The sequence below is a fragment of the Blautia hansenii genome, assembly GCF_013304445.1.
In the GTDB taxonomy this organism is placed as follows: domain Bacteria; phylum Bacillota; class Clostridia; order Lachnospirales; family Lachnospiraceae; genus Blautia.
Genome location: NZ_JAAITA010000015.1, coordinates 1 through 56,950, shown reverse-complemented (window position 1 = coordinate 56,950; position 56,950 = coordinate 1). Strand labels below are relative to the sequence as shown.

General features: G+C 44.8%; 59 protein-coding genes and 1 other annotated feature (1 of these 60 cut by a window edge). Of the genes, 32 read left to right on the top strand and 27 right to left on the bottom strand.

Going from position 1 to position 56,950, the window contains the following annotated elements:
• The 10 genes from G5A70_RS11240 to G5A70_RS11195 form a co-directional block, all read left to right on the top strand.
• Positions 1-1,152, top strand: the 3' portion of a protein-coding gene (locus G5A70_RS11240; RefSeq protein ID WP_173749734.1) for a TrpB-like pyridoxal phosphate-dependent enzyme. The gene continues 240 nt to the left of window position 1, outside the view; the window shows 1,152 of its 1,392 coding nt (coding positions 241-1,392); the start codon falls outside the window, past its left edge; it ends in the stop codon at positions 1,150-1,152.
• Between the two features lie 128 nt (positions 1,153-1,280).
• Complete coding sequence (locus G5A70_RS11235; protein WP_173749733.1) at positions 1,281-1,955, top strand: response regulator transcription factor; 675 nt, start codon at positions 1,281-1,283, stop codon at positions 1,953-1,955.
• Positions 1,928-3,166 carry a sensor histidine kinase gene (locus G5A70_RS11230; protein ID WP_173749732.1) on the top strand — a complete coding sequence of 413 codons (1,239 nt, stop codon included), beginning with the start codon at positions 1,928-1,930 and terminating at the stop codon, positions 3,164-3,166. Before G5A70_RS11235 ends, G5A70_RS11230 begins: the two co-directional genes overlap by 28 nt.
• A 145-nt stretch (positions 3,167-3,311) precedes the next feature.
• Entirely contained in the window at positions 3,312-5,375 is a 2,064-nt protein-coding gene (locus G5A70_RS11225) for a HelD family protein (RefSeq protein ID WP_173749731.1), read from the top strand.
• A 51-nt stretch (positions 5,376-5,426) separates the two neighbouring features.
• Positions 5,427-5,996, top strand: coding sequence for a flavodoxin family protein (locus tag G5A70_RS11220; protein WP_173749730.1), 570 nt, complete (start codon positions 5,427-5,429; stop codon positions 5,994-5,996).
• A gap of 109 nt (positions 5,997-6,105) precedes the next feature.
• Positions 6,106-6,780: an ABC transporter ATP-binding protein gene (locus G5A70_RS11215; RefSeq protein WP_173749729.1), complete on the top strand. Its 675-nt coding sequence runs from the start codon at positions 6,106-6,108 to the stop codon at positions 6,778-6,780.
• The gene (locus G5A70_RS11210; protein ID WP_173749728.1) at positions 6,777-9,242 is read left to right on the top strand and encodes an ABC transporter permease; all 2,466 of its coding nucleotides are present in this window, start codon (positions 6,777-6,779) and stop codon (positions 9,240-9,242) included. The genes G5A70_RS11215 and G5A70_RS11210 overlap by 4 nt, the downstream gene beginning before the upstream one ends.
• A 166-nt stretch (positions 9,243-9,408) precedes the next feature.
• Positions 9,409-9,780: a GntR family transcriptional regulator gene (locus G5A70_RS11205; RefSeq protein WP_173749727.1), complete on the top strand. Its 372-nt coding sequence runs from the start codon at positions 9,409-9,411 to the stop codon at positions 9,778-9,780.
• A gap of 3 nt (positions 9,781-9,783) precedes the next feature.
• Complete coding sequence (locus G5A70_RS11200; protein WP_173749726.1) at positions 9,784-10,635, top strand: ABC transporter ATP-binding protein; 852 nt, start codon at positions 9,784-9,786, stop codon at positions 10,633-10,635.
• Positions 10,632-11,282, top strand: coding sequence for an ABC-2 transporter permease (locus G5A70_RS11195; RefSeq protein WP_173749725.1), 651 nt, complete (start codon positions 10,632-10,634; stop codon positions 11,280-11,282). Before G5A70_RS11200 ends, G5A70_RS11195 begins: the two co-directional genes overlap by 4 nt.
• A gap of 100 nt (positions 11,283-11,382) precedes the next feature.
• Here the strand turns inward: G5A70_RS11195 and G5A70_RS11190 are convergent, their stop codons facing one another.
• Positions 11,383-12,087 (bottom strand): FadR/GntR family transcriptional regulator, encoded by a 705-nt coding sequence (locus G5A70_RS11190; protein ID WP_173749724.1) that lies wholly within the window; start codon positions 12,085-12,087, stop codon positions 11,383-11,385.
• A 268-nt stretch (positions 12,088-12,355) separates the two neighbouring features.
• Between G5A70_RS11190 and G5A70_RS11185 the strand changes: the two genes are divergently transcribed.
• From G5A70_RS11185 to G5A70_RS11175, 3 genes are all read left to right on the top strand, one after another.
• A complete protein-coding gene (locus G5A70_RS11185; RefSeq protein ID WP_173749723.1) occupies positions 12,356-13,714 on the top strand; it encodes a GntP family permease in 1,359 nt (452 codons plus the stop codon).
• Positions 13,715-13,825: 111 nt separating this feature from the next.
• Positions 13,826-14,056 (top strand) — a binding site (T-box leader).
• 83 nt (positions 14,057-14,139) lie between these two features.
• Complete coding sequence (locus G5A70_RS11180) at positions 14,140-15,180, top strand: bile acid:sodium symporter family protein (RefSeq protein WP_173749722.1); 1,041 nt, start codon at positions 14,140-14,142, stop codon at positions 15,178-15,180.
• Positions 15,181-15,198: 18 nt separating this feature from the next.
• Positions 15,199-15,870, top strand: a complete 672-nt coding sequence (locus G5A70_RS11175) for a response regulator transcription factor (protein ID WP_173749721.1) — start codon at positions 15,199-15,201, stop codon at positions 15,868-15,870.
• Between the two features lie 4 nt (positions 15,871-15,874).
• Here the strand turns inward: G5A70_RS11175 and G5A70_RS11170 are convergent, their stop codons facing one another.
• The 3 genes from G5A70_RS11170 to G5A70_RS11160 all read right to left on the bottom strand — a co-directional run bounded on the left by G5A70_RS11170 (position 15,875) and on the right by G5A70_RS11160 (position 19,971).
• Entirely contained in the window at positions 15,875-18,088 is a 2,214-nt protein-coding gene (locus tag G5A70_RS11170; RefSeq protein WP_173749720.1) for an FtsX-like permease family protein, read from the bottom strand.
• Positions 18,078-18,845, bottom strand: a complete 768-nt coding sequence (locus G5A70_RS11165) for an ABC transporter ATP-binding protein (RefSeq protein ID WP_173749719.1) — start codon at positions 18,843-18,845, stop codon at positions 18,078-18,080. The genes G5A70_RS11170 and G5A70_RS11165 overlap by 11 nt, the downstream gene beginning before the upstream one ends.
• Positions 18,846-18,957: 112 nt before the next feature.
• Positions 18,958-19,971: a sensor histidine kinase gene (locus tag G5A70_RS11160; RefSeq protein WP_173749718.1), complete on the bottom strand. Its 1,014-nt coding sequence runs from the start codon at positions 19,969-19,971 to the stop codon at positions 18,958-18,960.
• 182 nt (positions 19,972-20,153) lie between these two features.
• Between G5A70_RS11160 and G5A70_RS11155 the strand changes: the two genes are divergently transcribed.
• The 15 genes from G5A70_RS11155 (at position 20,154) to G5A70_RS11085 (ending at position 34,289) form a co-directional block, all read left to right on the top strand.
• Positions 20,154-20,603, top strand: coding sequence for a MarR family winged helix-turn-helix transcriptional regulator (locus tag G5A70_RS11155; RefSeq protein ID WP_180211140.1), 450 nt, complete (start codon positions 20,154-20,156; stop codon positions 20,601-20,603).
• Positions 20,593-21,957 (top strand): MATE family efflux transporter, encoded by a 1,365-nt coding sequence (locus G5A70_RS11150; protein ID WP_173749717.1) that lies wholly within the window; start codon positions 20,593-20,595, stop codon positions 21,955-21,957. Before G5A70_RS11155 ends, G5A70_RS11150 begins: the two co-directional genes overlap by 11 nt.
• 75 nt (positions 21,958-22,032) lie before the next feature.
• Entirely contained in the window at positions 22,033-23,346 is a 1,314-nt protein-coding gene (locus G5A70_RS11145; RefSeq protein WP_173749716.1) for a bifunctional folylpolyglutamate synthase/dihydrofolate synthase, read from the top strand.
• Positions 23,339-23,896 carry a GTP cyclohydrolase I FolE gene (gene folE / locus G5A70_RS11140; RefSeq protein WP_207718895.1) on the top strand — a complete coding sequence of 186 codons (558 nt, stop codon included), beginning with the start codon at positions 23,339-23,341 and terminating at the stop codon, positions 23,894-23,896. The genes G5A70_RS11145 and folE overlap by 8 nt, the downstream gene beginning before the upstream one ends.
• 2 nt (positions 23,897-23,898) lie before the next feature.
• The gene (locus G5A70_RS11135; RefSeq protein ID WP_173749714.1) at positions 23,899-24,381 is read left to right on the top strand and encodes an HD domain-containing protein; all 483 of its coding nucleotides are present in this window, start codon (positions 23,899-23,901) and stop codon (positions 24,379-24,381) included.
• Between the two features lie 20 nt (positions 24,382-24,401).
• Positions 24,402-25,214: a dihydropteroate synthase gene (folP, locus tag G5A70_RS11130; protein WP_173749757.1), complete on the top strand. Its 813-nt coding sequence runs from the start codon at positions 24,402-24,404 to the stop codon at positions 25,212-25,214.
• A 3-nt stretch (positions 25,215-25,217) separates the two neighbouring features.
• Positions 25,218-26,054: a 2-amino-4-hydroxy-6-hydroxymethyldihydropteridine diphosphokinase gene (folK, locus tag G5A70_RS11125; protein WP_173749713.1), complete on the top strand. Its 837-nt coding sequence runs from the start codon at positions 25,218-25,220 to the stop codon at positions 26,052-26,054.
• Between the two features lie 2 nt (positions 26,055-26,056).
• On the top strand, positions 26,057-26,755 hold the full coding sequence (vanR, locus tag G5A70_RS11120) for a VanR-ABDEGLN family response regulator transcription factor (RefSeq protein WP_173749756.1): 699 nt from the start codon (positions 26,057-26,059) through the stop codon (positions 26,753-26,755).
• Positions 26,745-27,902 carry a sensor histidine kinase gene (locus tag G5A70_RS11115; RefSeq protein WP_173749712.1) on the top strand — a complete coding sequence of 386 codons (1,158 nt, stop codon included), beginning with the start codon at positions 26,745-26,747 and terminating at the stop codon, positions 27,900-27,902. Before vanR ends, G5A70_RS11115 begins: the two co-directional genes overlap by 11 nt.
• Before the next feature lie 109 nt (positions 27,903-28,011).
• Positions 28,012-28,962 (top strand): D-alanyl-D-alanine carboxypeptidase family protein, encoded by a 951-nt coding sequence (locus G5A70_RS11110; protein WP_173749711.1) that lies wholly within the window; start codon positions 28,012-28,014, stop codon positions 28,960-28,962.
• A gap of 170 nt (positions 28,963-29,132) precedes the next feature.
• Entirely contained in the window at positions 29,133-29,894 is a 762-nt protein-coding gene (gene larB / locus G5A70_RS11105) for a nickel pincer cofactor biosynthesis protein LarB (protein ID WP_173749710.1), read from the top strand.
• Positions 29,891-30,709: a LarC family nickel insertion protein gene (locus G5A70_RS11100; RefSeq protein WP_173749709.1), complete on the top strand. Its 819-nt coding sequence runs from the start codon at positions 29,891-29,893 to the stop codon at positions 30,707-30,709. Before larB ends, G5A70_RS11100 begins: the two co-directional genes overlap by 4 nt.
• A 137-nt stretch (positions 30,710-30,846) precedes the next feature.
• Complete coding sequence (locus G5A70_RS11095; protein ID WP_173749708.1) at positions 30,847-32,433, top strand: DEAD/DEAH box helicase; 1,587 nt, start codon at positions 30,847-30,849, stop codon at positions 32,431-32,433.
• A gap of 38 nt (positions 32,434-32,471) precedes the next feature.
• Positions 32,472-33,128 (top strand): endonuclease III domain-containing protein, encoded by a 657-nt coding sequence (locus tag G5A70_RS11090; protein WP_173749707.1) that lies wholly within the window; start codon positions 32,472-32,474, stop codon positions 33,126-33,128.
• Positions 33,129-33,140: 12 nt separating this feature from the next.
• Complete coding sequence (locus tag G5A70_RS11085; protein ID WP_173749706.1) at positions 33,141-34,289, top strand: M20 metallopeptidase family protein; 1,149 nt, start codon at positions 33,141-33,143, stop codon at positions 34,287-34,289.
• Between the two features lie 56 nt (positions 34,290-34,345).
• Here G5A70_RS11085 and G5A70_RS11080 read toward each other — a convergent pair whose 3' ends face one another.
• The 12 genes from G5A70_RS11080 to rbr form a co-directional block, all read right to left on the bottom strand.
• Positions 34,346-35,365: an XdhC family protein gene (locus G5A70_RS11080; protein WP_173749705.1), complete on the bottom strand. Its 1,020-nt coding sequence runs from the start codon at positions 35,363-35,365 to the stop codon at positions 34,346-34,348.
• 13 nt (positions 35,366-35,378) lie between these two features.
• Positions 35,379-35,888 (bottom strand): nitroreductase family protein, encoded by a 510-nt coding sequence (locus G5A70_RS11075; RefSeq protein WP_173749704.1) that lies wholly within the window; start codon positions 35,886-35,888, stop codon positions 35,379-35,381.
• 51 nt (positions 35,889-35,939) lie between these two features.
• Positions 35,940-36,833 (bottom strand): sensor histidine kinase, encoded by an 894-nt coding sequence (locus G5A70_RS11070; RefSeq protein WP_173749703.1) that lies wholly within the window; start codon positions 36,831-36,833, stop codon positions 35,940-35,942.
• A gap of 36 nt (positions 36,834-36,869) precedes the next feature.
• Positions 36,870-37,694 (bottom strand): ABC transporter permease, encoded by an 825-nt coding sequence (locus G5A70_RS11065; RefSeq protein ID WP_173749702.1) that lies wholly within the window; start codon positions 37,692-37,694, stop codon positions 36,870-36,872.
• A complete protein-coding gene (locus G5A70_RS11060) occupies positions 37,687-38,655 on the bottom strand; it encodes an ATP-binding cassette domain-containing protein (protein WP_226853671.1) in 969 nt (322 codons plus the stop codon). Before G5A70_RS11060 ends, G5A70_RS11065 begins: the two co-directional genes overlap by 8 nt.
• 40 nt (positions 38,656-38,695) lie before the next feature.
• On the bottom strand, positions 38,696-39,007 hold the full coding sequence (locus G5A70_RS16145) for a winged helix-turn-helix domain-containing protein (protein WP_308781677.1): 312 nt from the start codon (positions 39,005-39,007) through the stop codon (positions 38,696-38,698).
• Positions 38,922-39,347, bottom strand: a complete 426-nt coding sequence (locus G5A70_RS11055) for a response regulator transcription factor (RefSeq protein WP_291683584.1) — start codon at positions 39,345-39,347, stop codon at positions 38,922-38,924. The genes G5A70_RS16145 and G5A70_RS11055 overlap by 86 nt, the downstream gene beginning before the upstream one ends.
• Positions 39,348-39,455: 108 nt before the next feature.
• A complete protein-coding gene (locus tag G5A70_RS11050; protein WP_173749701.1) occupies positions 39,456-40,679 on the bottom strand; it encodes an ABC transporter permease in 1,224 nt (407 codons plus the stop codon).
• Positions 40,676-41,548, bottom strand: coding sequence for an ABC transporter ATP-binding protein (locus G5A70_RS11045; protein WP_173749700.1), 873 nt, complete (start codon positions 41,546-41,548; stop codon positions 40,676-40,678). The genes G5A70_RS11050 and G5A70_RS11045 overlap by 4 nt, the downstream gene beginning before the upstream one ends.
• Positions 41,524-42,234, bottom strand: a complete 711-nt coding sequence (locus tag G5A70_RS11040) for a hypothetical protein (RefSeq protein ID WP_173749699.1) — start codon at positions 42,232-42,234, stop codon at positions 41,524-41,526. Before G5A70_RS11040 ends, G5A70_RS11045 begins: the two co-directional genes overlap by 25 nt.
• A complete protein-coding gene (locus G5A70_RS11035) occupies positions 42,231-42,692 on the bottom strand; it encodes an RNA polymerase sigma factor (RefSeq protein ID WP_173749698.1) in 462 nt (153 codons plus the stop codon). The genes G5A70_RS11040 and G5A70_RS11035 overlap by 4 nt, the downstream gene beginning before the upstream one ends.
• 100 nt (positions 42,693-42,792) lie before the next feature.
• Positions 42,793-43,395, bottom strand: a complete 603-nt coding sequence (rbr, locus tag G5A70_RS11030; protein ID WP_173749697.1) for a rubrerythrin — start codon at positions 43,393-43,395, stop codon at positions 42,793-42,795.
• A gap of 115 nt (positions 43,396-43,510) precedes the next feature.
• Between rbr and G5A70_RS11025 the strand changes: the two genes are divergently transcribed.
• Together G5A70_RS11025 and G5A70_RS11020 are read left to right on the top strand one after the other, a co-directional pair.
• Complete coding sequence (locus G5A70_RS11025; RefSeq protein WP_173749696.1) at positions 43,511-43,990, top strand: OB-fold nucleic acid binding domain-containing protein; 480 nt, start codon at positions 43,511-43,513, stop codon at positions 43,988-43,990.
• Between the two features lie 170 nt (positions 43,991-44,160).
• A complete protein-coding gene (locus G5A70_RS11020; protein ID WP_173749695.1) occupies positions 44,161-45,591 on the top strand; it encodes an FAD-dependent oxidoreductase in 1,431 nt (476 codons plus the stop codon).
• On the opposite strand, the gene G5A70_RS11015 is transcribed toward G5A70_RS11020, so the two are convergent.
• The 3 genes from G5A70_RS11015 to G5A70_RS11005 all read right to left on the bottom strand — a co-directional run bounded on the left by G5A70_RS11015 (position 45,588) and on the right by G5A70_RS11005 (position 48,632).
• Positions 45,588-46,652, bottom strand: coding sequence for a tyrosine-type recombinase/integrase (locus G5A70_RS11015; RefSeq protein ID WP_173749694.1), 1,065 nt, complete (start codon positions 46,650-46,652; stop codon positions 45,588-45,590). The two genes, G5A70_RS11020 and G5A70_RS11015, sit on opposite strands and share 4 nt — an antisense overlap.
• Positions 46,653-46,878: 226 nt before the next feature.
• A complete protein-coding gene (dtd, locus tag G5A70_RS11010) occupies positions 46,879-47,331 on the bottom strand; it encodes a D-aminoacyl-tRNA deacylase (RefSeq protein WP_173749693.1) in 453 nt (150 codons plus the stop codon).
• Positions 47,328-48,632, bottom strand: a complete 1,305-nt coding sequence (locus tag G5A70_RS11005; RefSeq protein ID WP_173749692.1) for an AI-2E family transporter — start codon at positions 48,630-48,632, stop codon at positions 47,328-47,330. The genes dtd and G5A70_RS11005 overlap by 4 nt, the downstream gene beginning before the upstream one ends.
• Positions 48,633-48,786: 154 nt before the next feature.
• Between G5A70_RS11005 and G5A70_RS11000 the strand changes: the two genes are divergently transcribed.
• Positions 48,787-49,518 (top strand): tRNA lysidine(34) synthetase, encoded by a 732-nt coding sequence (locus G5A70_RS11000; protein ID WP_173749691.1) that lies wholly within the window; start codon positions 48,787-48,789, stop codon positions 49,516-49,518.
• 85 nt (positions 49,519-49,603) lie between these two features.
• Here G5A70_RS11000 and G5A70_RS10995 read toward each other — a convergent pair whose 3' ends face one another.
• The 8 genes from G5A70_RS10995 to G5A70_RS10960 all read right to left on the bottom strand — a co-directional run bounded on the left by G5A70_RS10995 (position 49,604) and on the right by G5A70_RS10960 (position 56,500).
• Positions 49,604-50,233, bottom strand: coding sequence for an AAA family ATPase (locus G5A70_RS10995; protein WP_173749690.1), 630 nt, complete (start codon positions 50,231-50,233; stop codon positions 49,604-49,606).
• 111 nt (positions 50,234-50,344) lie between these two features.
• Positions 50,345-51,259 carry an RluA family pseudouridine synthase gene (locus G5A70_RS10990; protein WP_173749689.1) on the bottom strand — a complete coding sequence of 305 codons (915 nt, stop codon included), beginning with the start codon at positions 51,257-51,259 and terminating at the stop codon, positions 50,345-50,347.
• The gene (gene lspA, locus G5A70_RS10985) at positions 51,256-51,789 is read right to left on the bottom strand and encodes a signal peptidase II (protein WP_173749688.1); all 534 of its coding nucleotides are present in this window, start codon (positions 51,787-51,789) and stop codon (positions 51,256-51,258) included. The genes G5A70_RS10990 and lspA overlap by 4 nt, the downstream gene beginning before the upstream one ends.
• Before the next feature lie 12 nt (positions 51,790-51,801).
• Positions 51,802-52,899 (bottom strand): 3-dehydroquinate synthase, encoded by a 1,098-nt coding sequence (gene aroB / locus G5A70_RS10980; protein WP_173749687.1) that lies wholly within the window; start codon positions 52,897-52,899, stop codon positions 51,802-51,804.
• 20 nt (positions 52,900-52,919) lie between these two features.
• Entirely contained in the window at positions 52,920-53,672 is a 753-nt protein-coding gene (locus G5A70_RS10975) for an RNA-binding protein (protein ID WP_173749686.1), read from the bottom strand.
• A 9-nt stretch (positions 53,673-53,681) separates the two neighbouring features.
• Complete coding sequence (locus tag G5A70_RS10970; protein ID WP_173749685.1) at positions 53,682-54,260, bottom strand: cell division protein SepF; 579 nt, start codon at positions 54,258-54,260, stop codon at positions 53,682-53,684.
• Between the two features lie 20 nt (positions 54,261-54,280).
• Positions 54,281-54,976 (bottom strand): YggS family pyridoxal phosphate-dependent enzyme, encoded by a 696-nt coding sequence (locus G5A70_RS10965; protein ID WP_173749684.1) that lies wholly within the window; start codon positions 54,974-54,976, stop codon positions 54,281-54,283.
• Positions 54,977-55,012: 36 nt separating this feature from the next.
• A complete protein-coding gene (locus tag G5A70_RS10960; RefSeq protein WP_226853669.1) occupies positions 55,013-56,500 on the bottom strand; it encodes an HlyD family efflux transporter periplasmic adaptor subunit in 1,488 nt (495 codons plus the stop codon).
• A gap of 141 nt (positions 56,501-56,641) precedes the next feature.
• On the opposite strand from G5A70_RS10960, the gene G5A70_RS10955 reads away from it, so the two are divergent.
• Positions 56,642-56,866, top strand: coding sequence for a DUF378 domain-containing protein (locus G5A70_RS10955; protein WP_173749683.1), 225 nt, complete (start codon positions 56,642-56,644; stop codon positions 56,864-56,866).
• Positions 56,867-56,950: the final 84 nt, after the last annotated feature.

Below are 56,950 nucleotides of genomic sequence, written 5' to 3'. Positions count from 1 at the left end.
TATAAAATGTATCGTCCCTCCCCGCTAGTTCGGGCGTATTGTCTGGAAGAAAAGCTGCAGACGCCGGCTAAAATTTATTATAAGTTTGAGGGAAATAATACCAGTGGAAGTCACAAACTGAACTCTGCGATTGCACAGGCTTATTACGCAAAAGAGCAGGGATTGAAAGGGGTTACTACAGAAACCGGAGCAGGACAGTGGGGGACTGCACTGTCTATGGCCTGCGCCTATCTTGGATTGGACTGCCAGGTATATATGGTAAAATGTTCTTATGAACAAAAACCATTCCGAAGAGAGGTAATGAGGACTTATGGTGCTGCAGTCACACCATCGCCTTCAGATACGACAGAGGTAGGAAGAAAAATTTTGAGGGAACACCCAGGCACATCGGGAAGTCTTGGCTGTGCCATTTCAGAGGCTGTGGAGAGGGCTGTACAGCAGGAAGGCTACCGCTATGTTTTGGGAAGTGTGTTAAATCAGGTGTTATTGCATCAGACAGTGATTGGACTGGAGACAAAAACAGCTTTAGAAAAATATGATATCCAACCAGATATCATTATTGGTTGTGCCGGAGGTGGTTCTAATCTGGGAGGTCTGATTTCTCCGTTTGTGGGAGAAAAATTAAGAGGAGAAAAGGATTATCAGATTATTGCAGTGGAACCTGCTTCCTGTCCGAGCCTTACCCGAGGAAAGTTTGCCTATGATTTTTGTGATACAGGTATGGTTACGCCTTTGCAGAAAATGTATACATTGGGCAATAATTTTATTCCTTCTGCCAATCATGCAGGGGGACTTCGCTATCACGGCATGAGTTCCATTTTATCTCAGCTGTATCATGATGGCCTGATGGAAGCCCGGGCGGTAGAACAGACATCTGTATTTGAGGCTGCAGAGCAGTTTGCAAGAATAGAAGGAATTCTGCCTGCGCCGGAAAGCGCACATGCAATTCGTGTGGCTTTAGACGAAGCAATTCGGTGCAAAGAGACTGGAGAAGAAAAAACCATCGTTTTCGGATTGACCGGAACTGGATATTTTGATATGTACGCATATGAAAAATTCAACAATGGGCAGATGACAGATTATATTCCCACAGAGAAAGATTTGGAACAGGGATTTGCAGGAATTCCCAGATTTCCGGGGAATGAATTTTAAATGACAAAGTTCTGAACATATCTTAAAAGGAGTTGCGGCTGCTGCATGAAGCAGGAATATTCTTGACAGGTACTTAATGCGGCAGCCGTACCTTTGTCTATATCATATCTGTTTTAGGAGTGCAGACGATGAAACGAATATTATTACTGGAAGATGATAAAGCCTTAAATAGGGGAATTTCTCTGAAACTGGAAAAGGAAGGATACGAAGTTTTGTCCGCTTTTTCTCTCAAAGAAGCAAAAGCGCTGTTTCAGAAAGGGAGCATAGATTTGGTTATTAGCGATATTACGCTTTCCGATGGCAGTGGAATGGATTTTTGCAGAGAGGTAAGACAAAAAAGCGAAGTTTTTATTATTTTTCTTACTGCCCTGGACCAGGAAGTGGACATTGTCAATGGATATGACTGTGGTGCAGATGACTATATGACAAAACCTTTTAGTCTTTTGGTATTGATTTCCAAAGTAAATGCATTAATGCGCAGAGCCGGGCAGCAAGAGGGACAGATTTTGCTTTCGGATGGCATCGAAGTGAATTGTCTTACTATGCAGGTATACAGGCAGAAAGAGCCTGTAATATTGAGTAAGAAAGAGCTGCAGCTTTTAATTTGTCTGATGGAACACGCAGGGACCGTTATGACAAAGGAGCAGATACTGGAAATGGTATGGGACAGAGAGGGACAGTTTGTAGACGAAAATACGGTGACCGTTAATATTAGCCGGCTGAAAAGCAAACTGCATACCAATGCCATAGAAAATGTAAGGGGATTGGGATACATATGGACAGACACGGTAACAAAGAAATAAAAAGCATGGCCGCAGTGCTTGGGTGTGTGATGGCAGGAATTTTATTGCTGTCTTCGGTTTATCTGGTGTATCGTTATGAGGAGAGGAACAGGCAGGCAGCACAACTGGCTTTGCGGTATCCATGGTCAGAAGGTGTCTGGATAGAAATCAGAGAAGCAAAGAATACTGCCGATACCAAACAGGCGGATCGAGAAAAACAGAAAGAACTGCAGGAAAAATACGGATACTATTTTTTCTCTGCAAAGGAAAGCAAAGAAATTTTGCTTTTGTTTGCTTCGGAGATACTGATAATTGCAGGGATTTTTGCAGGTGCGGTGTTTTTTATCAGAAAAAGAGCAAAAACAGAAGAAAATCTGGAACGGGCGCAGATAAAAGTATTGGAAGACAGTATGGAACGCTTTATGGATGGAAATTTTGATACCGCAGAACTTTTGAACATCCAGTCAGATTATTTGTGGGGCTTAAGAGAGAAAGAAGAAAAGCTGGGAACTTACATAGAAAATATGAAGGAGCGCCTGGAACAGGAAGAGAGCAGTACAAAAGCCCTGATTACGGATATTTCCCATCAGTTGAAAACTCCTTTTGCAGCTTTCAGAGTATGCTATGAAATGATGGAGGATGATACACTTACAGAAGAAGAGGGGAAGGAGTTTTACATACAGGGAAAGCAGGAATTGGAGAACCTGGGAAAACTCATGGAACTGCTGCTGAATATGTCCAGGCTGGAAGGCAGCATGATTCATTTGGAGCCGCAGGTGAGAAGTCTGAAGAAAACCATTCTTGGAGCAGTCAATACGGTGATTATGAAGGCTGTAGATAAAAACATAGAACTTTCGGCAGAACTGGAGGACTGTTATTCAAATCATGATTTTCGCTGGACCCAGGAGGCCATGATTAACGTTCTGGACAATGCCATTAAGTATTCAAAGCCAGGGAAGAAAGTAGAAATACGCATGCGGAAGCTGACCTCTTATGTACTCATTGAAGTATTCGATGAGGGAATTGGAATTCCGAGAAAGGACAGAAACAAGATTTTTCAGAGGTTTTATCGTGGTGAGGAAGCGAGAGAAATGGAACGTGATGGTGCAGGCGTAGGTCTTTATTTGGCCAGGCAGATTCTGGAACAGCAGGGGGGCACCATTTGCGTCAAAGATAGAAGCGGTATTTTAGGAAGCTGTTTTCACATTATGCTGCCCTTGGCTGAAGCTTGACAAAGAGAGGATAAAACTTCTGGTATTTTTTTCAATCCTGTGCTATAATGGTAAACCGCCTAAACTGGAGGATGCTGTAAAATTTGAGAAAACGGTGTCCGAGTCAGATTTTAGAGTGAAATTTGCGAATAGTGAGGGAAAGAAAATGGAAAAAAATCAGGATATGCTGTTAGAACAACAGCGTCTATTGTCGTGTCTGGAAATCATCCGGGAAAACATTCGGGAGTATGAAGAAAAAGAAGCGGTCAGTAAAAAAGAAGTGACACAACTTTTTCAGGCTGTGAAGAAAGGGGAGGGTGACTCCTTTGGTCTGCTGGAAGCGGAGAAAAATATTCTGGAGCACATACAGAATTCTCTGCGGAAAAACAGGGCAGCGCTGAACAAGGCATACTTTGGCAGAATTGACTATGATGACGAATCTTATGGTGTGACAGAAAGCCGTTATATCGGAAAAAACGGTGTTACACGAAATTCCAATGAGGTAATGATTGTAGACTGGAGAGCCCCGGTTTCCAGTGTTTATTATGAAAATGAACTGGGAAAAGGCAGTTATGAAGTACCGGGGAGTGAGCCTGTAAACATCCGGCTTTTCAAAAAGAGAACTTATGATTTGCAGGGAGAGAAGCTGCTGGGATTTTATGACAATGATACAGCGGCCAGTGATGAACTTTTGGTAAAATATCTTTCTCAGCATAAGGAAGCCGTGCTGGGAGACATCATTGCAACCATTCAGAAAGAACAAAATGAAATTATCCGTGCTACGCCATATAAAAACATGATTGTACAGGGCGTGGCAGGCAGTGGGAAAACCACAGTGGCACTTCACAGGATTTCTTATATTCTGTATAACTATGAAGAGGTATATAAGCCATCGGAATTTTGTATTGTGGGAAGCAGCGATATGCTTTTGAACTATATCAGCAGCGGTTTGCCGGAACTGGACGTGAACCATGTGCGTCAGATGAGGATGGACGTGTTCCTTCCTTACCTCATGGAAAAGTCCTGGAAGAAAAAGTTCAGCATCATAGAAGAAGACACCAAGGCCTGCAAAAAAAGCAGACTGGATTTTGTATATGCACTGGAATGCTTTTTGAAAAAGTGGATAGAGAAACATTTGAATTTACAGGATATTCGGGACCGGGAATTAGGTGTGATACTGTCTCAAGAGAATATGCAGGATACCAGAAGCCGAAACCCGGAGCTGTCCCTGTTTCAGTTAGAGAAGCTGTTGAACCAGCGAACCCGTCAGCGAATTCAGTTTTTGTGTACGGAAAAGGAAGAGGGATTTCGCAAAGAAAAGCAGAAAGCGTACCGGAATTATTTTTGTTCTTCTAAAAATAAGTGGACAGAAATACAGATATACAGAACGTTTCTGGAAGAACTGGAACAGGCAGGCGATGAAACACATAAATTTGAAGGCGGGTATAAGGAAACCATAGCGCATGTGGAAAAGGGGCAGATGGATTTGTATGATACAGCGGCGCTGTGTCTTATCCGAAAGAGAATTTTTCTGAAAAAAGAGACGGATGAATTCAGTCAGATAATTCTGGACGAAGCCCAGGACTTTGGAGAGACGGTATACTATGTACTTCGTCAGGTGCTTCCCCGCTGTTATTTTACCATTATGGGAGACGTATCTCAGAATATTCGGTATGAGACAGGTTTAAATGACTGGGAAGATTTGAAAAAGATTCTTCTAAGAGATGACAGGGATAGTTTTTATCTGCTGGCTAAGAGTTACCGAAACACCATTGAAATTTCCCAGTACGCAGGAAGAGTCTTGGAAAAAGCCTCTCTTGGGAATTATAAAATACAGCCGGTTATCCGCCATGGAAATCCGGTCTGCGTTCAAATGCAGCAAAGAAAAGACATTGGAAAACAACTGAAAGCATTGCTGGAAAACATACAGCAGAAAGGCTTTGAAACGATTGCTGTCATCTGCAGAGATGAAAAGGATACAGAGACTGTACGGAAAGTTCTGCAGACAGAACAGGAAGAGGGCTTTCATAATGGAATTATGGTACTTCCGGTTACGCTGACAAAAGGATTGGAATTTGACGCCGTAGTTTTATGGCAGCCGGATACATTGCGATACGAAATGAATGTAAAGGAAGCCAAACTGCTGTATGTGGCTATTACCAGAGCTTTGCATGAGTTGTATCTGCTGGGAGAAAATGAACAGACGGAATTGCTGAAAAGCCGTTCTTAGAGTATAATAAGATAGAAATTTAAAAGTTATGGAGAAAGGAATGAAAATAATATGAAAGTATTGTTATTAAATGGAAGTCCCAGAAAGGCAGGCTGTACCTTTACAGCTTTAAGTACAGTTGCAGAGGCATTAAAGGAAAATGGTATTGAGACAGAAATTTTTCAGGCAGGAAATCCGGATAAAGAGCTGGTAAAGGAAGCTGCTCTGAAGCTGAAAGAAGCAGATGGTATTATTGTAGGTTCTCCGGTATACTGGGCTTCTCCCACAGGGCAGATTATAGAATTCATGGATAAGTTGTGTTCCCTGGCAGGAAAGGATATGCTGTATAAACCGGCTGCTGCCGTAGCTTCTGCCAGAAGAGCCGGCACAACCGCGACCTTAGATGTTCTGACAAAATATTTTGCCTTTCATCAGATGCCAATTATCTCCTCCAATTACTGGAATATGGTGCATGGAAATACACCGGAAGAGGTAAAACAGGATGAAGAAGGACTGCAGATTATGCGTGTGCTGGGAAAAAATATGGCATGGACACTGAAATGCATTGAGGCCGGAAAAAAAGCGGGAATAGAAGCACCCAAGCCGGAAGAAAAAATCAAAACAAACTTTATTCGCGGATAATTACAAAAAGAATTACAAAACTGTAAGGTTCCTGTCAGCAAATTGCAAGTCTTCTGTTGTATTATGCATAGTAGAGACAGAAAGAACAGAACAGAAGGGAGCATGACAGATGAAACCAATGGTAGAAATCAGAAATTTAAAGAAATATTACGGAAAGGGAGAAAATCTGGTAAAGGCAGTAGACCATACGAATCTGACGATAGAGAGAGGGAAGTTTACAGCGATTGTAGGAAGGTCCGGTTCCGGAAAAAGTACCATGCTGCATTTAATGGGCGGTCTGGACAGACCGGATAAAGGCAGGGTGTTTATTGACGGGGAAGACATTTTTAAACTGAAGGATGAACAGCTTGCAGTATTCCGAAGGAAAAAAATAGGTTTTATTTTTCAAGACTACAATCTGCTTCCTTCTTTGAACGTATGGGAAAATATTGTACTTCCTCTGGGATTGGATAATAAAAAGGTTGACCATAATTATGTTATGGAAATTATAAAAACCATTAGCATCGAGGATAAGCTGAAAAATCTTCCCAATGCTCTTTCCGGAGGACAGAAGCAGAGAGTGGCCATTGCCAGAGCACTTGCTTCACGGCCTTCGATTATTCTGGCCGATGAACCCACCGGAAATCTGGATTCCCGGACAGAATTGGAGGTTATTGCACTTCTGAAAACCTGTGTGACCAAATACGGACAGACTTTGGTGATGATTACCCATGATGAAACCATTGCTCAGATGGCAGACGAGATTATTGTCATTGAAGACGGTAAGGTGGTGACGGCAGAATGAAGACGGTAACCAGAACGGCTTTCTCCAATATCAGGGCGAATAAAAGCCGAAATATTTTAACAGGTATCGCCATTTTTCTCACCACCCTTCTGCTGTTTGTGATTCCCGGCGTTGGATTTGGTGTTGTGAATCTGGAATTTGCGGCAGTAAATCAGGTATATCCAACCTTTCATGGGCTGTATCGCGACGTGTCTCCCCAGACTGCACAGAATCTGAAGGCTTCGGACCGTCTGGAAAGTATGGGCCTGCGGTGTGACCCGGCTGTTATGGTAAACGAAACATACACCATCAGTATGGTGTATCTGGACGAAACTTGTGCCGAACTGAACAAATCAGAATTAGCAGAGGGGCATTTTCCACAGAAGGAGAATGAAATTGTGGTGTCCGAAGGACTGTTAAAGGCCATGGGACTGGAGGGAAGGATAGGTGATACTATCCGCGTGCCCTACCAGCCTATAACAAATGAAGGCCTGGATTACAGCAGGGAAAAGGATTTCGTTATTTGCGGTATGACAGCAGACAGCCAGATAAATGAAGACAAGAAGTTATACAGCGCCTTTGTTTCTGAAGAATTTGTGAAGCAGGATTTTCCCGTGACAGACATTTCCTACCGCGTCTATTTTCGCCTTCCAACGGTATCTTCAGCTACAACAGATGACATGGAAGAGGAGATGAAAGACATTGCTGCTGCCTTTGAGATTCCTGAAGACAGCCTGGTGGTAAATACAGAATATCTGGCAGCCAATTATGTGGATCCCTCTACCATTCCTATGATTATAATGATTATGCTGATTGTGGTACTGGCCGGAGTGATTACCATTTACAGTATATATTATGTATCCATGATTCATAAGGTACAGGAGTACGGCCGATTAAAAGCCATAGGAGCCACAAAACACCAGATTCGCCAGATTGTTCTGAGGGAAGGATTTTTTACGGCAGCGTTTGCCATTCCGGCAGGTCTGTTGGCAGGAACAGCTACATTGGAGGGAGTTTTTCCTTTGATGTATAAAATCATAAATGCGGATAAGAAAGAAGACATGGTGATAACTGCCATATCTGAGATTGTAAAGAATCACAAAGTACAGTATCTTCATGCATGGCTGTATTTTCTGGCTGCAGGTGTGGCGCTTATGACCGTTTACCTTTCACTTTTGAAGCCTATGAAAATTGCCGCCCGAATTTCTCCCATAGAGGCGCTTCGCTATAACGGAGAAGGCCGTAAGGGAAAAGGAACGAGAAAGGGTTACGAATATCTGAACTTGTTCCGCCTGACCTGCTCCAATCTGTCAAGGAATAAAAAGAGAACAGTGATTACCATTGTTTCCATGGCGATTACCGGAGTTTTCTTCGTGACCGTGTCTGCCGGTTTATCCTGCGCAGCTCCCAGAGAGTCTGCTGCTTCCAGTATTGACGGACAGTATTATCTTTCTGTTATTACAGAATCCGGAAATAAAGAACATCCGGAACTGGAATGGAGTCAGGTTCAGCAGAACAATCCTCTGACACCGGAATTTATCCGGGGAATTGAGAGTCTGGATGGTGTGGAGAAGACAGAAGTAAAACCGTGTATTCCATTGAAGAATAAAAAATTTGAAGAACAGTTATCCCTTGTAGGTTACTCGGAAAATTATGCTGAAATACTGGAAAAGGGTATTGTAGAAGGAAAAGTAACTTATGAAGAACTGCAGAAAGGCAATAAAGTCATTCTTTCTAAGACAGCGCTTCACTGGTATCCGGAACTGAAAGTAGGAGATAAAATTACGTTCCAGTATTCGGACGGCAATGTAGAAAAGGAGAAAAGCCTGGAGATTGCGGCAATTGGGAATTATTCAGAGGGTATTGTCAATTATTCAACTTTTCTCACTGCCAAGAGCGCAGTCAATGCTATGAGCCAATACAATGTCAATGACGCCCTGAGTATTTTTGCAGACAAGGACTATGATGCAGAGTTGGAAAAGGCCTTGGTTGCTGCCTGTGAAAAGGCCGGTGGTATCGAGCTTGCAGATTCCTGGCAGAAGGGGTATGAAGAATATAAAACATCTATGTCCTTTATGTATCTGTCCTGCTATGTTTTCCTTGGAATCTTAGGTGTTATCTGTATGATGAACATGATGAATACCATGATAAACAGCATTCATGTGAGGAAGAAAGAACTTGGTATGATGCAGGCCATCGGCTTGTCAGATAAACAGCTTGTGAAGATGCTGAATCTGGAAGGACTGTTCTATACCATGGGAACTCTGCTTTGCTCTGTGAGTCTGGGCAGTTTTACAGGTTACCTGTTTTTCCTCTATGCAAAAGAAAACCATATCATGGGGATTCAGTATTTCCATTATCCTACCCAGGCGATTCTTGGTCTGATTATTGTGATGATACTGCTTCAGGTTATCCTCAGTACGGCCATTGGAAAATCTTTGAAAAAAGAGTCTTTAATGGAAAGAATTCGCTTCAGCGAATGACAAATAGATTGGAAACATAGAGTTGCAGGAAAAACCGCTGCGTGAGACAGAAAAATGTCTGTCGCAGCGGTTTTTCTCTTAAAAAATAAAAAACAGTATATAACAGTATAAAACAGTTGACAACAGTTCTATGCTGTTATATACTGTTTGCAAGAGGAGGAAAACCATGAAGATTATAATCCATCACTCATCCATGGTCCCCATTTACGAGCAGCTCGTGGACCAGATAAAAACTATGATATTAAACGAAGAATTAAATCCGGGAGAGATTCTTCCTTCTGTGCGCGGTCTGGCAAAAGAATTGAAAATCAGCGCCCTCACAGTAAAGAAATCTTACGATACCCTGGAGGCAGAAGGCTTTACCATTACCGTACACGGAAAGGGGACTTATGTGGCCCAGGCCAACCGGGATGCCAAGCTGCAGGAGCAGCAGAAGGAAATAGAGGCAGAATTTGAGCATGCCATAGAGAAAGCCAGAAGGTACGGCATGACAGAGGAAGATATCCGGGCAGTTTTCGACCTGATTATGGAGGAATAGAGTATGTTGAAAATCAAAGATTTAAGAAAGTCTTACGGAACCTTTGAGTTAAATTGTTCCATGGAAATTCCCGCAGGCTGCATTACCGGACTGGTGGGCTCCAACGGTGCGGGAAAGAGCACAACCTTTAAATCTGTTTTAGGGCTGATTTCCATAGACGGAGGAAGCATAGAGGTTTTCGGAAAGGAGATACATACCTGGACAAAAGCGGAAAAGCAGCGGATGGGAGTGGTGCTGGCAAATGGGGGATTTAATACATATCTTACGATGAAAGATATGGAAACCGTGCTTTCCCGGATGTACCCCCGGTTTGACAGAGCCATGTTCCGGGAATACTGCCGCCGCTATCAACTTCCGGCAGACAAAAGAATCAAAGAGTTTTCCACAGGTATGCTGGCAAAGGCGAAAATTCTGGCAGCCATTACTCATAAAGCAGATTTACTGCTTTTGGATGAGCCCACCACCGGACTGGATGTTCTGGCCAGAGAAGAGTTGTTGGATATGCTGCGGGCCTACATGGAGGAAAACGAAGAGAGAACCATTTTGATTAGCTCTCATATTTCTACAGATTTGGAGGGGCTTTGTGATGATTTGTATATGATAGACAACGGAGAGATTGTACTTCATGAGGAAATGGATGTACTGCTGGGGCAGTACGGTATTTTAAAGGTGACACAGAGCCAGTTCGATGCCATGGAAAAACAGTATTTGCTGCGGGTAATGAAAGAAAGCTATGGTTATCGTTGTCTGACCAGAGAAAAGCAGTTTTATATGGAAAATTATCCTAACCTTGCGTTAGAAAAGGGAAACGTGGACGAAGTGATTGCCATGATGGTGAAGGGAGAAGCAATATGAAAGGATTATTACTGAAAGATTTTGCCCTGATGAAGGGACAGCGAAGATTTTTTTTGATGTTGCTGCTGATTGGAATGATTCCGGCGCTGGCCGGAGGCAATGTGGGTTTTCTTACCGTCTATCTGCCTTTTGGCTTCTGCTTTTTTACCATATCTACTATCAGTTATGATGAGATTGACAATAGCCTGCCCTTTTTGCTGATTCTTCCGGTTAGCAGAAGAGAATACGCAGGAGAAAAATATGTGTACGGCATAATCTGTGGAGTTGGAACTTTGGTGTTATGCCAGCTTTTGGGTATAGGATATGGCATATTCCATGATGATTTTCTGATGATTCCCTATTTTGTTCAAGGAGGAGTCACAGCTGTAATTATGATAGTTTTTTTTGCAATTATGATTCCCATACAACTGAAATTTGGGAGTGAAAAGGGAAGAATTTTTCTCTTTGCTATTGTGATAGCAGTAATGGGAAGTATAGCTGTGCTCAATCGTCTGCTTCATCTTAGCATAGAAGCAGAGAAAGCCGTGGGATTTTTGGCAGATATTCCCGTATGGGGATATATTTTGGGCAGTATCGTGTTGTGTGTACTGGCATTGGGAATCTCCTACAGTATCAGTGTCAAAATTATGGAGAAAAAAGAGCTGTAGAGGAAAAATATTTTTAGCAATGAGCGAAGAGAGACTTTTTTCAGATAGACCCTGGAGGGCTGCTGAGAAGTCTCTCTTTTTATCTGCGGGCCAGAAAATATCAGGTTTCTGCCATTTTCTGAATCAGTCGCCGGTTATAGACTAAATGCAAGTACATGGCATCCTGCGCACGGACAGAGTCGTGGGCGCAGATAGCTTCTGTGATTTCCCTGTGAGTTTCTATCGTCTCTGTGTAGAGACGGCTTTTGGTTATTTCCACAAACAAAGGAATAGAACTGTTAATGACAGGAATCAGGCGGGGAACCACCAGATTCTTGCTGCTCATGGCAATGGCCGTATGAAATTCAATATCTTTTTGAATGTGATTTTTCTGTTGGAGCAGTAAATCTTCCACTTCGCTGCACAAAGCAGTGATTTTCCGGATGTCGTTTTCATCTGCCCATTTTGCAGCCATTGCAGCAATGGAAGGTTCAAGTAAAAAGCGTACGTCCAGCAAGTCTGCCACCAGTTTCTTTTTATCGCCTATAAAAGTGAAACCAAGAGGGTCTTCTACCATTCCGGGAGAAGCAGCTACATAAGTTCCGGAACCCTGACGGATAGTGACAATATTTCGGGAAGCGAGAAGCTTCATGGCTTCACGAATGGAACTGCGCCCGGCATGGAGCCGATTCGACAGGTTTGATTCGTTAGGCAGCTTGTCTCCGGGCTGCAGATGTTCTTCTAAAATCAATGCAATGATATCCTCGGCTATTTTCTGCGGAAGACTTTTTTCATCTAAAGCGTCTGGTGAGATCGGATTGGTCATACGTTTTCCTCGTTTCTTTTAAATGTATCCTTTGTTCTATATAATAAAGTAGAAGGAGATTTCTTGTCAAATCGTGAAAATGCACAAAAAACAAAAGTGAAAATTGGATAAAATTACGATGTTGTTTTTTGCAAATGAAAAAATTATAATGTTAAACATCGGATGAATTTGGAGAATAAATAGATTGCAATGAAGTAAAAACAAAAAAACAAAGTGAAAATCAAAAAAAACATGAAAAAACATCAGATGATTTAGGAGGAATACAAAAATGGCAGATACAACATTTACAGCCGACCCAACAAGACTGATGGTGGCTGCCGCAGTTGGAATTGTAGTTTTGCTGGTGCTTATTATCAAAATGAAATTGCACCCGGTGTTATCTATGATGATTTCCGCTATTCTCATTGGAATCGGAGCAGGCATGCCGCTGTCTATGATTTCTGAGACTGTGGAAAAGGGAGTGGGAGAAACCCTTCAGGGAATTGCCTTACTGGTAGGACTTGGCTCTATGTTTGGAGGCATTCTGGAATCCAGCGGAGGTGCGAGAGTAGTTGCCCAGACGTTAATCAACAGATTTGGACAGAAAAAGGCAGGGGCAGCGCTGGCTATCACCGGACTGGTCATTGGAACTACAGTATTTTTTGAAGCCGGAGTTGTGGTATTGATTCCGCTGGTTTTCAGCGTGGCAAAGCAGACCCGAAAGTCCACCCTGTATTATGCGATTCCTCTTCTGGCAGGATTGGCCAGCGGATATGCCTTCGTGCCGCCTTCTGCTGCGTCTGTGCTGGTCTCCGATGCTCTTGGCGTAAATCTGGGAACTATGATTTTACTTGGCGTTCCTACAGCAATTCTCAGCATGACCACAGCAGGAATTATCTGGGGCAGATTTATTGGAAATAAGATTTTTACCGAGTTACCCCAGAATGTAAAGGAAATTCATGATGAAAAGGAGGAAACCTTTCCTTCTTTCGGACTTGTGCTGGGGGTTATTCTGGTGCCGCTGGTATTGATTCTTTGCAGTACACTTGCAGAATACATGCCTTTTCCACAAGAAGTTAAAGATGGATTGAAATTTTTAGGAGAACCTTTTCTGGCACTTACGATAGCTACTTTATTCTCTATGTATTTTCTTGGAATACGGAGAGGAATGTCCAAAAGTCAGTTGAAGCAGATACTGGAGCACTCTTTGCGCCCGGTTGGCATGATTCTTCTGGTGATTGCCAGCGGTGGTGTTATCCGCTGGATGCTTCAGGATTCCGGCCTGGGAAATGTGATTGGACCTATGCTGGAGAACAGTGACTTACCTCTGATACTTGTGGCTTTTTTCATTGCGCTTCTTGTGAGAGCGTCTGTAGGAAGTTCTATTGTAGCCATTACTATGGCATCAGGTATCATGGCTTCTATGCCGGCGGTCATGGGAGAGAATATGTTGTACCGCGGGGCTATGTGTCTGGCTATCTGCGGGGGAGCTACGGCTTTGAGTCATGTGAATGATGCAGGTTTCTGGCTGGTGGGAACATTTCTGGAAATTGATGAAAAGACTACATTGAAAACCTGGACCATTATGGAGACAATCGTAGGTGTTACAAGTTTGCTTGTAGGACTGGTCGTTTCTATGTTTGCATAAGCTCCATGATGAAAGGAAAATGGCGGAAAATAAAAAAAGTAGTTGACATTTCAGAAATCAGGGCTATAATGGTTATTAAATCAATTACAACATATTAATGTGATAAAACACCGAAATCCGATGAAGGGAACAAGGTCATATTTCAGAACGGTATTTCAGAGAGTCTGCGTTTGGTGAAAGCAGATATAGCGGGAAATGTGAATATCCTCCCTAAGGAGCTGACTGAAAGAAGCAGTAGGTTCAGCCGGAATCCTCCGTTAAAGGGAAAACATATGAAGTATGTGAGCGCTGCAGGAAATCTGCAGAATGAGGGTGGTACCGCGGATTATATTCGTCCCTTTCGGCAAGAGCCGGAGGGGGCTTTTTGTCGTGTGAAAGTTCATGAAACTTTTCTTGGGTGTTTGCACAGAAGAAGGAGGATTTCTATGAAAGCATTACAAAAAGCAAGCAAATTTCTATCCAATTACACTTCGGCCGTGGTGATTGCCATAGCGGTTGTCACCTTTTTCCTTCCGGGGCTGATGGGCTGGGTCAACTTCCAGTTGTTTACAGATATGGTGGGCAATAAATTTACCAGCCAGTCTTTGATTATCGGAATTATCATGTTCAGTATGGGACTGACACTGACGACCCAGGATTTTAAAATTTTGGCGCAGCGTCCTCTGGATATCTGTATCGGTGCAGCTGCCCAATATCTGATTATGCCGTTTCTGGCTTTTGCGGTCAGCCGTGCCCTGCATTTGCCGGATGGCATTGCCCTGGGACTGATTTTAGTAGGCTGTTGTCCGGGGGGAGTTTCCTCCAATATCATGTCCTACCTGTGCGGCGGTGACGTGGCCTTTTCTGTGGGCATGACTACGGTATCCACACTGCTGTCCCCGATTATGACACCGCTTCTGGTTTCTTTTCTGGCAAGCGGAACAAAAATCAATATTCAGGGGCTGCCCATGTTTGTGTCCATTATCGAAACCGTGATTCTTCCTATTGCCGTAGGATTTCTTCTTAACTATCTCTGGGGAAAGAAAAAGACTTTCCAGAATATCCAGAAAATGATGCCCGGTGTTGCTGTATTGGGTCTGGCCTGCGTAGTAGGCGGTGTCATTTCTTCACAGAGCGCAAACTTCTTCAACTCAGGTGTTGTCATTTTTGTAGCTGTTCTGCTTCATAACGGACTGGGCTATCTGTTGGGCTACGGTGCCGGTAAACTGACAGGCATGAACACTGCGAAGAAAAGAACAATCTCTATTGAAGTGGGTATGCAGAATGCGGGACTTGCCACCAACCTGGCCACTACTACGGCACAGTTTGCCAGCACCCCGCAGTCCGCAATTATCTGTGCGGTATCCTGTGTATGGCATTCCATTTCCGGAACCTTGATTGCCGGTTTCTTTGCAGGTCTTGACCGTAAAAAAGAAAAAGCAGAAAGCACGGTGGGAAGCGGAGCCATTCTTTCTGAAAATGAATGATTTAAAGGAATTCTGAAAATGAACTATAAAATTTTGATTATAGAAGATGATTCTGTCATACAAAAAGAACTGAAAACACTTTTAAAAGGCCACGGATATGAGGTGCAGGCTGTGGAAGATTTCCGTCAAACCATAGAAACGGTAAAGCAATTTTCCCCCCATTTAATTCTCCTGGACGTTAAACTGCCAGGAGAAGATGGATTTTCCCTATGTGCGAAAATCCGCAGCTTTTCCGCTGTGCCCATTGTGTTTGTCACCAGCTGCAGCACAGATATGGATGAATTGAACAGCATTATGCTGGGAGGAGATGCATTTATCACAAAACCCTATCATACAGCCATTCTTCTGGCAAAAATGGATTCCCTTCTCAAAAAAGCCTATCCAAGGGAACAGAATACCTGTCTGACACACAGAGGTGTCACCCTTCATCTGGAGGACAGCACCATATCCAGGGGAGAAGAGAGTGTAGAATTGACAAAAAAAAATGAAGTGAAAATTTTATATTATCTGTTTTGCCATGCAGGAAGTATCTGCGCCAGAGGGGATTTGATAGAATACCTGTGGGACAACCGTCTTTACGCAGATGACAATGCCCTGAGCGTGAATATCAATCGTATCCGGGAGAAACTTTCCTGCATGGGAGTACAAGACTTTATTATTACAAAACACAGACAGGGATACCGGATATAATGCCTTATGAATGGATGGAGCGGCTGAAAAGTATCCATGTACTTATAAAATAGCAGAGGAATAAACCGGCCAGAATACTTACAGTTGTGCCTGCCTGCAGCAGCAAGGCGGTAACCCCAATATACGCAGAGATTTCTGCTGATATAGATTGTACAAAATAGGCAATCACAACAGCAGCAACTATGACAGCTACAAGGACTGGAAGGCCAAACCAGACACCTAACTGCTTCAGCACCAGTTTCTGTATACGCGGCTCCTCCACGCCTAATTTTCTAAGTACGGAGAAGCGGTATTTGTACTGGTCTGCGTCCAAAAGCTGCTGCAGGGAAAGTATCGTAAGGCAAATCACCATGAGTACCACAGCACCATAAAGCATTGCAGCCTGTAAGATGAAATTACTTGCTTTTGTGCTATTAATCTGCAGGGTGCTTAAACGAATTCCATAACTGGTTTCTTTATCTGTCTCTTCTGGATATTCTGCTGTGAAAATTTTTTCCAGTTGGCGGGCGTTTTCATAAGAAATCGTTTCCTTTGTTGTAATATAGCGGTTTTGCATAACCGGAAGCAAGCGCTCACACACCTTATCCGGGAACACATAAAGGACATTGGTATAGGAATTGTAGGCCGTTTCCCCAATGGGGTCTTCATAAAAGGACTGCTTAGAGAGCGTTAATGTTCCGGCGTCTGTTGCAACATGGGTATGACTTTCCAGAAAGCGGTCTATTTCTTCCGTCTCTGCAATGGACTTCCACTGCGTGGTAAACGCATTTTCTGCCAGAGAAACAGGAGTATATCCAAGCATTTCCCGTATGGCATTGTAGTCGCTTAAAGAAATTGCCGCAACAGGAAAATCGTATTTTGAGCGGCTGTGAAAATCATCTTTGTTTGGAAGGTATAGATGAAAAGTGCAGTCGTATGCCGCTTCAAGCTTGTGTTCTGCCAAAAAATCTGTCACCAGGTTATAAGTATCATGGGGCAGATTTTCTTCTTCATATACGTCGTTGTATCCGGAATAAATCTGCACATCATACATAGAGCGTATATCCAGATAACCGGAAGCCCAATTCACCAAAATGGGGGCCGCAATGAACAGAAAAACAGCAAGCACTAAGGTTATACAGATAAGAGTCATGGTCTTGCTGGTTGTATTCAGCTTCGATAAAATCTGTCCAAAAAAGAAAAGAGCTTCCTGGCGGTATCTGTGTTTGGACGATTTCTCTTTCCAGGCCAAAAGGAAGCTGCCGGCAAGGTAAAGGAAAGCACAAATAAAGAAAAGCAAATCCATCAGGACAAATACCAGATATTGATGGATGGTTCCGCTGCCTAAGGCCAGATAGTATTCCTTTGTCAATGCGGGGACACTGGCTGCTGTGCATGCATTTAGAACAGAGCATACAAGCAAACCTGAAAGCAGTGTAGAATCACTTGCTTTTTTCTTTTTTATCAGGCACAGCACAGACCAAAGCAGAGTCATGGCCGGAAAGAGAATGTTTCCCCAGAACATGATTTGTACAGGAAGGGCGAATCGGGAGTCATAGTAAAACCAGACTTTTTGTATTCCTGTAAGGAGCATCCACACGGACAATCCTTCAAAGAGGATGATCACACCAGAAATCCAACGACTCCTTTTTAATGCAGGCTCGTTTTCCCTGCCTGATAAAAGCATATCCATTATTTTTGCCTTTTGGATGGCGTGGATATTCCACATCCCCACAAGCAGGAAACTGCATACAAAGAAGCAGACAGTCAGCAAAACCGTATCTGGAAACAGGATCCATGTCAATTCATAACTTTTCCCATAGGAGGTCAGCAGCAGGGCAGTGATAAATTGGGAACAGAACACACCAAGGAAAATTCCAATCACAATAGAGAGTGTTCCCATGAGAAAGGTTTCGGCAAAGAAAATCCTGCCAATGATTTTTTGTTCCATACCCATGACGGACTGCACTGCAAATTCTTTTTGCCTGCGCTGAAGCATATAACGATTGACAAAATGTATCAAAAACAGCACAAGCAATGTAATGAGGCAAATGGCTGCTTTCAAGCCGTCACTTAAGAGTGTGAAGTCGTATTCACTTCCTATATCCGGCCTGTAATAGCTGCTGGCAATGGACAGGAAAGAATAAAACAGGGCAACGCAGATAGTCATGGTTACAATGTAGATTAAATAGTCTTTTACAGACCGGCGGGCATTTTTGAGAACAAGTTTAACATACATGGCTTTGCCCTCCTCCAATCATGGTAAGGACATTCAGAATTTTATTGAAAAAAGCACTTCTGCTGTCATGTCCCTTACACAGTTCCGTGAAGATTTCTCCGTCCCTGAGAAAGAGGATACGATTGGCATAGCTGGCTGTAAAAGCGTCATGGGTTACCATGAGAATCGTAGCGCCCATCTGTTCGTGGATACCTTGCATGGTGGACAAAAGCATTTGAGAGGAATGGCTGTCCAAAGCTCCTGTGGGTTCGTCTGCCAAAAGCAGCCTGGGATTGTTGATGAGAGCCCTTGCACAGGCGCAGCGCTGTTTCTGGCCGCCGGATACCTGGTAGGGATATTTGTTTAGAATATCACAGATATTCAGCTTTTGCGCCATATCCCAAATGCGGGGTTCCACATCCTGAGCCGGGGTTTTATGAATGGCCAAAGCCAGGGCAATGTTTTCGGAAATTGTCAAGGTATCTAATAAGTTAAAGTCCTGAAAGACAAAACCTAAGTTTTCTCTGCGAAACCGGGCAAGAGACTTTGGCTTTATCTCCGTAATGTCTGTTCCTTCTAAATAAATGTGGCCTGCGCTTACGGTATCAATAGCAGAGATACAGTTAAGCAGCGTTGTTTTTCCGGAGCCGGACGCCCCCATAATACCGAGAAATTCTCCGGCCTCAACGGAAAAGCTGATATCCTGAATGGCCTTCGTGATATTCCCTTCATTGCCATAGTATTTTTGGATATGTTCCAATTTCAAAATGGTACTCATGTGTCTGACCTCCTTAAGTCTTTTCTGTATTGGATTATAAATGGCCTGGGAATTTTTTTGTATCAGGTTTTCTTACACAGTTCTTACAGAAATGTAAGAATTGCAGAGCCTGTCAGTTCTGTACCCCGGTAACAAAATCGTTGACAGGAAAAGACAGCGTAAGAGTTGTCCCTTTTTCTTTCGAGTAAGCAGTCAGCCCAATTCCAAGCTTATCACAAAGACGCTTGCACAGATACAGCCCAATTCCAGTGGAATTTCTGCCGGTTCGCCCATTCTGTCCGGTAAAGCCTTTTTCGAAAATGCGGGGCAGGTTGCCTGGGGGTATGCCGATTCCGTTGTCTTCTATACATAAAAGAATATGCTCCTGCTTTCTTACCGTAAAAAAGTGTAAAGCCGGCTGTTCTGTACCATACTTGACAGCATTGCTGATAAGCTGGTTTAAAATAAACCGTATCCATTTATCATCCGTATAAACACAGTGCTCCAGGTTGTCTGCAGTAATTCTCATATTGCTCTGCCGCAAAAGATATTTGTTGTCTGCAATGGCGTTATGTACCACATCACTTAGCTGGATTTCCCGTATAGAGTAATCTTTTTCTGTATGTTCACTACGGGCATAGTAGAGCGCCTGTTCTGTAAATTGCTGGACATTTTCCAATTCTGCCAGCAGTTCTCGGGTAAAGGAGGAACGGTTATTTTCGCAAAGCAGCTTCATGGCTGTGATTGGGGTTTTGACTTCATGTATCCACTGCTCGATGTATTCCTTATATTCTTTTCGTTCCCGTTGGATTTCCCCTATTTTTTCAATCATAGATTTTTCTGCCATTTTCATAATCTGGTAGAAGACCTGCTCGGCGGCTTTCTCCGGTACAGCCATGATTTCCGGTATTAAGTACCGTTCCTCTAACTGCTCTGCCATGTCCAACAATTTGTTCAGACGAGTCTTTTGCATACAGCAGACAATGACTAAGTATGAAAGCAAAACAAGCAGCCAGACCATAAGAATAAACAGAACCGTCTGTACGGCATTGCCATTGGCCAGTAAAAACAGGGCAAGTGCCAGCATACCCAAAACATGGATAAAAATAACGGGCAGTTGATTTCTCAGATATTGTTTTACGCGCATAAGGTATCCCCTTTCCTGTTGTCTGTCTTCCTAAAGATGTCTTTCTGTTACTCTATTATACTGTGCAGGAGAGATTTTCTCAATATGGCAAAGTCTTGACAAAAAAGAAAAAAGGCCTATAATAGTTCTTTGTAAAACGGTTCTTTTTAAAACTATCAGCAACGGGAAAGGAGAGGTGGAAAATGAGGCCGGAAGCATCAGATATGCGGCTGTTGATGCGGTGTGTGACAAAGCTGTATGAGCAGTGTCTGGAAAATATTCGGGGAGAATATGGGCTTTCACAGATAGAAATCGCCATTATCGGATTTCTGTATAACAATCCGGGAAAGGATACTGCTGCAGAGATTGTGGAGCTGCGAAGGCTTCCCAAGGGAAATGTATCACAGGGCGTGGAACTTTTGGTAAAAAAAGGGCTTGTAAAACGAAACGCTGATACAACGGACCGCAGAAAAGTGCATTTGTCTTTGGAGGAGGCGGCAATTCCCATTTGCAGCGGAATTGAAAAGGTGAATCAAAAGTTTGAGGAGCAGCTTTTTGCCGGTCTTTCCGGAGAAGAAAAAGAGATATACGAGAGAATCAACAGACAGCTTATGGAAAATATTGAGAAAGGAATGAGTTTTCATGAAAAGTGACAAAGATTTTCTGGGTACACAGCCCATTGGAAAATTGCTTTTAAATCTGGCGCTGCCCACGGTTGCCGCGCAGATTATCAACATGCTTTACAACATTGTAGACCGTATTTATATCGGACATATTCCTAAGGCGGGGGCCATGGCGCTGACCGGAGTGGGAGTCTGCATGCCTCTGATTATGATTGTGTCTGCCTTTGCAGCACTGGTTGGAAACGGCGGTTCTCCCAGAGCTTCTATTGCCATGGGGAAAGGTGACAATGAGTCTGCAGAGAAAATTTTGGGCAACTGCTTTACTTTGCAGATAGTGATTTCCACTATTTTAACAGCCGTGCTGCTGCTTTGGAACCGAGATTTTCTCATGGCGTTCGGGGCCAGTGAGGATACCATTGAGTACGGTGTCAGCTATATGAATATTTATGCACTGGGAACTATTTTTGTACAGCTTACCCTTGGTATGAACGCTTTTATTACAGCTCAGGGATTTGCGAAGACGGGTATGCTGTCTGTGCTGATTGGTGCAGTTGCCAATATTGTCCTGGACCCCATTTTTATTTTTGGTCTGGACATGGGGGTAAAAGGAGCGGCCCTTGCCACCATCCTTTCTCAGGGATTATCCTGTATCTGGGTAATGGCATTTCTTTTCGGAAAGAAAACATTCCTGCGTATTCAGAAGAAGAATCTGAAACTGCAGAGGACGGTCATTTTTCCGTGTATTGCTCTGGGTTCTTCTGTTTTTGTTATGCAGGCCAGTGAAAGTATTATCTCCATCTGTTTTAACTCTTCTTTGCAGAGATACGGCGGAGATATTGCCGTAGGCGCCATGACGATTCTTACCAGTGTGATGCAGTTTGCCATGTTGCCGCTGCAGGGACTGGGACAGGGAGCGCAGCCCATTATCAGTTATAATTACGGTGCCCGCAATGAAAAACGTGTAAAATCGGCGTTCCGTCTGCTCTTGAAAGTCAGTTTGTTTTATTCCCTGCTGCTGTGGGGACTGGTGATGCTGTTCCCAAGGGCTTTTGCCGGAATGTTTACTTCTGACGGAACCCTGATGAATTTTACAGAGACCGCGCTGCGTGTCTATATGGCCGCTCTGTTTATTTTCGGTATTCAGATGGCGTGTCAGATGACTTTTATGTCTATCGGAAACGCAAAGGCCTCTATCCTAGTAGCCGTTATGAGAAAATTTGTGCTCCTGATTCCTCTGATTTACCTTATGCCCTTGATTTTTGACGGGGATAAGACGAAAGCAGTCTATATGGCAGAGCCGGTGGCAGACACGTTTGCCGTGATTTTTACGGTGGTTCTTTTTGCCCGTCAATTTAAAAAGGCACTTGCTGAAATATCCCGTTGAGATATGGGGGAAAAAGGGATATAATAGGGGTTGTAATAGATTAAGAGGTGGGAAACCGTCTCGGATAGGAGTAATATGAATTACGAAGAAGCAAGAGTATATTTGGACGAAATTTCCAAATACGGAAGTGTACTTGGCTTGGAGAATATGAAAGAGCTGCTGGTCAGACTTGGTAATCCCCAGGAAGATTTAAAGTTTATCCACATTTCCGGAACAAATGGGAAAGGGTCTGTGCTGGCTTATCTTTCAACGATACTGTCCGGCGCGGGATATCGCACAGGAAGGTACATATCCCCTACACTGTTTTCTTATCGGGAGCGGATTCAGGTCGATGAGAAAGAAATTGAAAAAGAATCTCTTGCCCGTCATGTGACAGCCATTTCAGAGGCTGTGAAAGATATGGCGGAGCAGCATGCGGGAACACCTACGATTTTCGAGGTGGAGACTGCTCTGGCTTTTCTCTATTTTAAGGAGAAAAAATGTGATGTGGTAGTGCTGGAGACAGGGCTTGGAGGGGCTCTGGACGCTACCAATGTGATTACTACCACACTTTTGGAGGTCATTGCCTCTATCAGTATGGACCACATGGAATTTCTGGGAGATACCCTGGAGAAAATTGCCGTGCAGAAGGCGGGCATTATTAAGCCCCATACCCAGGTAGTCTGTGCAGCCCAGAAGGAAGAAGCCCAAAAAGTGATAGAAGAAACCTGCAAAAGGCAGCATTGCTGCCTGCGGACGGTAAAGCAGGAACAGATAAGCCAGATTTCCTATGGACTTTCCGGGCAGAGTTTTACCTACGGCAAATGGGAAGAGGTGAGAATTTCCCTGGCCGGAAGTTATCAGGTGGAGAATGGCGCTCTGGCGCTGGAGGCTGTGGAGGCTTTGCGGGAAATAGGCTTCCTTCTTTCTGACGAGCAGGTTCGGGCAGGTATGCACAAGGCCTGTTGGAGAGGCAGATTTACACGGATTGCCCAAAATCCGGATGTGATTCTGGACGGTGCGCACAATCCGGCTGCAGCTCTGGAATTAAAGCGTTCCATAGAACTGTATTACAAGGACAGAAACCTGCACTATATTTTCGGTGTGTTTAGGGATAAAGACTACCGGAAAATCATTGCATTGACCGCACCTTATGCAAAGGACATTATAACCGTGGAAACACCGGGAAATCCCCGTGCCCTGCCGGCTGAAGAACTGCGGGATGCGGTGGCAGAGGTGAATCCGTCTGTGGAGGCGGCCAAAAGTATCAAAGAAGCAGTCCAAAAGACTCTGGAACGCGCGGACAAAGAAGACGCAGTGATTATCTTTGGTTCCCTGTCTTTTTTAAAGGACGCAGTAAAAGCAATTTCATGTGAGGGTAAGGAAAATGACGAAGAACAAAATGGATAAAGAAAAAATCGAAGAAGGCGTAAGACTGATTCTGGAAGGAATCGGAGAAGATATTAACCGGGAGGGACTTTTAGAGACTCCGGACCGGATTGCCAGAATGTATAAGGAACTGGCAGCAGGCTATACAGATGATGCGGCAAAACACCTGAAAAAGAGATTTCATGTAGATAACAACGATATGGTATTGGAAAAGGATATTCCTTTTTATTCCTTCTGCGAACACCATATGCTGCCTTTCTACGGTACCGCAGCCATTGCCTATATTCCAAATGGCGAAGTGGTGGGACTGAGCAAAATGGCAAGAACCGTGGAAGTGTTTGCAAAGCGTTTTCAGCTTCAGGAACGTCTGACCGCGCAGGTGGCGGATGCTTTTATGGAGGAGCTGAAACCTCAGGGCGTTATGGTGCTTGTAGAAGCAGAGCATATGTGTATGACTATGAGAGGCATTAAAAAACCGGGTACAAAAACGGTTACTGTGGTTACCAGAGGCGTCTTTGATGACAATGAAAAGCTGCAGAACAATTTCTACCGTATGCTGGAAAGACGGTAAATATGGACAGAGTAAATAAAATCTGCAGTCATGCGCTGTGGCAGCAGGCGGTGGCCAAGATACAGGAACTGGAAAAAGAGCGGGTTTTCTGCGGGCATGATGTGGCGCATTTTTTAGATGTGGCAAGATTGGCCTATATTGAAAATCTGGAAAAAGGTCTGGCTCTGGATAAGGAACTGATATATGGTGCTGCCCTGCTTCACGACATCGGCAGAGGGCTGGAATACACCCAAAACATACCCCATGACCAGGGAAGCCAGCTTCTGGCAGAAAAGATTCTGCCGGACTGCGGCTATACGAAAGAAGAAGAAAACGCAATTCTGGAGGCAATTTCCGGCCACAGAACAGCAGATACCGGAACCAGAGCGGATTTGGCGGGACTCTTATACCGCGCAGACAAGAAATCCAGGACCTGTCTCTTTTGTTCGGCACAGGCAGAATGTAAATGGAGCACAGAAAAGAAAAATCTTACCATAGAGGTGTAAGCTAGGAGGAACTTCTTATGATGAAAATCGGAAATCGTATGTTTGATGTGGAACAGGACTGTTCCATTATGGGAATTCTCAATGTAACCCCGGATTCTTTTTCTGACGGGGGCAAGTGGAATGATATAGAAAAGGCAAAAAAGCACACAGCAGATATGATTGCGGAAGGTGCGGCCATTATTGATATTGGCGGAGAATCCACCCGCCCCGGTCATGTGCAGATTTCCATTCAGGAAGAAATTGACCGGGTAGTGCCGGTGATTGAAATGGTAAAAAAGGAATTTGACATTCCGGTATCCATTGACAGCTATAAAGGAGAAGTAGTGGAAGCGGCTTTAAAGGTAGGGGCTGACCTGGTGAATGATATCTGGGGACTGAAATATGACGCAAAAGTTGCCGAACTGATTGCCGAATATCAGGTGCCTTGCTGTTTGATGCACAACCGGGAGAAAGCGGAATACAACAACTTTTTAGACGATATGTGCCAGGATATGCGGGAGTCTCTGGCTATTGCGAAAAAAGCAGGCATTGCCGATGACAAAATCATTCTGGATCCAGGCGTGGGATTCGGAAAAACATATGAGCACAATCTGATGGCCATTCATCATCTGGAACGTCTGGTGGAATTAGGCTATCCGGTACTGTTGGCCACTTCCCGGAAATCCGTTATCGGAACGGCTCTGGACTTGCCTTCTGACGAGCGCGTGGAGGGTACTTTAGTGACTACGGTTCTGGGAGTACAGAAAAGGGCAGCTTTTGTCCGTGTCCACGATGTAAAAGAAAATTTAAGGGCTATCCGCATGACGCAGGCCATTTTAAGGGAAGGAAAATAAGCCATGAAAACATTGCAGTATGATGAAATTCATGTGGAAAATCTGGAAGTCTTTGCGAATCACGGAGTCTTTCCGGAGGAAACCAGTCTGGGACAGAAATTTGTGATTTCCCTTACCATGTATGTGGATACCAGAAAGGCAGGGAAAACGGACTGTCTGGAAGAATCTGTGCATTACGGGGAAGTCAGCAGCTTTATGACGGCCTATACAAAAGAACATCCCCGGAAACTCATTGAGGCGGCAGCAGAAGACCTGGCAGAAACGGTGCTGCTACAGTATCCTCTTTTAAAAGGTGTGACACTGGAACTGAAAAAGCCCTGGGCGCCGGTGGGACTGCCTCTGGAGACGGTTTCCGTGAAAATTACCCGGTTCTGGCACACGGCTTATCTGGCCCTCGGCTCTAATCTGGGAGATAAGGAGGGCTATTTAAATCAGGCTATCAAAGAACTGGACAGCGCAAAAGACTGCCAGGTGGAAAAGGTATCTTCCTATCTGGTGACAGAGCCTTATGGGGGTGTGGAGCAGGATGATTTCTTAAATGCCTGCCTGAAACTGAAAACCCTGCTGTCCCCTCAGGAGCTTTTAGAACGTCTGCATGAAATTGAACAAAATGCCCACAGAGAACGGTTGGTTCACTGGGGACCCAGAACCCTGGATTTGGATATTCTTCTGTACGATGACGAAGTACTGGAAACAGAGGATTTAATCATTCCCCATGTGGAAATGCAGCTTCGGGATTTCGTATTAAAACCCATGTGTGAAATTGCACCGTATAAAAGACACCCTCTTTTAGGAAAAACCATGACACAGCTTTTGTGTGAATTGGAAGAAAAGGGCTGATGATGAAAGAAAAGATACTGGTTGCAGATGATGAACAGGAAATCGCAGATTTGATAGAGGTCTACCTGGAAAATGAGGGTTTTCAAGTACGGAAGTTTTACGATTCCAAAGAGGCTCTGGCCTGCATTGAGACCGAAGTGCCGGATTTGGCTGTCCTGGATATTATGATGCCAGATATCAGCGGTCTTACCCTTTGCAGGAAAATCCGGGAAAAACATAATTATCCCATTATTATGCTTACGGCCAAAAATGGGGAACTGGATAAGATTAACGGTCTGGCTCTGGGGGCAGATGATTATATGACAAAGCCTTTTCTGCCGTTGGAACTGGTGGCGCGAATTAAAGCCCAGCTTCGCCGGTACAAGCGGTATAATACCGGAACCGTGCAGGACGCAGGGGATATTCTTACACATAAGGGATTGGTGCTGAATAAGAAAACTCATGAGTGTACTTTAAATGAACGCCCGCTTTCCCTGACGCCTACGGAGTTTGCCATTTTGGCAATTCTCTGTGAAGAAAAGGGGAAGGTAGTCAGCTCCGAGGAATTGTTTCATCAAATCTGGAAAGACGAATATTACAGTAAGAGCAACAATACCATTACAGTTCACATACGGCATTTAAGGGAAAAAATGCAGGACTCCTTCGAAAAGCCCAGGTACATTAAGACAGTCTGGGGGTGTGGCTACAAAATTGAAAACTAAAGGACGGAGAAACAAACGTCTTCGGTATATCAGGTTATTTGCTGCGCTTATAGCGGTTCCCCTTATCTGCTATACCATTTACTATATAGCGGATGTGTTTTTTAACGGGGCTTTTGTGGACTGGTTTACCCATCGGTTTGTGTATGAGCAGACCGTTTATGAGGGGGAGACGGCTTATGTAGAGCGTCAAATTGCCTGGAATGTGTTAAAACCTTTTCTGGCAAAAGTTTTTTTGCTGGCGGCGGCGTTCTTTGCCCTGTCTTTGGCGTTTGTCTCTTATTTCAGTCAGAAGCGAAAAGCAGAGAAACTTCTTTTGGATACCAGCCGGAAGATTCATCAGTATATGCACAGTGAACTGGAAGCAGAAGAAATTTTTCCTTCGGAATATGCCCAGGTCAGTACCCAGATTGTGCAGATAAAGGCGGACATGCAGCAAAAGGAACGGCGCTTAAAGGAAGAGGCCCAGAAGAAGAATGATTTGATTACCTATCTAGCCCATGATTTGAAAACCCCCCTGACTTCGGTGCTGGGATACCTGAATCTTTTAGAGGAGGCGCCGGATATGCCTGCTGCACAGAGAGAAAAATATGTGCACACTGCCCTTGGAAAGGCAGAACGTCTGGACAGTCTGATAGAGGAATTTTTTGAAATTACCCGGTATAATCTGCAGAATATGGTGCTGGAAAAAGAAAATCTGGATGTGTCTTATATGATGATACAGATGACGGAAGAATTTTATCCTGTGTTGTCATCCGGGCATAATACGGTCCGTCTGGAATTGCCCCAGGAATTTTTCGTGTACGCGGATTCGCAGAAGCTGGCCAGAGTTTTTAATAACCTACTGAAAAATGCCATTGCTTACAGTTATCCGGACACAGAAATTGTAGTAAGAGGAGAGCAGCAGGGGGAACAGGCTGTGATTTCTTTTGAAAATCATGGAAAAACCATTCCGAAGCAGAAACTGGATTTGATTTTTGAGAAATTTTTCCGTATGGATGAGGCCAGAAAAAGCAATACGGGAGGGGCAGGTCTTGGACTTGCCATTGCAAAGGAAATTGTGGAGCTTCACGGGGGAAGTATCTCGGCGGAAAGTAAGCAGGAGAAAACCGTTTTTCGGGTGACACTGCCGGAAAAACCCTCAAATTAATAAAATCTTAGGAAATACACAGGAAAATCTTAAAACACCATTCTTTTGTGTTTGTTACATTAGATACAGAGAGAAATCTGTAGAACAAACGAAAAGGATGGTGTTTTTCATGTCAAAAAGACGAAGAAGGAAAAGAAGAAAGCATATGCTGATGGGGTTTATCCTGTTTCTGACAGTGACGTATGGGCTGCTGGCATTGGGAACCTGGGCGGTGGGAAATTTACTGCAAAAGAACAGGGAAACAGAACAAGGAGTCCTCTCTGAAACTCTAAATCTCCAAAAACTCTCCAGCAAAGCAGCCGTGCTGACGGACCTTTCCACTGGAAAAATTCTGGCTGAAAAAAAGGGCGATGAACGGATTTATCCTGCGTCTCTTACTAAAATCATGACGGTGGTTCTTGCCATGGAGAAATTGGATAATCTGGATGATACAACGGTTCTTGACGGAGATATGTTCCGGGAGTTATATGCCCAGGGAGCGTCCATGGCGGGTTTTGCCCCTCAAGACCAGGTTTCTTACCGGGATTTGCTTTACGGTGCTCTGCTGCCTTTAGGCGCGGAGTGTTGTGAAGCTTTGGCAAGGGTCTGCGACGGTTCGGAGGAGGCCTTTGTAAAAGAGATGAATCAGAAGGCAAAGAAACTGGGAATGAAACATACCAATTTTAAAAATGTAACCGGACTTCATGACAAAGACCATTACACCACAGCAGAGGATTTATCCCTGCTTCTGGAATATGCGTTAAAAAATCAGGAGTTTTATGAAATTTTCACTGCAAAAAGTCATAGCATGGCTCCCACAGCTTCCCATCCGGAAGGATTTACCGTGTACAGCACCATGCGCCAGGAAATGGAGCAGAACGGAATTTCGGAGCCGGGAATTCTGGGCGGAAAGACAGGTTATACCTCGGAAGCCGGACTTTGTCTGGGAAGTCTTTTAAGCTTAGGGGGGAAGGAGTATATTCTGATAACCGCAGACGCACCGGGGAGTCATGAGACGGAACCCAGCCATATTTTGGATGCGGCAGAGGTCTGCCGGCAGTTGTCGCTCATTGGCAGTTGACAGAAAAATCAGGTTCCGGTAAAATATAAAGTAATGCAAATAGGAGAAAAATCAGAAAAACAGGATAGCTCAAACGTTTGACGCAAACCTTTGAGTAAAAAATGCTTGCCCTGGAGCCGGGTCTAAGGAGTATGATAGAGGTAAGCAAACAGAAAAGGAGCCTGAGATACATGGACAAAAAAGAGCTGCAGAATTTGCTGGAGCAGGTAGCCGGAGGACAGGTAAAGCCGGAAGATGCTCTGCTTCAGATAAAAACAGAACCTTATAAGGAAATGGGCTTTGCCAAGCTGGATACCCACAGGGGAATCCGTCAGGGCATGGCAGAAGTGATTTACGGTGCGGGAAAAACAAAAGAACAGATTTTAAAGATTGCCCAGGCCATGGTGGAAGAAAGGGAAAAGACGGTGCTGATTACCAGAATGAGCAAAGAGGCGGCGGAATATGTGGGCGCTTCCCTGGATTTGCATTATGACGACCTTTCCCGGACAGGCATTGTGGGACAAATACCGAAACCGGACGGGGTGGGCAAAATTGTGGTGGCTACCGGAGGAACCAGCGATATGCCGGTGGCAGAAGAGGCGGCTTTGACTGCCCAAGTGTACGGAAATGAAGTGGTTCGTCTTTACGATGTGGGTGTGGCGGGTATGCATAGGCTGATGGACCATATTGAGGATATTATGAGTGCCAGGGTGATTGTAGCCATTGCAGGTATGGAAGGGGCTCTGGCCAGCGTCATCGGCGGTATGGCAGACTGTCCGGTGATTGCAGTACCCACCAGCGTAGGATACGGGGCGAATTTCGGAGGACTTTCCGCTCTTTTGTCCATGCTGAATTCCTGTGCCAGCGGTATCAGTGTGGTAAATATTGATAACGGATTCGGTGCGGGGTATCTGGCAAGTATGATCAATCATCTGGAGGGGAGAAAAGAATGAAAACCTTATATTTAGAGTGCAATATGGGGGCCGCCGGAGATATGCTCATGGGCGCTCTTCTGGAGCTGATTCCGGACCGGGAAAAATTTCTGAAAAAACTGAATCAGGCTGGCCTCCCCCATGTGAAGGTGTCTGCAAACCCGGCAGTGAAATGTGGGATTACGGGAACGCACGTTTCTGTGCATGTAGACGGCGCCGAAGAAGAGAGTGAGGAGGTATCCTTACAGGGAAGCGGACTTGAATCTCAGGAAGTGCATGAACACCACCACGGGCATACACACGCCCATGGACATCATCACCATGCGGGGATGAAGGATATTACAGAGCAGATTGACCGGCTGCAGACAGATGAGGCTGTCAAAGAAGATGTGAAGAATATTTACCGTATCATCGCCCAGGCGGAAAGCCAGGTACATGGCCGTGACATTACAGAAATTCACTTTCATGAAGTGGGTACGGCAGATGCTCTTGCGGATATTACAGGCTGCGTCATGCTGATACATGAACTGAAGCCGGAACAGGTGCTGGTTTCCCCTGTTACCACAGGATTTGGACAGGTGCGCTGCGCTCACGGGGTACTTCCGGTTCCGGCCCCTGCCACGGCTCGGATTCTTATGGGAGTGCCCTGCAATGCGGGAAGGATGGAAGGGGAACTCTGTACTCCTACAGGTGCGGCGATTCTCACCTATTTTGCCTCTGCTTATGGCAGAATGAGGGAGATGAAAATGGAAAAAATCGGCTATGGAATGGGGAAAAAGGACTTTCCAGCCGCAAACTGTGTCCGGGCAGTTTTGGGAGAGGCTCCCGCTGTTTGACAATTTGATACAGTTCTGGTATGATAGAAAAACGATTGCTTGATTTATGGAGTTGTTGCATTGATTGCATGTCGAGAATGTGCGGTGCGGCAACTCCATTTTTATGAGTAGTTAGAAAGAAGAGGTAAAGAATAAATATGGAAAATGTGAAATTTGAAAATCTGCAGCTTTGCCCGGAGATTTTAAAAGCTGTGAAATATATGGGCTTTGAGGAGGCTTCTCCCATTCAGGCTCAAGCGATTCCTACTATTATGGAAGGAAAGGATATCATTGGACAGGCCCAGACCGGTACGGGCAAGACCGCAGCCTTTGGAATTCCCCTGCTGCAGAAAATCAATCCTAAGGAAAAAAAGCCTCAGAGTATTATCCTGTGCCCCACAAGGGAACTGGCTATACAGGTAGCAGAGGAAATCCGCAGTCTGGCAAAATATATGCATGGCATTAAAGTTCTTCCTATTTATGGCGGCCAGGAAATTGTAAAGCAGATTCGATCTCTGAAAAGCGGGGTGCAGATTATTGTAGGAACACCGGGTCGTGTCATGGACCATATGCGGAGAAAAACGGTGAAAATGGACCAGATTCATACCGTGGTTTTAGATGAAGCAGACGAAATGCTGAACATGGGATTCCGGGATGATATTGAAACAATCTTAAAAGGGGTGCCGGAAGAGAGGCAGACCATCCTGTTTTCTGCCACTATGCCGAAAGCCATTATGGAAATTACGAAAAAATTCCAGAAAAAGGCAAAGGTTATTAAGGTTACCAAGAAAGAACTGACTGTGCCCAATATTGAGCAGTTTTATTATGAAGTAAAGCCCAAGAATAAAGAGGAAGTGCTGACCCGCCTGCTGGATATTTATACGCCAAAGCTTTCTGTTATTTTCTGCAATACGAAGAAGCAGGTGGACTTGCTGGTGACAGCCCTTCTGGGGAGGGGCTATTTTGCAGCAGGGCTTCACGGAGACATGAAGCAGGAGCAGCGTGACCGGGTTATGCAGGGCTTCCGCAGCGGGAAAACGGACATTTTGGTGGCAACGGATGTGGCAGCCAGAGGAATTGACGTGGATGAGGTCGAGGCGGTATTTAACTATGACCTGCCGCAGGATGACGAATACTATGTGCACCGCATTGGCCGTACCGGACGTGCAGGCCGTATTGGCCGTTCTTTCTCCTTTGTATCCGGAAAAGAGGTTTATAAGTTAAAAGAAATTCAGCGCTACTGCAAGACCAAGATTTTTGCGCAGAAAGTGCCGTCTTTAAATGATGTGGCAAATACTAAGATTGAAAATATTCTGGATTATGTGGAAACCATGATTGCAGAGGAAGATTTGACTGCCATGATTGATGCTATTCAGGACAAGCTGAATCATTCGGATTATACGGCTATGGATATGGCGGCAGCCTTTCTGAAAATGCAGAGCGGCATGTCTGAGATAAAAGAAGAGGAAGAGCCAGACTTCGGAGATACCGGGGCAGAAGAACCGGGGATGGTGCGGCTGTTTATTAATATCGGCAAGAAACACAAAGCAAAACCGGGAGACATTCTGGGAGCGCTGGCAGGTGAAAGCGGCATGCCGGGTAAACTCATTGGTACCATTGATATGTTTGATAAATATACCTTCGTAGAAGTACCTCAGGAATATGCAAAATCTGTGCTGTATGCTATGAAAAATGTGAAGATTAAGGGGAAATCCATTGCTGTAGAACCGGCGAACCAAAAATAACAGACAGAGAAAATGGCAGAAAGGAGAGGGATAAGGTTATGGCGAAGAATACAGAAGAAAGGAAGCGAACACTTGCGCTGGAAATCATTCAGCGTCTGAAACAGGAATATCCGGATGCCGGGTGTACGCTGGACTATGACCAGGCCTGGAAACTGCTGGTGGGTGTTCGTCTGGCTGCCCAGTGTACCGATGCCAGAGTGAATGTGGTGGTAGAAGAACTCTATAAGAAATACCCGGATGTGCAGGCTCTGGCTTTGGCTAAACCAGAAGAAATTGAAGAGATTGTCCGTCCCTGCGGACTTGGAAAAAGCAAGGCCAGAGATATCAGCGCCTGTATGAAAATCCTGTGGGAGGAGTATCAGGGAAAGGTTCCGGAGGACTTTGACGCGCTTTTAAAGCTGCCCGGCGTAGGCAGAAAGAGCGCCAATCTCATTATGGGCGATGTGTTTCACAAACCGGCCATTGTCACAGATACCCACTGTATTCGCCTGGTGAACCGTATGGGGCTGGTGGACGGATATAAAGAACCGAAAAAGGTGGAGATGGCTCTTTGGAAAATCATTCCTCCGGAAGAAGGCAGTGACTTTTGCCACCGTCTGGTTTATCACGGCAGAGACGTGTGTACGGCAAGGACAAAGCCCCACTGCGAGAACTGCTGTCTGAAGGATATTTGCGCCAGAAACGGCGTGGACTGAGAGAGGAAACCTATGAGAACGTGTCAGGAATATTACGGGGAACTTCGAGAATTCCGCCATTGGCTGCACCGCCACCCGGAGCTGAGCATGGAGGAAGAGGAAACCAGCTGTTTTTTGCTGGAACATCTGCAGAAATGGGGAATTCCCTGCCGCAGGACGGGCAAAACCGGAGTGATTGCCGATATTCAGGTAAATCCCCAGTGGAAAACCGTGGCTATCCGAAGCGAAATAGACGGACTTCCCATACAGGAACAGACGGGATGTTCTTTCGCTTCTGTTTATCCGGGGAAAATGCATGCCTGCGGCCATGACGCCATTACAGCGGTGAATTTGTGTCTGGCGAAAGCGCTCTGGGAAAACCGCAGCGCTTTGTCCTGCAATGTGCGTTTTCTCTTTGAGCCGGGTGAAGAAACCGGAGAAGGGGCAGCGTATATGATGGCGCATGGAGCGTTGAAAAATCCCGAAGTGAGGGAAATTCTGATTTTTCATTTCGCTAATCAGGAATCCAGGAGTATGGAGATTCAAAAGAGTATTACCACAGCAGCTATTGGCGGTATTACCATTTCTGTGAGGGGAAAATCCAGCCACTGGTTTCAGCCAAAAGAGGGAATTGATGCCTTGTATGCAGCGTCCAGACTGGCTGTGGAAATTCATAGATTAAATGAAACGCTGCAGACGGAATATCCCTTTGTCCTGGGATTTGGACAGATGTCTGCCGGAACGGCGGGGAATATTGTAGCAGGTGAGGCGGTATTAAAAGGCTCTCTTCGGGCTTTTGCAGAACAGGATTTCTCCTATGTGTGGCAGCAGTTGGAAAATACAATACGACAAATAGAAGAAGAAACAGGTGCGGATATTTGTCTGGAAATGAAAAAGAAAATACCGCCGATGATTAACGATGCAGAACTGGTAAAACGGGGCGCTGCCATCGGCCGGAAACTGCTTCAGGAGAAATTTTCTCTGGGAGAAAAGCCCTTTCTGGTAGGGGATAATGCAGCCTTTTATATGGAACAGATTCCTGGTATGCGGGTTGTGTTTCTGGCTGGAAAAGAGGATGAAAAAAATTATCCGGTGCATAATCCGGGGTTTGACATAGAGGAAAGCAGTATGGAAGACGCGCTGGAATTTTTGTATGAAATGGTGACGGGAGAATTTGCATAATATTTGAAAAAACAGGCATAGGAATAAAATCCTATGTCTGTTTTTTGAGGGATATTTTATCCGTTCTTTGCCCGTATCTGTATCAGTTCTCCTGCAATGCTCACAGCAATTTCACTGGGAGTTTCTGCCTGAATATTCAGTCCGATAGGGGTGGTAATTCGTGCCAGTTCTTCCGGTGTAAAGCCGTCGTGCAAGAGTTTTTCCCGTATAATGGCTTTTTTCCGTTTGCTTCCCATGACACCGATATACTTTGCAGGTGTCTTTAAAACCTGCTGCTGCACCAGATAATCGTACTGGTGTCCTCTGGTCATAATGCAGACATAATCCTCCGGCGTAATTTCAAAATAGTCGGAAAGCCGGGTGAAATCTCCGGTAATGCACTTTGCGGCAGCAGGAAAAAGCCGGGGACTGCTGAAGTGTTCCCTGTCATCGAAGACAGTGCAGGAAAACTCCAGATGTGTCAACAGGGGAACCAGCTCCTGCGCTACATGGCCGCCGCCAAAGATGTAAACCATGCCTTTTCGTACCAAAGGTTCACTGTAGTATCTGCGCCCGTCTAGAACCGCCTGTGCAGCATTGGGCTTTAAAAGAGGGGCCGGATTTGAGAGGGAGAGCCCCCAAAGACCACTGTTTTCCTGGTAATAACCAGACTGCCATGCAGTTTCTTCCGTAATATCCAGAAGCAGCCAGGAATTTTCATTTTTGTTCCAGTCCGCTAAAAGTCTGCTGCACAATTGATAAAAATCTTGATTTTCCCATGAAATATATTGAAAATAAAGAGAGACGTCACCGCCGCATATCATACCCAGGTCAGCGGCCTGATTTTCTCTTAACCGGTAGGCCCGACAGGAAGATTTTTTCTCTGTCAGAGCTTTCTGGGCCTCTAAAACAGAAGTATGTTCTACACTGCCGCCTCCTATGGTGCCAAAAGAGGTTCCGTCCGGCAGCACCAGCATGCGGGAACCGGCGCCTCTGGGGGTAGAGCCGGAACTGGCAATCACGGTAACAAAGACGAAATCTTTTTGCTGTTCCATAGAAGCTTTCGCGATTTCAAATAATTCCTTCAAGTTTTTCATAATCCGGCAGCTCCTATTCGATATAAGTGACCCGTTCCTTATCAAAGAAACCACGGGTTTTCGGCTCTTCATCGGCTTCTCCTACGGCAATGACTGCCAGAGGCACACTGGAAACCTTCAGTAAGTCCCGAAGCTTTTCCACACGTTCCATAACCGGATAAAAACCGCACCAGCAGGTGCCGTAACCCAAATCCGTTGCCTGTAAAAGCAGGTTCTCAATGGCAGCTCCACAGTCCTGAGGGAAAAATCCGCTGCCTCTTCCTTCCTGCAAATCCGGTCTGGCGCAGACCACAATGGCAAGGCTGGCGGTCTCCAGCATTTTGGTGTAAGGGCTGATTTCCATAATCTGTTTTCGAATCTCCGGATTTTCCACGACTGCAAATTCCCATGGCCGGGTATTGCAGGCGCTTGGGGCCATCATAGCTGCTTCCAGCATGGTTTCAATATCTTTTCGGGGAATCTGCACCCCTTTTTTGTATTTTCGGACACTGTGACGGTTTCGTATTACTTCTGATGTATTCATAATGTAAACCTCCTGCTTTTTTTCTCTATTATAAACGTTTTTGGAAAAGGTTTAAACCCCTGTTTTTTCTTTTGCAAAGGTAAGGGTAATCCAAAGACGGCCGTCTTTGGATTCCGCACAAATATTTCCCTGCATTTTTAACATCAGCTCTCTGGAAATGGAAAGCCCAAGTCCCGCATGATTTCCCTGCCTTGCCTGGTCTGTCCGGTAAAAACGTTCAAAAAGCAGCTTGGGATGAACCGTCTCCCAGGTTTTGGTTTCATTGACAAAGGACAGAGTATTCCCTTTCTGATAAATAAAAAGCGTTCCTTGTCCATGGGTCAGAGCATTGGAAATCAGATTTCGGAGAACTCTTCTAAGCTGTGCGGGGTCCGCCTGTATCTCTGCATTTTCCTGCTCAAAGGAAATAGAAGGAGCTCTGTTCTGCGCCTGAAAATGGGGATAAAATCCTGCAAGGGCGTCACATAAAACAGGAAATAGCTGTATCTTTTTCATTTCTATGGGAAATTCATTTCCAGTCAGTCTGGTATAGAGAAACAACTCCTCCAAAAGTGTTTCCAAATCCTCCAGCTTCTGTCTGACAATCCGGCAGTATTTTTCACGCTTATCCGGGTCCTGGGTTCGCTCCAGAAGCTGCATATAGCCCGCTGCTCCGGTAAGCGGAGTGCGAATATCGTGGGATACACAGGACATGGTGTATTTTAAATCTTTTTCCGCTTCTTCCGCAGTCAGAACCGCCTGCTGCAGAACGTCCATAGACCGGTTTATCTGGCTGCAGAGGGCAAGATGTTCCCGGTCACGGAGAAAGCAGGTCAGACGCTGGTTGCTGTCAGGGCTGAAGTCCTGCAGCTGCCCGGTAAACTCCCGGAGCTGCTTTTTAAAGAGCATGAGCCGGAAGAAGAGAAACAGTACCAGTCCAAAAAGAATAAGAATAAGCAGTACCATGGTTTTTCCTCATCAGACAGGCAAAGAAACTGCCTGTCAGCAAATATCGTTTTTATTTAATACTACACAGGAGAGCTTTGTATAAAAAGCAGTCCAGAGAAAGGCCACCAGCAGAGCACCGCCTGGCTGCAGGAATGCACCGCTTTGAAAGGTTTTTGCCAAAGCGGGTGTTGCCAGTACATTCAGCGGCGGAAAAAGCAGACTGATGTGAACGCCGAAAAGGCCCGCCATAAAATCTGCTGCTGCGCCAAACAGCCCCAGTGCGCAGCTTACAGAAAGCAGAACGCTTACAAGCACCCGTCTGGTCAGCATACAGAACAAAAGATTCTGAGCGCAGAGACTGAAAAGCCCTGCCCAGCCAAGAACCAGCATGGCGGCCAACTGTACCGGATTGCCCAGAGGATTTTGAAAACCTGCAGCAGGAAAGAGCAGAAGCGTTGCACCTGTTAAAAACAGCAGGAAAAATCCGCTTACAAATCCCAAAGTCAGAAGTTTGCTGAAAATATAATCTCTTCGTTTAGGATAGTAGGAAAAAATGTTTTTTCCAAATCCTGTAGTAAAATCATCACACACAATCACAGAACTGACAATGACTATGAGAGTGCTCATAAGTCCTCCGGAGAAAAGCAGACTTCCCAGAAAATCAGACTGTGTCTGTTCCTGAAAAGCAAAGGCGTCAGACACATCATCTGTGGTAATCTCCATACCGGCCTGACGGGCTCTCTCTGCAAGCGCAGGGTCAGAAACCAGCCGCATGGTTCCAAAGGCAATAAGAAGTACGAAACAAAGAATTGCGGCTGTAATATAAAGACCTTTTTGGCGAAAGACAGCGCGAAGCTGCATACGAAGAAGGTTAAGCATAGAAGATACCTCCTTTCTCCTGACTTTTGTTTTGCTCCATTAATTCCAGGAAATAGCCTTCCAAATCCTGATGATGTGTATAAATGGCCTGGACGGAAATATCTGCGGAAGTCAGAACGCTGGTGACAGCCGAAGAATCCAGTTTTTGATAGATACGGATTTCTCCATTGGGGTGTACCTCATAACGGGACAGGCCAAGCTGCTGTTCTAAAAGTACAGAGGCTTTCTTGGAATCGGCAGTTTTTACACAGAGGTAATCCCGGCATTTGTCATTGAGTTCTTCGGAGGAAAGTTCCTGAATCAGACAGCCATCTTTGATAATGCCGTACCGGGTGGCCATTTTGGACAGTTCTCCTAAGATATGGGAACTGATTAAAATCGTGATACCTTTTTTTCGGTTTAAATCCATGAGAATCCGGCGTACTTCATTCATGCCCTCAGGGTCCAGTCCATTGATAGGTTCGTCCAGAATCAGTAAATCCGGCCCGCCCAGCAAGGCCATGGCAATTCCCAGACGCTGCTTCATGCCCATGGAAAAATGCCGGGCTTTCTTTTTGTCTCCGGGATTGAGTCCTACCAGCCTTAACAGTTGGCAAATCTGCTTTTCCGGGTCTACAATGCCCATAAGCAATGCTTTTAATACCATGTTCTCGTGAGCCGAGCAGGAAGGCTCCAATCCGGCAGTTTCAATCAGAACCCCCATACGCCTGCGGACGGAAGGCGTATCCGGAGATTTTCCAAAAAGAGAAATGCTTCCTTCCGTAGGATGGGCCAGGTTGCAGAGCATTTTCAGCGTGGTGGATTTTCCAGCGCCGTTTCTTCCAATAAAGCCATAAATATCGCCTTTTTGTACATGCATATTCAGAGACGATACTGCTGCTTTTCCTCTGTAGCTTTTACAGAGATTTTGTGTTTCAATAACGTATTCCATAAATTCCTCTCCTTTTCTGTTTCTTTCCATACAGTATCTCTCAGAAATTTTCAAAAAGCGCAAAGAAAGATTAAAGAAAAGGTAAAGATGGTTCCGCCAGTTTAAAGCCAATTCCCCATACTGTCTGGATATAATGGTCTGTCTGGGTTTTTTTTAGCTTGGCCCGTATATTACTGATGTGGACATGTATGGTTTTGTCCTCCACAAAATAGTTTTCCTGCCACACCAGTTCAAAGATTTCCTGCTTGGTAAAAACCTTTTTGGGATGCTTTACAAGAAGTTCCAGAATCCCGAACTCATGTCCGGTAAATTCTACGGGGATACCTTTTGCGGTAAAGGTGTGTTCTTTGAGATTTAATATCCAGTCCTGATAGCGGAGCATTTCCTGGGCAGCAGGAGATGGACTGTGGCGGCGCAGCTGTACCTGGATGCGGGCTTCCAATTCTTCTAACGCAACCTACCTTGTCTTCCAGAGCAGACCGGGCAGAGAGTACAATCACCGGGGTTTGGGTATGTAAACGGATATACGTCAGAAGGTCTTCCCCTTTCATTCCCGGTATCATTAAATCCAAAAGGATGAGGTCAAAGGTTTCCATATCTGCCAGAAGTTTCCCCTCTGTGCCGGAAAAAGCCTGTCTGCAGAGATGCCCGTTGTCTGTGAGGAATTCGTATATCAGGCTGTTAATGACAGAATCGTCTTCTACAATTAAAATCTGCGCCATGAGATTGGCCTCCAATCGTTGAAAATTTATATTTAATCTAGCAAAAGGTATGTAATGATAAATTCAAACCATATTATAGGGCTTTTCCATATCCTGTGCAATAAAAAATTATGCGATTTCATGACGCTGAAAACCTCTGTAGGCCAAAGGCAGCACAGCCGCACAGCATACCACAGAAAAAACCGGAAACATAATATACGGCGGAACGACCAGTCCGGCAAATTCGTATGGTATCATGTGAAAGATATTAAAATAAGCCATACTGTTTGCAGGCAGCAGATGAAACAGACGGAACGCAGAAATGGAGTTCTGGGAAATCTGCACCATCATAGGGAAGATTAAAAATACGGACATCAGTATCATGACGCCGAAAGGCGATTTTAATTTGGCGGAGAGCAGCATGGTCAGTCCTGCCATCAACATACAGCCGCCGAAAAAGCAAAGTCCGCCCAGAAATCCGGCCTGTCCCAGGGTAAGGGGATAAATACACAGCACATCAAAAATCTGGACAGGTGTACTGCTGCCGTCAAAACCAAAGGTGAGCATGCACTGGAAATAGGTCTGTAGCAGAAGCAGAAGGCTGAAGCCTGCGGCAAAGGAAAATCCCGTAAACAGCTTGGCACGAATCAGTTTTCCCTTTACATATCGGGAAGAAAGCAGAAGCTGGTCTGCGTGGCTGGTGTATTCCCCTGCAAACAGAGGAGAAAGACATATTGCTATGACAAAAGCAGACAGAATCCCTGTACTTTGCATAAGCGTGAGGAAACGTCCATAGCCCTCGGTATTGGAATAGGTAAAGGGTGTCTGCACTTTTTCGGCAGTTTTCAGGGTATGTTCTTTGGCGGTTTGACTCATAGTGGTATTTGCTATAGTATTTTTCAGCAAGGATGCTCTTTTTTCATAAAAATGGTTGGCGTCTCTTTTGGTCAGAGCCGCCATTTCCTCATAAGAAAACTCTTCTCCCGAAGCCCGGTAGACGCGCCCTGCAATGCCGTAGATGGAGCTGTAGGGTCTTGCATAGGTCTCATATTCTTCCAGACCAATGTAGGGGATTTCCGTATTTGGGGGAATCTGTGCATAAGCGTGGGCAGCTTCCAGAAGAAGTGCAGTATCTAAAGTTCGTCCGTTTAAATCCTTTGCATATTGGAGGTCTTTGAAGGTGGCCTCATAATTGGATTCCGAAACTTTTCCGTTTATGTAAGTGCTGCCAAGCAGGGGTCCCCACACGCTCAGTATGGATACCAGAAGGCCGACGGACATGGCCAGAATGGCGGATTTTCGCTTCCATATTTTTCGGTACTCAAATTCTACTAAAGTAAAAAAATGTTTCATAGGGATGCCTCCTCACTGAAATAATAAAGATACAGGTCTTCCAAAGTAGCAGTGACTGCCATGGCGTCTTCGGAAGGCTTTTGGCTGCTTACCAGGCGAAGAAGCACGTTTTCTTCTTCTTGACGGATATTAACGATGGGAAAGGATTTTTCTGTACAGAGTTTTTCTGCATATGCCGGAGGCAGCAGACATTCCCAAACCTTTCCTTCCAACAACTGTAGAATTTTCTGGGGACTGCCCTGATGAAGCAGTTTTCCGTCTTTCATGAGAAATATAGTATCTGCGATATATTCCACATCTGAGACAATATGGGTAGATAAAAGGACAATGCGCTCTCTCCCCAGACGGGAAATGAGATTGCGGAAACGTACCCGTTCTTTTGGGTCTAATCCGGCTGTGGGTTCGTCCAGTACCAGAATGGAAGGATTGTTGAGCATGGCCTGGGCAATACCCAGCCGCTGTTTCATACCGCCGGAGAAGGTTTTGATTTTCCGTTTTGCCTCTTTTTCCAGGGACACTACGGAAAGCAGCTCCAGCGTTTTCTTTTTGGCAGTGGTTCTGGACAGTCCTTTCAGGGAGGCCAGATAAAGCAGAAAGTTTTGTGCGGTAAATTCCGGGTAATACCCGAAATCCTGAGGCAGATAACCGAGTCTGTCCCGGTACGCCTCACTATGTACGTCTGCCTGATTAAAAGTAATGGTACCGCTGGTAGGCTTTAATACTCCGCATATCATGCGCATTAGCGTGGTTTTTCCTGCTCCGTTGGCGCCCAGAAGTCCGTAAACACCGGGAGTCAGCCGCAGACAGATGTTGCTGCAGGCCATTTTTGTTCCATATTGCCTGCTTACTTTATCAAGAATAAGTTCCATGGTGATTCCTCCGTTTTCTTTAAAAAGATAAAAAGCTGCAGAATAGTTGTGGCTGCAGAGAAACATGCTGCAAGCAGCCAGAATATCAGGCGGTTGCTCTGGTAAAAGGCGTCTGTATTTTGAAAGATTCCATTGCTGATACTGACCATGCACGTCACTGCAGCACAGCCGTAGATTCCTTCTGTGCCTCTTAAAATGTTTAAAACCAGGAGGGAAGCGGCACAGGTAAGAAGATAAGGTGTCAGAACATACAAAAGAATCTGCGCTGTATCAAAAGCAGACAGTTTCCCCACGGTAAAAAGTCCCATCAAAAGAACTGGGAAACTGCACAGACCCAGCCAGAACATGCGGGCAAGCAAAACCTGAGAAAGATTGAAACGGCAGCTCATTTCAAGTTCTGCCATTCGGCAGCAGGAAGAGCGAGCCAGTTCGGTTATGCCTATCAGTGCCAGAAAGGGAAGCAAAGAGGGAATAGCCATCCAGTTTTCCCTTGGGGAGACGAAAAATACGGCAAAAAGCAGACAGGAAACGAGCCATGTGCGCTTTCTTATGTAAGGAAGCTGTTGCAGCAAAAATTCTCCAAAGCTTTTTTTCTGCAGGGGAAGATTCCGCAAAAACTCTTCCCGATGAATCGGATTTGGAGGCTCAAAGGCATCTTTTAACGCATATCTTAATTCTTTTTTCACAGAAAATCCTCCTTTCGCAAATGCTGCCTTAATTTATCCAGAGCCTGTCCGGACTTTCGGTAAACCGCAAAGCGGGACAGGCCGGTAATAGCTGAAATCTGTTTCACGGAAAGCTGTTCTGCATAGCGCAGAAGCAGCAGCTCTTGCTCCTGGTATGAGAGTAAACAAAGTGCCTGGCGCACACACAGCTTTAGCTCTGCCCTGTGCAGCAGGACTTCCTCCGTGCCAGCGTTTTCATCCAGAGGGACAAAGGCTTTCCGGCGGAAAGTATCCATGCAGAGATTTCGGGCTATGGTATAGAGATATGCCAGTTCTTTTCCACGTTCCACATAGGTATTCTGAGAGATATATTTCAGAAAACATTCCTGTGTCAGGTCTTCAGCCAGAGCAGCGTTTTGGGTTTTAAAATAGCAGTACCGGTAAATTTTGTCATATTGTTCTTCTATGTCTGCAGACATCTGAAATCCCCCCTTCCTAATGTCTAACGGATTACTCCGGGAAGATGTGCGGTAAAATTAAATTTATTTTACCATAATCTGCAGTTTGTTTTGAAAAATTTTATACCGTCTGATTCACGGCACAGGGCAGCAGTTCCAAACGGATATAATAGCCTCTGTCATGTCCGCATACGGGGCATTTTTCCGGTACCTGCAGTCCGGCATAGATATTTCCGCATTTCAGGCACATCCAGGATGTTTCAATCTCTGACACGAACAGTGTGTTCGATTCCAGCATTTGGGCCAGAAGACGAAACCGCTCTCCGTGGGTTTTCTCGATTTTTCCAATCATATGAAAAGAAGCGGCAATTTCTGCAAATCCTTCTTCCCTTGCTTTTTCCTCAAATGCCTTATACACATCGTCGTGTTCTTCCATTTCGTTCTTTTCCGCAAAGCGCAGAAGTTTTGCCACATCCTGAGAAATATCCACGGGGTAATTGCCGTCAATGGAAATGTTTTTCTCTGCCAGAGCTGTCAGATGTTTATAAAAAATTTCAGCATGTTCCCGTTCCTGATTGGCGGTAAAGGTAAACACTGCTTCCACAACAGCCAGTTGATTCTTTCTGGCTTGTGAGGCTGCCATGGTATAGCGGTTTCTGGCCTGACTCTCTCCGGCAAAAGCCCGCATGAGGTTTTCTTTGGTAATACTGTTTTTTAATTCCATAGTTGTTTTCCTCCTGTTCCTTGTACTAGTATGTCCCGGACAGAGCGAATCCATGCCTGTCTTTGGAAGAACCTTTTTGTGAGAGGTACATAGGATAAAAGAAAAAGGATTTTTTATGGCATACGAAACCTATGGGAAAGTTGTTGGTGTGATACGAAATATCAGCAGGGGCAATTCCTGCTGCAGTTTTCTGGCAACGATACAGACAGAGACGGAAACGGTGAACTTTGTAGTGACCGGAGAAACCATGGTCATCGATCAGGTGCGGCTGAGAAGAGGGATGCGTGTAGCTGCTTTCTACGATACCAGCCTTCCGGCCCCGGCTATTTATCCGCCCCGGTATCAGGCAGAGGTGGTAACGGTTTTGCGGCAGAACCAGGATGCAGCATTGAATTATTTTGACGCAACCCTGACAGCAGAAGACAATTCTCTGAAACTGAATCTGTCTTCTGCAACCCGTATTTCCACTGTAAACGGGCAGCCCTTTACCTGTCATCCGGGAAATCAAGAACTGCTGGTTTATTATACAGCCACTACTTTTAGTATTCCTCCCCAGACCACACCTCAAAGAATCCTTGTTATGTGTCCTTCTTAAGTGCATAAGGAGAAGAACTGGGACTGCTGCAGAATCCATGGTTTTGTGTTCTTTCAGAGTGGGGGATTTTTTCCTGCGGCAGTCTGCAGAATACCCTGGTTTTAGGAAGAATGGTATGAAAAGGAAGAAAACAGGGCATGCTGTAAAGAAAAGGTTATAGGAGAAGCAGCATGAAATCTATTTGGACAAACTCCTGTATATTAAAAAGATGGGAGAATTTAAACAGGGAAATCGAAACAGAAATTGCCGTTATCGGAGGAGGCATAACGGGGATTCTGACCGCGTATCTGCTGCAGAGAGAGGGCAGGAGAGCAGTAGTGTTGGAGAGATACTTTATTGGCAGCGGCCAGACCCAAAATACTACGGCAAAAATCACATCCCAGCATGGGCTGTGTTATGCAGGTCTTATAAAGAAATATGGAATAGAGAAGGCCAGACAGTATGGATTTGCCAACGAAGAGGCGCGAAAGGAGTATGAGCGTCTGATAGAAAAGGAACAGATAGCCTGTGATTTTGAAACAACTTCTTCTTATGTGTACGGAAGGAGCGCCCGGGGATTGGGAGAAGAGGCGAGGGCAGCAGGCAGTCTGGGGCTTCCCGCAGGTCTTCGCAGGGAAGGGCTGACCCTGCCGTTTCCTGTATGGGGGGCGGTAGAATTTCACAATCAGGCTCAGTTTCATCCTCTGAAATTTCTTTCTTCTCTGGCAGAGCAGGTACAGGTGTATGAAAACACTCCGGTAGAGCGCGTCAGAGAGAACGTACTGTTCACTCCGGAGGGAAGGGTAAAAGCGGAAAAAATTGTTTTTGCCTGTCATTTTCCTTTCGTAAACTTTCCGGGGCTGTATTTTGCAAAAATGCACCAGGAGCGTTCCTATGTAGTAGCCCTGGAAAATGCCATGGAAGTAAACGGTATGTATATCGGTGCAGAAAAGCGGGATTTCTCTTTGCGCAGTTATGGGCCGTATCTGCTGTTGGGAGGAGAGGGACACCGCTGTGGAGACAAGACAGGACAAGCGGCAAGATATGAGAAATTGAGGGAAAAGGCGGCCCGGTGGTTTCCCGAAAGCCGGGAAGCGTGCTGTTGGTCAGCCCAGGACTGCGTTACCGCGGATTCTGTGCCTTTTATCGGCAGATTTTCCGGCAGCAGGCAGAACTGGTATGTGGCTACAGGCTTTCAGAAATGGGGCATGACAACAGCTATGACGGCAGCCATGCTCATTCGTGACGATATCTGCGGATTTACCAATCCCAATAGGGAAGTTTTCCGGCCCGGGAGATTCCCTGTAAAGGATTTGGACTTTTTTCTTTCTGATGGCGTCCGTTCTGTAAAGGAACTGGCAAAACCGTTTTTTTACGACCCGCAAAAGACAGCCCGGGACATTCTGCCGGGACATGGCGGCATTGTCACCTATGAGGGGCGAAAAATAGGTATTTATAAAGATGAACAGCAGAATATCCATGGGGTTGAAATCCGTTGTCCCCATCTTGGCTGTCAGCTTTCCTGGAATCCGGATGAGAAAAGCTGGGACTGTCCCTGTCACGGTTCACGATTTGATTATGAAGGAAAACTGTTAAACGGTCCGGCGCAAAGCGGTCTTTAATCCTGCTTTTCCCGCAGCACCACGGATTTGGAGGCAGAACGCCTCCGTTCATCGCTTAATTTGGCATAGTGCTTTTTCGTGGTATTGACATCAGAGTGTCCCAAAACGTCTGCCACCAGATAAATATCCCCGGTTTCCCGATACAGAGCCGTACCGTAGGTGCTTCGCAGCTTATGGGGAGTAATCGTTTTGACAGAAATGGCAGAAGCGTACTTTTTCACCATTTTTTCCACGGCATCCACGCTGATACGTTTGCGCTGGCCGGAGAGGAAAAGTGCTTCTTCATGCCCGGCGACCGGGGTAATGGCAGTTCTGGAGATTTCCAGATAATCTTTCAGAGCCTGTTCCACCTCTGTACCGAAGTAGACAATCATTTCATTTCCTCCTTTTCGCAGAATCCGGATGCCATTATTTTTGAAATCTACATCACCTATATTCAGTCCCACCAGTTCGGAAACACGAACACCTGTTCCGAGCAGGAGAGTAATCATGGCAATGTCGCGGTACTTTTGCTTGTTATAGTGATAAAGCTGTACGCCGGTCAGTTGATTTCCATAATTTTCAATATGGTCCAGAAGATTGGCCACCTCATCGGGATCTAACTGAATAATGGCTTTTTCCTTGATTCTGGGCATATCCACAAGGCGCACAGGATTAGACTGTAAAAGCTGGCGTTTGCACAGATAATCATAAAAACTGCGCAGACAGGACATTTTTCTGGCAATTCCTGTACGGGAGTTGGTTTCCAGTTTGTTGTCCGGGGTTTTGTAGGCCTTTAAATATTCCTCAAATTCTTCAAAATCCACAGGCTGTAAAAGGGATAAATCCTGGATAGAAATATCAGTCATGGGTTTTTCTTTTAAAGCAGGATTTGTAAGCTGCAGAAAACGAAAAAACACACGCAAATCGTATGCATAAGACAAACGGGTTTTGTCAGAGGTCGTGGGTTCCTTGGCGCGGAAATAATCCTTGACGTATGGAGGAAGTTCCATAAGGAATTCACGAAGTTTTACGGTATTTTCAATTTTTTCCTGTTCACGGTATGTAATTGGCTTTGCCATAAGAAAACCTCCAAAATGATTGTTTTGAGAGTAGTTTATCACAAATAAAGGAAAAAAGCTATAGTTTTTCGGTTAAATCTGTATTTGTCCGCTAAACTATTTTCAGAAGAAACAACTACTCTTGTGTATCTAAATTCATAGAATACATAACATATTTATGGTAAACTTAATAAAGCAAAAAAATAATAAGCACTCTTTCACGGAGCACCTATTATTTTTGTCATTTTTATCTCGCAAACGTATTTTCATCTAAAAGAATGGTAAACGGTCCGTCATTAATCAGGGAAACCTTCATGTACGCTCCGAATTTTCCGGTTTTGACTACCGGAACGCTTTCTTTGACTTTTTCAACCATGTATTCATACAGAGCCTCTGCCTCTTGGGGATTTCCTGCGTCAAAGAAACTGGGCCGATTGCCTTTTTTGCAGTTGGCATACAGGGTAAACTGTGATACCAACAGAATTTCTCCGTTTACATCTGCCAGGGAAAGGTTTGTCTTACCCTCCTCATCTGCAAAGATACGCAGATTTATCATTTTCTTTACATACTGGTCAACGGTTTCTCTGGTGTCTTCTTTTCCAATGCCCACCAGCACCAGAAAGCCTTTGTTGATAGATGAAATGCAGTTTCCCTCTGTTTCTACAGAAGCGCTGCTTACCTTTTGTATAACAAGTTTCATAAATGTGTATCCTCACTTTCATTTTCTTTACTGCTGTTCTGCTCTGAATTTTTGTTTTGGGAAAATTCTACCGGCTGCAGGGTTTTTGGGTCAATATACTGAAGGTTTTCATACATTTTCTCGTCTGTTGGCATAGATTTTTTTCGTAACTCATGGTCGCGGAAATGCCTTACACCTGCTACCATAACAGCCCACAGAGGAACCCCGATAATCATGCCGGGAATTCCCATAAGCCCGCCGAACAGCAAAATAGCAACAATCACCATGAAGCTGGAAAGTCCCGTGGAATTTCCCAGAATTTTCGGTCCCAGAATGTTTCCGTCAAATTGCTGTAAAACCAGAATAAAAATCAGGAAATACAGACACTGCACCGGGTTTACCATAAGGATGATAAAGGCGCTGGGGATGGCACCAAGATAAGGTCCGAAAAAGGGAATCACATTGGTGACGCCTACAATAACGCTGACCAGGAGTTTGTAAGGGGTTCCAATCATGGAGGTGCCAATATAGCACAGAATCCCGATAATGAGGGAATCCACAATTTTGCCGCTGATAAAACCGCCAAAGGTTTTGTGGGTAAAACGAAAGGCTCTGATAATACTGTTGGCGCGTTCTGTATCGAACCATGCATACACCAGCATTTTAGACTGGGTAACAAACGCTTCTTTTCCGGCCATCAGGTACACGGAAATAATCAGACCGATTAACAGGTTTTTGATAAAGACCAAAGTTCCGAACACCCCTGTGGTCAGGGACTGCAGAACCGCCTTTGCCTGCGGCAGCACTTCAACATTTAAAAAGGCTTCCACTTTGGGAGAATAACGGTTCAGATAGTCAAAGACAATGGTCTTCCACTCCGGATTGTCCTTTAAAAGGGCTTCCAGCCAATGCCGGATATTCTGGACATATCTTGGCGAATCGTTAATAATACTGATAATACTGTCCAGAATACTTGGTACAATCATGGACAAAAGAGAATAGATAATCAGCAGGGCAAAAAGCAGTGACGTACTGATACACAGATATCGAACCATTTTTTTGTGCCCCGGCTCCAAAGTCATCTTCTTTTTCTCTGTAAAATACCGAAAGATTTTCCTCTCCTGAAAATTCAGCACGGGAATTAGAAGATAGGCAATCACTGCGCCGCAGATAACGGGCATCATAATGCTTATAAATCTTCGGATTCCGTTAAACAGCACATGCATACGGAAAATGACAAAATAAAACAACAGGCTGGCACAGATTACTGCAAAAGCTGTCATTCCCCAGTACAGATATTTTTTGTTCCAACGAAATTTCATGTTGGGCCTCCGTTCTTTTTTTGAATTCTTCGCTAGGAAACAGTATATCATGAATTTTCCCGCCTGTGGGGAAAACTGCAAAAAAATGTTTCTTTTTTTCAGTATTTGTGCTATGATTCAGAAGACTTATACAAATTGGAAAGGACTGTGTTGTATGAAATTACAGAAATTATTGAGTCTTACCAGAAAGGCGGTAGACGAATTTCAGCTGATAGAGGAAGGGGATAAAATTGCCGTGGGAGTTTCCGGCGGGAAAGACAGTCTGTCTATGCTCTATGCCCTTCATGGACTGATGCGCTTCTATCCAAAAGCTTTTACCATAGAGGTCATTACAGTAGATTTGGGACATCCTGATTTTTCCCTGGATAAGATTGAAAATCTGTGCAAAGAATTAGATGTGCCCTTTCATGTTGTAAAAACAGATATTGCGCCTATTATTTTTGAGGAAAGAAAAGAAAGCAATCCCTGTTCTCTTTGTGCTAAAATGAGAAAAGGCGCTTTGAACACAGAAGCCAAGCGGCTGGGCTGCAATAAAATTGCTTACGCTCATCACAAGGATGATGTGATAGAAACCATGCTGCTCTCTCTCATTTACGAAGGCAGATTTCATACGTTTGCCCCGAAAACCTATCTGGACCGTATGGATTTAACCGTCATCCGCCCTCTTCTGTTCGTTAATGAGGCTGATGTGATTGGATTTAAAAACATGTATCATCTGGAAATTGAGAAAAGCCCCTGCCCTGTGGACGGCTATACCAAGCGGCAGTATGCCAAGGAACTGCTGGCCAGCTTAAACCGGGAAAATCCAGGTGCCAAGGAAAGGATGTTTACTGCTATTTTGAACAGTAATATCAATGGGTGGCATGCGGTAAATAATCATAAGTAAGAGGATGCCAAATAAAAACCCGTCAATAAACAACGGTAAAAAAGGTTGTTTATTGACGGGTTAGTTCTGGTATTTTACTCAAACACTAGAAGCTCCGCCTTTTGATTTCCAGCATTTTCTTAATCATTTCCACACAGCCGTCAATTCCCAGAACGGAACTGTTCAGGCAGAGGTCATAGCTGTCTGCGTCCGCCCATTTCTTGCTGGTATAATAATTATAATAGCTGGCTCTCTGTTTGTCCGTTTTATGGATTCGGTCCTTGGCCGCAGCATCGGTAAGCTGATATTTGTCTGCGATACGGCGAATTCGTTTGTCCATATCTCCGTGGATAAAAACGCTGAATGCACCGTTAAAGTCTGCCAGAGCATAGTCTGCACAGCGTCCGACCATAACGCAGGATTCCTCTTCTGCCAGCTTTTTGATGGTGTCAAACTGAGCCAGGAATACCTTGTGGTTAATGGGCATATCTGCGAATGCTGCGGAAGAATAACCAAAAGAATACGTATCCATAACTAAGGAATATAAAAAGCTGTTAGTCGGCTTTTCATCATGGTGCTCAAATAATTCCTGACAGATACCACTGTCTTTGGCTGCACGGTCCAACAGCTCTTTATCATAGCACTTGATACCTAAATCCTGTGCCAGTTTCATACCGATTTCCCGTCCCCCGCTTCCATATTGACGTCCGATTGTTATAACTGTAGTTGCTGCCATAACCATACACTCCTCTCTTGAAAATTCTTATGTTATATCCATTATAATCTATTTTTGTGAAAATGTATATAAAATTAGAAAATTTTCTTGGAGATATCGTCACAATTTTATTTATCTTAACTTTTTCAGCAAATTCTCAAAATACTCCGGCAAAGGCGCTTTAAATTCCATATATTCTCCGGTTACCGGATGTTGGAAACCAAGCACCATGGCGTGAAGTGTCTGCCCGGTAAGTCCCCCGTAAGGACATTTTTTAGGTCCGTACAGCATATCTCCCAAAAGGGGATGTCCAATGCTGCTCATGTGTACGCGAATCTGATGGGTGCGGCCAGTTTCCAGCTGACACTCTACATAGGTGAAACTGCCGAAACGTTCCAGTACCCGGTAATGGGTTACTGCCGGTTTTCCGTTTCTTACATGCACCGCCATTTTTTTTCGTTCTACCGGGTGTCTCCCGATATCTCCTTCAATGGTACCCTGGTCCTCTTTTAAATTTCCGTGAACAATGGCCCGGTACTTCCGGGTAATGCTGTGTACCTTCAGTTGTTGGGCCAGGCTCTGGTGAGCCAGGTCGGTCTTACACACCACCAGGGCACCTGTTGTGTCCATATCGATGCGGTGGACAATTCCCGGACGCAGAACTCCGTTAATGCCCGAAAGGCGGTCTTTACAGTGGAACATCAGGGCATTGACCAGCGTTCCCGTATAGTGTCCGGCGCTTGGGTGTACCACCATGCCCTTGGGTTTGTTTACCACCAGAACCTGTTCATCTTCATAGAGAATATCCAGAGGGATGTCTTCTGCCAGAATATCCGGTTCCTGACTGTCCGGCACCTGTACGGTGATTTCATCGTCCTCTGCCAGTTTATAACTGGCTTTCACCGGCTTTTGTCCCACGGTTACATTCCCTTCTTTCAGCTGTTTCTGTAAAAAAGAGCGGGAGTAATCATTCATTACTTCCGCCAGATATTTGTCAATCCGTTCTCCTTCATAAGCGGCCTCAGCCTGTAAACAAATCTGTTTCATGATTCCTGCTCCTGCTGTTTGGGGGATTTCCATTTTAAAAACTGAAAATCTTCGTCTTTATAGTAAAATAAAACCAAAAGGAATAAAAGCACCATACTGACAGTAACATAGATATCCGCTATATTAAATACCGGAAAATCAATGGGGGAAAAATAGATAAAATCTACCACATAGTTCAGACGCAGACGGTCTGCCAGGTTCCCGATTCCTCCGGCTGTGATAAGAAAACACAGTATTTTTAAAGGCAGAAAATGTTTGCCTTCCGGCAGCTTCCACAGCACATAACAAACACCAATCAGAATCAGGGATGTGAGCAGTACCAGGAAAACCTTTTGATTCTGAAACATACCAAAGGCAGCACCGCGGTTTTCCAGATAATGCAGGTACAGCACATTGGGAATTAAAGCAATGTCTGCCTGGTCTTTTAAGTGCTTTACTGCCAGAAATTTTGTCCATTGGTCAAGTCCCGTAAGGGCAGCGGCAGACACAGCCAGTTCCAGAAAGGATTGTATTCGTCGTTTTTGTTCCATAGATTCCTCCTTTTAATCTGCAGCCAGTACAGCGTGAATACCGGACAGCAAATCCCTATCTGTCAGGGTTCTGTCCACCACAGCATTTCCCCAGCCCTTCAGCAGGATAAATTTCACAGCCTTTCCATCCATTTTTTTATCGGATTTGGTAGTCTGCAAAATGTCCTCAGGAGACAGCCCGGTTGTCTCTACAGGCAGATGAAAGGCCTCTAGCTGCCGCAGAACGCCTTTGTAATCTTCCTCTGTAATCCAGCCCTTTTGCATAGACAAAAAGGCGGACGCAGCGCAGCCTACGGCTACACAGGCTCCGTGGGACATGGTGAAGTTTTTCAGTTTTTCTATTGCATGGCCGATGGTATGTCCCATATTTAAGACGGCTCGTTCGCCCTGTTCGGTGGGGTCTTTTTCTACTACTGTTTTTTTAATCATACAGCTTCGGTAAATCATTTCCAGACAGGTCGATTCCTCTCTTTCCAGGATGGCTTCCCGGTTGCAGGCCAGCCATGTGCTGTAACCTTTATCACGGATAAGTCCGTGTTTAATGACTTCGCCCATACCGCTTGCAAATTCTGCATCGGGCAGGGTTTTCAGCACGGCTCCGTTGGTATAGACCAATAAAGGCTGATGAAAGGCGCCTACCATATTTTTGTATTGCCTGAAATCCACTCCTGTTTTTCCTCCGATACTGCTGTCTACCTGGGAAAGAAGGGTTGTGGGAATCTGTATAAAATCAATGCCCCGCAGATAAGTGGCGGCTGCAAATCCGGTCATGTCTCCCGTGACACCGCCGCCCAGGGCTGCCAGCATATCGTTTCGGTCGAAATGTTCCTGAATCAGATGTTCATAGATTCCCTGAATCTGGTCCAGATTTTTGTTGGATTCTCCTGCAGGCAGAATATAAGCAGTTACTTTCATACCGCATTTTCCCAGCTCTTTTGTGACTGTATCCAGATATAAGGGCGCTACATGGCTGTCCGAAACCACGCAAATACGGCGGCTTTTTTTGGAAAGAGAGAGAACTTCCTCGGAAAGGGAAGAAAAATCTTTTCGGAACACAATGGGGTAGTGAAACGTACCCTCTCGCTGCACCAGTATACGTTCTTCTGTCATAGCGGCTAGACCTCCTTTTCTTAACAGTATTTGTATAGGACCACATGGTAACGGTCCTTTTTGGTTTTGTTGGTTACAGTGCCGAACTGGAATTTGCCTTTTCCCCGGACAGAAATAATATCTCCGTCTTTCAGGGCATATCCGTTGGACACCACATTCCTGCCATTGACAAAGACTTTGCCCCCTTCAATGAAAGGCAGCATACTGCTTCTGGAAGTCCCAAAAGCCAGGGCAATGATACTGTCCAGACGGGGAGAAGCTACCGTACCGGAAAGCTCTTCTCTTCTGGGAACAGGAAAGTCCGTGATTTCTGTAATGCGCTCTGCTTTTACGGATGTGTGGCGGATACGGCAGATTTCCTCTATGAGAAAGTCACACATAGAAGTGTGGCAGAATACACAAGCGCTTTCCGCCTCCATGAGAATATCTCCGATTTTACTCCGGTCAATGCCCAGATTCAGAATGGCTCCCAGATAGTCCCGGTGTGTCAGTTTGTCCGAAAATTTTCGGTTTAAGGGCTGGATTCGGAGACAGGACAGAGGATAATCTTCTTCACAACAAAAAGCATCAGGGACAAAGGCTGCCATCTGACGCTCTGCTGTTTCATAACCGCCCCAGAGTTTTACGGAAACACCTGTATCTTTCAGGGAAAGACTCTGAAGCATAGTCTGTTCATTTAAGTCGAGAAAGTCGGAGAAAGTAAGAATGCCTCTGTAATAGGCCTTCTTACTAAGCTCTGTCATACGCTTTTTGAATAATACATCTTTTTCCATAAACGCTCTTTAAATCCCTTCGTACATGGAACCGCCGGTAATGTCATTCAAAAACTCCTGGGAATCTCCGGTAATATCCACACCTTCTGGTGTCAGAATGAAGATGTAGGAAGAAACCTTACGGATACTTCCGTTGATGGAATAACTTGCACCGGAAGTAAAGTCAATGATATGCTGGGCCAAATTGATATCCAGTCCCTCTAAATTTAAGATTACGGTGCAGCTGTCTAAAAGCGCGTCCACAATCTCAGTAGAGTCATCAAATTGCTTTGGTTTAATTACGCACACTTCGTTGGAAGGCATTTTCTTTTTCACATTATACATAGGCGTCACCTTACTGGAAGAAGAGGCTGGCTGTTTCTGAGGCTTTGGAGCCTTTGCGGCAGCAGTCTGCTTCTCTGCTTTTTTATGGCTTTTTACAGAAGATAAATCATCGTCGTAGTCATCAAGGTCTTCATCCAGCTTTTTAAAGAATCTCTTTTTGGGCTTTTCATCTTCAAAATCGTCATCTACATCATCTAAAAAGTCGTCATCATCAAAATCCTCATTTACCTTTACTGCGTCCAAAAATTTATCTAAGATATTCATAATATCAATCTCCAATCTTTCTATATACTGTAATCTCTTTCTCCGAAGATGCCGGTTCCTACACGGACGTGGGTGGCTCCTTCTTCGATGGCGACTTCATAATCACCGGTCATGCCCATGCTCAGGACACTCATAGTAACATTATCAATATTTTTCTGTGCAATGTCAACACTTAATTTTCTTAAATTTCTGAAAAATATCCGATTATCTTCCGGATTTTGAGTATAAGGAGCAATCGTCATCAATCCTTTTATCTGGATATGGGGCAACTTTGCAATTTCCTGTGCAAGAGAAAGTGTTTCCCCTGGGGTAATTCCGAATTTGCTCTCTTCTCCCGCTGCGTTGACTTCCAGAAGGATGGAGACCGTGACCTGTTTCTTTCCCGCTTCTTTGCTGATTTCCTCTGCCAGACGCAGGGAATCCACGGAGTGTATGAGGCAGGCCTTGTCTACTACATATTTTACTTTGTTTCGCTGCAGATGTCCAATCATGTGCCAGTGTATTTCAGGGGAAAGACTTTCTGCTTTGGCAGTCAGTTCCTGCACTTTATTTTCTCCGAAATCCCGGACACCCAGAGGCAGGAGTTCCTCTATCATGGACATGGGTTTTGTCTTGCTTACGGCAATCAGCGTAACCTCTTTTGGGTCTCTGCCGGCTCTTTTGCATGCCTGTATTACTTTTTCTTCTACGTTTTTATAATTCTCACAGACACTCATAGTTCATACCCCTTTCTTTTGTATCTGAGTAACTTGCTAATAGAGAATTTCTTCCTCTTTTACACTTTCTCCATCCAAAACAATGTAATCAAAAGGCTGGAGACCGTAGGAGGTTCCCTGTGCAACAATACAGTATTCTTCATTCTGGTCTAAAATTTTAATCTGGCGGAAAACGGCATATCCTTTATTCATACAATAAACACCTTCCAGATAATCCACCTCCCCGACTTCAAAGGTTTCAGTAGAGTCCTGTTTTTTCAGAATATCACCGTCCTGGAAGGTCTCCTTATCCACATAACAGTAACCGCCGGAATCATCTTCTGTTTCGGATTCAGAGGTGATTTCATTGCCGTCTGCGTCTGTTTCTTTATAGATAACAGCTTCTACAAATTCTGTAACCGGAGAGTCGCTGTTGCTGTCCAGTTCCCTAATAAAACCTTCTCCCTCACTGTTGTCTCCTTTTGCAAGAAAATCACGGGGAATGAGGTAGAATTCTTTGGTTACAATAGAACTTACCGGTATTTTCAGACCGCTTTGTGTATTTACAACCAGTTCAATTTCCAGAAAACGGTCAGACGCATAACGTACCATACCGTTTTGCAGCTGGATTTGGGCAACTTTCTGGTCTCCAATGCTGATAATGGAAAGCGAACCATTCTGACTTTCCCCGTCCTTGGTAAATTTGACCTTGATACTGGTACGGTCTGCAATCGCTGCCGCCAGTTTATCGGTGAGGGGAACCATAAGGGTCCATTTTTCGCTGGTAATTACTTTGTAGACAGAATCTCCTGCTTTTATTTCTTCGCTGGTTAAAAGGTCTGTCTTTTTGTAAGATTTTTCATTGAAATCCTCCTCTGTAAGGTTTTCAACGGTTTTATCCTCGTACCCATCTGTAGAATATACAATCACACCTGCTTCCGGAGAAGTGTAGACGGTCTGGCTGCCCAGGGATACAGCAGTTCCCACAGCCTGTCCGGTAATGACCTGGGAGTCGCTGTCTTCGTCTGTATCGGCAGCTTCTTTATCGGTCTGTTCGGTCACTCCTGCAGCCTGGAGAATACTTCCCTCTAATTCATACTTAAAGCTGTAGGTATCATAGAAATCGCTGCCATCAAAGGCATAGGAAAACTTAGCCATACTGGACCGGAGTTTTTCCAGTTGCTCCTCTGTGAGGCTGACATTCTGCACCTCCTGCCTGGCGCTGGACAACCCATATACAGAACCGTTTTTCCGTACCTCCATGCCTTCTCGTGCATAATATTCCGTGTATCCGGTGCCGCCCGCCTGTACCACCTGCTCTTCCCGGAGTGCCAGCGCTGTACATACCGGATTCTTTGTCAGCGGACCGGAGGTAACCTGATAGGAGGTTACATGGGGGGAGGTGGCATACAAAATTACGGTAATTATCATATAGATAAACAGGGCGCCGAACATGATGGTTGTAATATTAAAAGTCAGCAGCCGTTTTAAAGCTGAAAAGAATTGTTTTATTTTTTTACCAAAACTGTTTTTTTTGCCTGACAAGTTTAATCTCCTTTAATCTCCGTTCATTTTCTGCACTACCTTGTATTTTACCATTTTCAGGGGGGAATCACAATAGCTAAATTTTTTGCATAAAAAGGAATGGGATGGAAATACTAGATAAGGAAAAAGGAGGCTTGTATTATGAACAGCAGAATTTTAGATTATACGGCACTGGTTGTTACCGTTATCGGTGCGGTAAACTGGGGATTGATTGGATTTTTCCGATTTAATCTTGTTACCTTTTTATTTGGCGATATGACCTGGATTTCCAGAATTATTTATGCACTGGTAGGTATTTGCGGGTTGTATTTGCTCAGCCTTTTCGGAAGAGTGTCTTCCTTTTCAGACGATACCGAACGTCTTTAAAAAGAAGAAGCCCTTTTGTCTGCGCTGTCAGTCATGACCACCCGCTTAGCGGGTGGCATGTTCTCCCCCTATAAGGGGATATTA

Coding starts and splice junctions, on each gene's coding strand:
- G5A70_RS11235 (WP_173749733.1), top strand. CDS start 1,281: ATGAAACGAATATTATTACTGGAAGATGATAAAGCCTTAAATAGGGGA.
- G5A70_RS11230 (WP_173749732.1), top strand. CDS start 1,928: ATGGACAGACACGGTAACAAAGAAATAAAAAGCATGGCCGCAGTGCTT.
- G5A70_RS11225 (WP_173749731.1), top strand. CDS start 3,312: ATGGAAAAAAATCAGGATATGCTGTTAGAACAACAGCGTCTATTGTCG.
- G5A70_RS11220 (WP_173749730.1), top strand. CDS start 5,427: ATGAAAGTATTGTTATTAAATGGAAGTCCCAGAAAGGCAGGCTGTACC.
- G5A70_RS11215 (WP_173749729.1), top strand. CDS start 6,106: ATGAAACCAATGGTAGAAATCAGAAATTTAAAGAAATATTACGGAAAG.
- G5A70_RS11210 (WP_173749728.1), top strand. CDS start 6,777: ATGAAGACGGTAACCAGAACGGCTTTCTCCAATATCAGGGCGAATAAA.
- G5A70_RS11205 (WP_173749727.1), top strand. CDS start 9,409: ATGAAGATTATAATCCATCACTCATCCATGGTCCCCATTTACGAGCAG.
- G5A70_RS11200 (WP_173749726.1), top strand. CDS start 9,784: ATGTTGAAAATCAAAGATTTAAGAAAGTCTTACGGAACCTTTGAGTTA.
- G5A70_RS11195 (WP_173749725.1), top strand. CDS start 10,632: ATGAAAGGATTATTACTGAAAGATTTTGCCCTGATGAAGGGACAGCGA.
- G5A70_RS11190 (WP_173749724.1), bottom strand. CDS start 12,087: ATGACCAATCCGATCTCACCAGACGCTTTAGATGAAAAAAGTCTTCCG.
- G5A70_RS11185 (WP_173749723.1), top strand. CDS start 12,356: ATGGCAGATACAACATTTACAGCCGACCCAACAAGACTGATGGTGGCT.
- G5A70_RS11180 (WP_173749722.1), top strand. CDS start 14,140: ATGAAAGCATTACAAAAAGCAAGCAAATTTCTATCCAATTACACTTCG.
- G5A70_RS11175 (WP_173749721.1), top strand. CDS start 15,199: ATGAACTATAAAATTTTGATTATAGAAGATGATTCTGTCATACAAAAA.
- G5A70_RS11170 (WP_173749720.1), bottom strand. CDS start 18,088: ATGTATGTTAAACTTGTTCTCAAAAATGCCCGCCGGTCTGTAAAAGAC.
- G5A70_RS11165 (WP_173749719.1), bottom strand. CDS start 18,845: ATGAGTACCATTTTGAAATTGGAACATATCCAAAAATACTATGGCAAT.
- G5A70_RS11160 (WP_173749718.1), bottom strand. CDS start 19,971: ATGCGCGTAAAACAATATCTGAGAAATCAACTGCCCGTTATTTTTATC.
- G5A70_RS11155 (WP_180211140.1), top strand. CDS start 20,154: ATGAGGCCGGAAGCATCAGATATGCGGCTGTTGATGCGGTGTGTGACA.
- G5A70_RS11150 (WP_173749717.1), top strand. CDS start 20,593: ATGAAAAGTGACAAAGATTTTCTGGGTACACAGCCCATTGGAAAATTG.
- G5A70_RS11145 (WP_173749716.1), top strand. CDS start 22,033: ATGAATTACGAAGAAGCAAGAGTATATTTGGACGAAATTTCCAAATAC.
- folE (WP_207718895.1), top strand. CDS start 23,339: ATGGATAAAGAAAAAATCGAAGAAGGCGTAAGACTGATTCTGGAAGGA.
- G5A70_RS11135 (WP_173749714.1), top strand. CDS start 23,899: ATGGACAGAGTAAATAAAATCTGCAGTCATGCGCTGTGGCAGCAGGCG.
- folP (WP_173749757.1), top strand. CDS start 24,402: ATGAAAATCGGAAATCGTATGTTTGATGTGGAACAGGACTGTTCCATT.
- folK (WP_173749713.1), top strand. CDS start 25,218: ATGAAAACATTGCAGTATGATGAAATTCATGTGGAAAATCTGGAAGTC.
- vanR (WP_173749756.1), top strand. CDS start 26,057: ATGAAAGAAAAGATACTGGTTGCAGATGATGAACAGGAAATCGCAGAT.
- G5A70_RS11110 (WP_173749711.1), top strand. CDS start 28,012: ATGTCAAAAAGACGAAGAAGGAAAAGAAGAAAGCATATGCTGATGGGG.
- larB (WP_173749710.1), top strand. CDS start 29,133: ATGGACAAAAAAGAGCTGCAGAATTTGCTGGAGCAGGTAGCCGGAGGA.
- G5A70_RS11100 (WP_173749709.1), top strand. CDS start 29,891: ATGAAAACCTTATATTTAGAGTGCAATATGGGGGCCGCCGGAGATATG.
- G5A70_RS11095 (WP_173749708.1), top strand. CDS start 30,847: ATGGAAAATGTGAAATTTGAAAATCTGCAGCTTTGCCCGGAGATTTTA.
- G5A70_RS11090 (WP_173749707.1), top strand. CDS start 32,472: ATGGCGAAGAATACAGAAGAAAGGAAGCGAACACTTGCGCTGGAAATC.
- G5A70_RS11085 (WP_173749706.1), top strand. CDS start 33,141: ATGAGAACGTGTCAGGAATATTACGGGGAACTTCGAGAATTCCGCCAT.
- G5A70_RS11080 (WP_173749705.1), bottom strand. CDS start 35,365: ATGAAAAACTTGAAGGAATTATTTGAAATCGCGAAAGCTTCTATGGAA.
- G5A70_RS11075 (WP_173749704.1), bottom strand. CDS start 35,888: ATGAATACATCAGAAGTAATACGAAACCGTCACAGTGTCCGAAAATAC.
- G5A70_RS11070 (WP_173749703.1), bottom strand. CDS start 36,833: ATGGTACTGCTTATTCTTATTCTTTTTGGACTGGTACTGTTTCTCTTC.
- G5A70_RS11065 (WP_173749702.1), bottom strand. CDS start 37,694: ATGCTTAACCTTCTTCGTATGCAGCTTCGCGCTGTCTTTCGCCAAAAA.
- G5A70_RS11060 (WP_226853671.1), bottom strand. CDS start 38,655: ATGGAAAGAAACAGAAAAGGAGAGGAATTTATGGAATACGTTATTGAA.
- G5A70_RS16145 (WP_308781677.1), bottom strand. CDS start 39,007: ATGCTCCGCTATCAGGACTGGATATTAAATCTCAAAGAACACACCTTT.
- G5A70_RS11055 (WP_291683584.1), bottom strand. CDS start 39,347: ATGGCGCAGATTTTAATTGTAGAAGACGATTCTGTCATTAACAGCCTG.
- G5A70_RS11050 (WP_173749701.1), bottom strand. CDS start 40,679: ATGAAACATTTTTTTACTTTAGTAGAATTTGAGTACCGAAAAATATGG.
- G5A70_RS11045 (WP_173749700.1), bottom strand. CDS start 41,548: ATGGAACTTATTCTTGATAAAGTAAGCAGGCAATATGGAACAAAAATG.
- G5A70_RS11035 (WP_173749698.1), bottom strand. CDS start 42,692: ATGTCTGCAGACATAGAAGAACAATATGACAAAATTTACCGGTACTGC.
- rbr (WP_173749697.1), bottom strand. CDS start 43,395: ATGGAATTAAAAAACAGTATTACCAAAGAAAACCTCATGCGGGCTTTT.
- G5A70_RS11025 (WP_173749696.1), top strand. CDS start 43,511: ATGGCATACGAAACCTATGGGAAAGTTGTTGGTGTGATACGAAATATC.
- G5A70_RS11020 (WP_173749695.1), top strand. CDS start 44,161: ATGAAATCTATTTGGACAAACTCCTGTATATTAAAAAGATGGGAGAAT.
- G5A70_RS11015 (WP_173749694.1), bottom strand. CDS start 46,652: ATGGCAAAGCCAATTACATACCGTGAACAGGAAAAAATTGAAAATACC.
- dtd (WP_173749693.1), bottom strand. CDS start 47,331: ATGAAACTTGTTATACAAAAGGTAAGCAGCGCTTCTGTAGAAACAGAG.
- G5A70_RS11005 (WP_173749692.1), bottom strand. CDS start 48,632: ATGAAATTTCGTTGGAACAAAAAATATCTGTACTGGGGAATGACAGCT.
- G5A70_RS11000 (WP_173749691.1), top strand. CDS start 48,787: ATGAAATTACAGAAATTATTGAGTCTTACCAGAAAGGCGGTAGACGAA.
- G5A70_RS10995 (WP_173749690.1), bottom strand. CDS start 50,233: ATGGCAGCAACTACAGTTATAACAATCGGACGTCAATATGGAAGCGGG.
- G5A70_RS10990 (WP_173749689.1), bottom strand. CDS start 51,259: ATGAAACAGATTTGTTTACAGGCTGAGGCCGCTTATGAAGGAGAACGG.
- lspA (WP_173749688.1), bottom strand. CDS start 51,789: ATGGAACAAAAACGACGAATACAATCCTTTCTGGAACTGGCTGTGTCT.
- aroB (WP_173749687.1), bottom strand. CDS start 52,899: ATGACAGAAGAACGTATACTGGTGCAGCGAGAGGGTACGTTTCACTAC.
- G5A70_RS10975 (WP_173749686.1), bottom strand. CDS start 53,672: ATGGAAAAAGATGTATTATTCAAAAAGCGTATGACAGAGCTTAGTAAG.
- G5A70_RS10970 (WP_173749685.1), bottom strand. CDS start 54,260: ATGAATATCTTAGATAAATTTTTGGACGCAGTAAAGGTAAATGAGGAT.
- G5A70_RS10965 (WP_173749684.1), bottom strand. CDS start 54,976: ATGAGTGTCTGTGAGAATTATAAAAACGTAGAAGAAAAAGTAATACAG.
- G5A70_RS10955 (WP_173749683.1), top strand. CDS start 56,642: ATGAACAGCAGAATTTTAGATTATACGGCACTGGTTGTTACCGTTATC.